The sequence below is a fragment of the Methylotenera sp. genome, from assembly GCF_029946165.1.
In the GTDB taxonomy this organism is placed as follows: Bacteria; Pseudomonadota; Gammaproteobacteria; order Burkholderiales; family Methylophilaceae; genus Methylotenera.
The window spans coordinates 57672-115342 of record NZ_JAQSDZ010000022.1 but is presented as its reverse complement, the minus strand read 5'-3'; the positions used below and the strand labels follow the sequence as shown (position 1 = coordinate 115342).

General features: G+C 43.5%; 51 protein-coding genes, 2 tRNA genes and 1 pseudogene (2 of these 54 cut by a window edge). 39 read left to right on the top strand and 15 right to left on the bottom strand.

The window, feature by feature from the left end; genetic code table 11:
* The 9 genes from PSV17_RS11825 to PSV17_RS11785 all read left to right on the top strand — a co-directional run.
* On the top strand, positions 1–81 hold the 3' portion of the coding sequence (locus PSV17_RS11825; protein ID WP_300482858.1) for an ABC transporter permease. 885 nt of this gene lie to the left of the window's left edge; 81 of the gene's 966 nt are visible here — the last part of the coding sequence; its start codon lies beyond the left edge, outside the window; the stop codon is at positions 79–81.
* Between the two features lie 8 nt (positions 82–89).
* Complete coding sequence (locus tag PSV17_RS11820) at positions 90–1010, top strand: ABC transporter ATP-binding protein (protein ID WP_300482857.1); 921 nt, start codon at positions 90–92, stop codon at positions 1008–1010.
* Positions 1010–1780, top strand: a complete 771-nt coding sequence (locus PSV17_RS11815; protein WP_300482856.1) for a creatininase family protein — start codon at positions 1010–1012, stop codon at positions 1778–1780. Before PSV17_RS11820 ends, PSV17_RS11815 begins: the two co-directional genes overlap by 1 nt.
* Positions 1781–1796: 16 nt before the next feature.
* Positions 1797–3158 (top strand): type III glutamate--ammonia ligase, encoded by a 1362-nt coding sequence (glnT, locus tag PSV17_RS11810; RefSeq protein WP_300482855.1) that lies wholly within the window; start codon positions 1797–1799, stop codon positions 3156–3158.
* Positions 3159–3200: 42 nt separating this feature from the next.
* Positions 3201–3929 carry an urea amidolyase associated protein UAAP1 gene (locus PSV17_RS11805; RefSeq protein WP_300482853.1) on the top strand — a complete coding sequence of 243 codons (729 nt, stop codon included), beginning with the start codon at positions 3201–3203 and terminating at the stop codon, positions 3927–3929.
* A gap of 9 nt (positions 3930–3938) precedes the next feature.
* Positions 3939–4586: an urea amidolyase associated protein UAAP2 gene (locus tag PSV17_RS11800; protein ID WP_300482852.1), complete on the top strand. Its 648-nt coding sequence runs from the start codon at positions 3939–3941 to the stop codon at positions 4584–4586.
* A gap of 81 nt (positions 4587–4667) precedes the next feature.
* Positions 4668–8282 carry an urea carboxylase gene (uca, locus tag PSV17_RS11795; RefSeq protein ID WP_300482851.1) on the top strand — a complete coding sequence of 1205 codons (3615 nt, stop codon included), beginning with the start codon at positions 4668–4670 and terminating at the stop codon, positions 8280–8282.
* Positions 8283–8288: 6 nt separating this feature from the next.
* Positions 8289–9662: an allophanate hydrolase gene (atzF, locus tag PSV17_RS11790; protein WP_300482849.1), complete on the top strand. Its 1374-nt coding sequence runs from the start codon at positions 8289–8291 to the stop codon at positions 9660–9662.
* A gap of 39 nt (positions 9663–9701) precedes the next feature.
* Positions 9702–10106, top strand: a complete 405-nt coding sequence (locus PSV17_RS11785; RefSeq protein ID WP_300482848.1) for an amidase — start codon at positions 9702–9704, stop codon at positions 10104–10106.
* 42 nt (positions 10107–10148) lie between these two features.
* On the opposite strand, the gene PSV17_RS11780 is transcribed toward PSV17_RS11785, so the two are convergent.
* The 3 genes from PSV17_RS11780 to PSV17_RS11770 all read right to left on the bottom strand — a co-directional run bounded on the left by PSV17_RS11780 (position 10149) and on the right by PSV17_RS11770 (position 12409).
* A complete protein-coding gene (locus PSV17_RS11780; protein WP_300482847.1) occupies positions 10149–10922 on the bottom strand; it encodes an MBL fold metallo-hydrolase in 774 nt (257 codons plus the stop codon).
* A 223-nt stretch (positions 10923–11145) separates the two neighbouring features.
* A complete protein-coding gene (locus PSV17_RS11775) occupies positions 11146–11784 on the bottom strand; it encodes a MarC family protein (protein ID WP_300482845.1) in 639 nt (212 codons plus the stop codon).
* A gap of 226 nt (positions 11785–12010) precedes the next feature.
* Positions 12011–12409, bottom strand: a complete 399-nt coding sequence (locus PSV17_RS11770; protein WP_300482843.1) for a BLUF domain-containing protein — start codon at positions 12407–12409, stop codon at positions 12011–12013.
* 102 nt (positions 12410–12511) lie between these two features.
* On the opposite strand from PSV17_RS11770, the gene PSV17_RS11765 reads away from it, so the two are divergent.
* The 13 genes from PSV17_RS11765 to PSV17_RS11705 all read left to right on the top strand — a co-directional run bounded on the left by PSV17_RS11765 (position 12512) and on the right by PSV17_RS11705 (position 28556).
* Entirely contained in the window at positions 12512–13243 is a 732-nt protein-coding gene (locus tag PSV17_RS11765; protein ID WP_300482842.1) for a Crp/Fnr family transcriptional regulator, read from the top strand.
* Positions 13244–13379: 136 nt separating this feature from the next.
* The gene (locus PSV17_RS11760) at positions 13380–15164 is read left to right on the top strand and encodes a monovalent cation:proton antiporter-2 (CPA2) family protein (protein WP_300482841.1); all 1785 of its coding nucleotides are present in this window, start codon (positions 13380–13382) and stop codon (positions 15162–15164) included.
* A gap of 170 nt (positions 15165–15334) precedes the next feature.
* Positions 15335–16519 carry an AI-2E family transporter gene (locus PSV17_RS11755; protein ID WP_300482839.1) on the top strand — a complete coding sequence of 395 codons (1185 nt, stop codon included), beginning with the start codon at positions 15335–15337 and terminating at the stop codon, positions 16517–16519.
* A gap of 67 nt (positions 16520–16586) precedes the next feature.
* A complete protein-coding gene (locus PSV17_RS11750; RefSeq protein ID WP_300482838.1) occupies positions 16587–17702 on the top strand; it encodes an acyltransferase in 1116 nt (371 codons plus the stop codon).
* Positions 17703–18052: 350 nt separating this feature from the next.
* A complete protein-coding gene (locus PSV17_RS11745; protein WP_366910636.1) occupies positions 18053–18613 on the top strand; it encodes a cytochrome b in 561 nt (186 codons plus the stop codon).
* Between the two features lie 15 nt (positions 18614–18628).
* Positions 18629–19222, top strand: a complete 594-nt coding sequence (locus tag PSV17_RS11740; RefSeq protein ID WP_300482836.1) for a YceI family protein — start codon at positions 18629–18631, stop codon at positions 19220–19222.
* Between the two features lie 134 nt (positions 19223–19356).
* Positions 19357–20073, top strand: a complete 717-nt coding sequence (locus PSV17_RS11735) for a methyl-accepting chemotaxis protein (protein WP_300482834.1) — start codon at positions 19357–19359, stop codon at positions 20071–20073.
* Between the two features lie 357 nt (positions 20074–20430).
* Positions 20431–21048 (top strand): cation diffusion facilitator family transporter, encoded by a 618-nt coding sequence (locus tag PSV17_RS11730; protein WP_300482832.1) that lies wholly within the window; start codon positions 20431–20433, stop codon positions 21046–21048.
* A gap of 337 nt (positions 21049–21385) precedes the next feature.
* The gene (locus PSV17_RS11725) at positions 21386–23059 is read left to right on the top strand and encodes an ATP-binding cassette domain-containing protein (RefSeq protein WP_300482829.1); all 1674 of its coding nucleotides are present in this window, start codon (positions 21386–21388) and stop codon (positions 23057–23059) included.
* Positions 23043–24359 carry an HlyD family efflux transporter periplasmic adaptor subunit gene (locus tag PSV17_RS11720; protein ID WP_300482827.1) on the top strand — a complete coding sequence of 439 codons (1317 nt, stop codon included), beginning with the start codon at positions 23043–23045 and terminating at the stop codon, positions 24357–24359. Before PSV17_RS11725 ends, PSV17_RS11720 begins: the two co-directional genes overlap by 17 nt.
* On the top strand, positions 24356–26152 hold the full coding sequence (locus PSV17_RS11715; protein ID WP_300482825.1) for a TolC family protein: 1797 nt from the start codon (positions 24356–24358) through the stop codon (positions 26150–26152). The genes PSV17_RS11720 and PSV17_RS11715 overlap by 4 nt, the downstream gene beginning before the upstream one ends.
* Positions 26153–27069: 917 nt before the next feature.
* Positions 27070–27810: a PEP-CTERM sorting domain-containing protein gene (locus PSV17_RS11710; RefSeq protein WP_300482823.1), complete on the top strand. Its 741-nt coding sequence runs from the start codon at positions 27070–27072 to the stop codon at positions 27808–27810.
* Between the two features lie 239 nt (positions 27811–28049).
* Positions 28050–28556 carry a type I restriction enzyme endonuclease domain-containing protein gene (locus tag PSV17_RS11705; protein ID WP_300482821.1) on the top strand — a complete coding sequence of 169 codons (507 nt, stop codon included), beginning with the start codon at positions 28050–28052 and terminating at the stop codon, positions 28554–28556.
* 25 nt (positions 28557–28581) lie between these two features.
* Here the strand turns inward: PSV17_RS11705 and PSV17_RS11700 are convergent, their stop codons facing one another.
* Positions 28582–29361 carry an ankyrin repeat domain-containing protein gene (locus PSV17_RS11700; protein WP_300482818.1) on the bottom strand — a complete coding sequence of 260 codons (780 nt, stop codon included), beginning with the start codon at positions 29359–29361 and terminating at the stop codon, positions 28582–28584.
* Positions 29362–29828: 467 nt separating this feature from the next.
* Here PSV17_RS11700 and PSV17_RS11695 point away from each other — a divergent pair, with 467 nt between their 5' ends.
* From PSV17_RS11695 to PSV17_RS11650, 10 genes are all read left to right on the top strand, one after another.
* On the top strand, positions 29829–31244 hold the full coding sequence (locus tag PSV17_RS11695) for a site-specific integrase (protein WP_300482815.1): 1416 nt from the start codon (positions 29829–29831) through the stop codon (positions 31242–31244).
* 111 nt (positions 31245–31355) lie between these two features.
* Positions 31356–31721: a type II toxin-antitoxin system RelE/ParE family toxin gene (locus PSV17_RS11690; RefSeq protein WP_300482812.1), complete on the top strand. Its 366-nt coding sequence runs from the start codon at positions 31356–31358 to the stop codon at positions 31719–31721.
* Positions 31722–31726: 5 nt separating this feature from the next.
* Positions 31727–32056 (top strand): transcriptional regulator, encoded by a 330-nt coding sequence (locus PSV17_RS11685; protein ID WP_300482810.1) that lies wholly within the window; start codon positions 31727–31729, stop codon positions 32054–32056.
* Between the two features lie 332 nt (positions 32057–32388).
* Positions 32389–32856, top strand: a complete 468-nt coding sequence (locus tag PSV17_RS11680; protein ID WP_300482807.1) for a hypothetical protein — start codon at positions 32389–32391, stop codon at positions 32854–32856.
* A 98-nt stretch (positions 32857–32954) separates the two neighbouring features.
* Positions 32955–33197, top strand: a complete 243-nt coding sequence (locus PSV17_RS11675; RefSeq protein ID WP_300482804.1) for an AlpA family phage regulatory protein — start codon at positions 32955–32957, stop codon at positions 33195–33197.
* A gap of 10 nt (positions 33198–33207) precedes the next feature.
* Positions 33208–35784, top strand: coding sequence for a DNA-primase RepB domain-containing protein (locus PSV17_RS11670; RefSeq protein ID WP_300482801.1), 2577 nt, complete (start codon positions 33208–33210; stop codon positions 35782–35784).
* Positions 35781–35909, top strand: a complete 129-nt coding sequence (locus PSV17_RS11665) for a hypothetical protein (protein ID WP_300482798.1) — start codon at positions 35781–35783, stop codon at positions 35907–35909. Before PSV17_RS11670 ends, PSV17_RS11665 begins: the two co-directional genes overlap by 4 nt.
* Entirely contained in the window at positions 35884–36150 is a 267-nt protein-coding gene (locus PSV17_RS11660; RefSeq protein WP_300482796.1) for a hypothetical protein, read from the top strand. The genes PSV17_RS11665 and PSV17_RS11660 overlap by 26 nt, the downstream gene beginning before the upstream one ends.
* On the top strand, positions 36137–36946 hold the full coding sequence (locus PSV17_RS11655) for a hypothetical protein (RefSeq protein ID WP_300482793.1): 810 nt from the start codon (positions 36137–36139) through the stop codon (positions 36944–36946). Before PSV17_RS11660 ends, PSV17_RS11655 begins: the two co-directional genes overlap by 14 nt.
* 155 nt (positions 36947–37101) lie before the next feature.
* Positions 37102–37761, top strand: coding sequence for a hypothetical protein (locus PSV17_RS11650; protein WP_300482791.1), 660 nt, complete (start codon positions 37102–37104; stop codon positions 37759–37761).
* Between the two features lie 281 nt (positions 37762–38042).
* On the opposite strand, the gene PSV17_RS11645 is transcribed toward PSV17_RS11650, so the two are convergent.
* The 7 genes from PSV17_RS11645 to recA all read right to left on the bottom strand — a co-directional run bounded on the left by PSV17_RS11645 (position 38043) and on the right by recA (position 48467).
* Positions 38043–41822, bottom strand: coding sequence for an EAL domain-containing protein (locus PSV17_RS11645; RefSeq protein WP_300482788.1), 3780 nt, complete (start codon positions 41820–41822; stop codon positions 38043–38045).
* Positions 41823–42613: 791 nt separating this feature from the next.
* A tRNA-Arg gene (locus PSV17_RS11640) sits at positions 42614–42690 on the bottom strand.
* Between the two features lie 71 nt (positions 42691–42761).
* Positions 42762–42855: transfer RNA gene (locus tag PSV17_RS11635), tRNA-Ser, on the bottom strand.
* 101 nt (positions 42856–42956) lie between these two features.
* Positions 42957–44183 (bottom strand): aspartate kinase, encoded by a 1227-nt coding sequence (locus PSV17_RS11630; protein ID WP_300482786.1) that lies wholly within the window; start codon positions 44181–44183, stop codon positions 42957–42959.
* Positions 44184–44222: 39 nt separating this feature from the next.
* Positions 44223–46868: an alanine--tRNA ligase gene (gene alaS / locus PSV17_RS11625; protein ID WP_300482784.1), complete on the bottom strand. Its 2646-nt coding sequence runs from the start codon at positions 46866–46868 to the stop codon at positions 44223–44225.
* A gap of 48 nt (positions 46869–46916) precedes the next feature.
* Positions 46917–47393, bottom strand: a complete 477-nt coding sequence (gene recX / locus PSV17_RS11620; RefSeq protein ID WP_300482907.1) for a recombination regulator RecX — start codon at positions 47391–47393, stop codon at positions 46917–46919.
* Between the two features lie 45 nt (positions 47394–47438).
* A complete protein-coding gene (recA, locus tag PSV17_RS11615) occupies positions 47439–48467 on the bottom strand; it encodes a recombinase RecA (protein WP_300482781.1) in 1029 nt (342 codons plus the stop codon).
* Between the two features lie 288 nt (positions 48468–48755).
* Between recA and PSV17_RS11610 the strand changes: the two genes are divergently transcribed.
* From PSV17_RS11610 to PSV17_RS11580, 7 genes and pseudogenes are all read left to right on the top strand, one after another.
* Positions 48756–49361 (top strand): CDP-alcohol phosphatidyltransferase family protein, encoded by a 606-nt coding sequence (locus PSV17_RS11610; RefSeq protein ID WP_300482778.1) that lies wholly within the window; start codon positions 48756–48758, stop codon positions 49359–49361.
* 7 nt (positions 49362–49368) lie between these two features.
* Positions 49369–50295 (top strand): annotated as a pseudogene (locus PSV17_RS11605) (phosphatidate cytidylyltransferase).
* 59 nt (positions 50296–50354) lie between these two features.
* Positions 50355–50960: a DUF4440 domain-containing protein gene (locus PSV17_RS11600; protein ID WP_300482776.1), complete on the top strand. Its 606-nt coding sequence runs from the start codon at positions 50355–50357 to the stop codon at positions 50958–50960.
* A 259-nt stretch (positions 50961–51219) separates the two neighbouring features.
* Positions 51220–52995: a bifunctional alpha/beta hydrolase/class I SAM-dependent methyltransferase gene (locus tag PSV17_RS11595; RefSeq protein ID WP_300482773.1), complete on the top strand. Its 1776-nt coding sequence runs from the start codon at positions 51220–51222 to the stop codon at positions 52993–52995.
* 5 nt (positions 52996–53000) lie between these two features.
* Positions 53001–54368, top strand: a complete 1368-nt coding sequence (locus tag PSV17_RS11590; protein ID WP_300482772.1) for a phosphatase PAP2/dual specificity phosphatase family protein — start codon at positions 53001–53003, stop codon at positions 54366–54368.
* Positions 54328–54792 (top strand): hypothetical protein, encoded by a 465-nt coding sequence (locus PSV17_RS11585; RefSeq protein WP_300482771.1) that lies wholly within the window; start codon positions 54328–54330, stop codon positions 54790–54792. Before PSV17_RS11590 ends, PSV17_RS11585 begins: the two co-directional genes overlap by 41 nt.
* Positions 54793–55206: 414 nt before the next feature.
* Positions 55207–55557, top strand: coding sequence for a hypothetical protein (locus tag PSV17_RS11580; RefSeq protein ID WP_300482770.1), 351 nt, complete (start codon positions 55207–55209; stop codon positions 55555–55557).
* Between the two features lie 11 nt (positions 55558–55568).
* On the opposite strand, the gene PSV17_RS11575 is transcribed toward PSV17_RS11580, so the two are convergent.
* The 4 genes in view from PSV17_RS11575 to PSV17_RS11560 are tightly spaced (at most 21 nt apart) and all read right to left on the bottom strand, a layout consistent with a single transcriptional unit that may run on beyond the window.
* The gene (locus PSV17_RS11575; RefSeq protein ID WP_300482769.1) at positions 55569–56063 is read right to left on the bottom strand and encodes a nicotinamide-nucleotide amidohydrolase family protein; all 495 of its coding nucleotides are present in this window, start codon (positions 56061–56063) and stop codon (positions 55569–55571) included.
* Positions 56056–56526: a phosphatidylglycerophosphatase A gene (locus PSV17_RS11570; RefSeq protein WP_300482905.1), complete on the bottom strand. Its 471-nt coding sequence runs from the start codon at positions 56524–56526 to the stop codon at positions 56056–56058. Before PSV17_RS11570 ends, PSV17_RS11575 begins: the two co-directional genes overlap by 8 nt.
* A 10-nt stretch (positions 56527–56536) precedes the next feature.
* Entirely contained in the window at positions 56537–57499 is a 963-nt protein-coding gene (gene thiL, locus PSV17_RS11565) for a thiamine-phosphate kinase (protein WP_300482768.1), read from the bottom strand.
* Between the two features lie 21 nt (positions 57500–57520).
* Positions 57521–57671: the end of a prohibitin family protein gene (locus tag PSV17_RS11560; RefSeq protein ID WP_300482767.1), read on the bottom strand. Its footprint extends 749 nt past the window's final position; only the last 151 of its 900 coding nucleotides appear in the window; its start codon lies beyond the right edge, outside the window — the gene reads right to left on this strand; the stop codon is at positions 57521–57523.

The window sequence follows — 57671 nt, the reverse complement described above, 5'->3', positions numbered from 1 at the left end:
ATTGGCTTAGGCGGTGATTTGATTTTAGCTTGGCTAGGTAAGCGCTTGTTCCCTTGGGACAGGTCTGCGAATAAAGAGTAAGGGTGCATATGGAAAACAATACAATTCTTCCGAGTTACTTAGAGCAATCCGAAGCTGTTAAAAGTCGCTTTGATAAATTCAAAAAACGCGAAGTTATTTTAGAGGTGAAGCAGTTAGGTAAAGTTTACAAAACTGCCAAAGGTGAGGTTACCGCTTTAAGTAACATTAACTTCAAAACGCATAGGCGTGAATTTGTTTGTGTGATTGGGCCATCTGGCTGTGGTAAATCGACGTTAATTCGTATCTTAGCGGGCTTGGAATCACATTCTTCTGGCGATGTTTTACTCGATGGAAAACCTGTCACTGGCCCGGGGCGTGACCGCGGAATGGTATTCCAAGGCTACACTTTATTTCCGTGGCTAAGTGTTAAGAAAAATGTCATGTTCGGTTTAGAAATGAACAATGCCAGTCGTGATGAAGCCGCAAAAGAAGCTGATATGTGGTTGGAGTTGGTTGGCCTAGAGAAGTTTGCAAATGCTTATCCACATGAGCTTTCTGGTGGTATGAAACAGCGAGTCGCTATTGCCCGTGCGCTAGTGAATCAACCACGTATTTTATTAATGGATGAGCCTTTTGGCGCATTAGATGCGCAATCTCGCGCCAAGATGCAAACACATTTGCTTGAAATTTGGCGCAATGTCGATGTGACGATTTTGTTTATTACACACGATTTAGATGAGGCTATTTTTCTGGCAGACCGAATTCTGGTACTAAAAGCCCACCCAGGCGAAGTGCAAGAGTTAATTGAAGTGCCAGTGCCACGCCCACGTAGCGTTAGAGATTTTACTAGCCCGGAGTTCTTAGCTACCAAGGCGCGGTTGGAGTCGCTTATCCACCCACCTAAAACAGCCGCGGAGAAGGATGCTGAAGATGAAGCCATTACCCAGCGCATGATTCGCTTTGTGAATGTTGCGGATAATGTGGAGTGATGGATAACATGTTTTGGTCTGAACTCACATGGGCAGAGTTGCCTGAAAAAATTGAAGCCGCTAACCAATCCGCTATTTTACCAATTGGCGCCACAGAGCAACATGGGCCGCACATGGGCTGTGGCATGGACTATGTGCTTGCAGACATTTTATGCAGCGCTGTATCAAAATTAACCCATGTGCCAATGTTGCCCACCATGCCTTATGGCTGCTCGATAGGGCATAGTCAGCGCTGGCCTGGTACTTTGGCGATTCAACCGATTACCTTAATTAACCTGATAAAAGATTTAGGGGATTGGGCTTATCACAGCGGAATTCGTCGCTTATTTATTGTGAATACGCATGTGACCAATGCCGCACCTTTGCGCTGTGCTTTGGAAATGTTACGTGCAGAACACGATGACATGATGGTGACGGTGATTAATTCTGCTCATATTAGCGAGCGAGTTAAACAGTTTCATCATGCCGATGGCGACGATTGGCACGCCAATGATGCAGAAACTTCGCTCATGCTCGCCACCGCACCGCATATGGTACGCATCGATTTATTAAGTAATGCAGATGACCCCGACCGTACAGAGGGCTTAGTTTTTTCACACCCTGTCAATCGCACCAGTACAAACGGTGTCACTGGTACCCCTAGTATTTCAACGGTAGAAAAAGGTCAGGAATGGTTTGCTTGGATGGTTGAAGATCTCAGCAAACTCATTCACCAAGGTTTAAACGAAACACCCCCTTTAGCAAATTCTTATTTTTCTAATCACAAGTAATTGAAAAGAGTTATTCATGAAATCAGCAAAAGAAGTTTCAGAAATACAGCAAAAACTGCAAGACCAAGGCGTTAAGTATTGCATAGGCGCTTATGTCGATATTTATGGTATCCCAAAAGCCAAAGTAGTACCTATCGACCATTTGCCACAAATGGCTGCTGGTTCTGAACGTTACACGGGTTATGCCTTAGATGGCTTGGGACAGGCGCCGAGTGATGATGAGCTAAATTCCGTGCCTGATTTAGACCATATTATTCAATTGCCTTGGGAACCTAAAGTTGCTTGGATGCCAGCGGATAATCATTTTCAAGGTCAGCCTTATGCCTTGAATACGCGCGTGGCGCTTAAAAATGTTTTAGCGCAGGCTGCTGAAATGGGCTTTGGCATGAATTTGGGCATTGAGTGCGAAGTTTATTTGTTAAAACAAAATGCTGACGGTAGTTTAAGCGTACCTAACCCAGACGATAAACTGGATAAAGCCTGCTATGACGTACGTGGCTTTATGGATAATTTTGCTTGGTTGGATAAAATGGCTACGGCTATTAATGGCTTGGGCTGGGATTTGTATTCTTTTGACCATGAAGACGCCAATAGCCAATTTGAATTTGATTTCAATTACAGCGACGCATTAACCACGTGCGACAGAATGATTTTCTTTAGATATATGGCGAAACACTACGCTAAAGAAGATGGCTTAGTCGCCACCATGATGCCAAAACCATTTGCGGATAAAACGGGTACAGGCGCGCATTTTAATATGTCGCTTTATGATTTAGAAACTGGCAAAAATTTGTTTGCTTGTGATCCAAAAGATGATCCACGTGGGCTTGGTTTAACTACGCTTGGTTATCAGTTTATCGCGGGCATCTTAAAACATGGCCCAGCTTTGTGTGCTGCATTTGCACCAACAGTGAATAGTTATAAGCGCTTGGTTCGACGTGGCGCTATGAGTTATTTCAGCTGGGCACCCGTGTTTAATTCCTACGGCTCAAATAATCGTACCAACTCTGTGCGTGTGCCAATGGGCGGCGGGCGTTGTGAGTCACGCAACGCCGATGGCGCGGTAAATCCATACCTTGCTGCCACATTAGCTTTAGCCGCGGGTTTGGAAGGTATTCGAGAAGGCTTAGATCCGGGTAAGCCAAACGAAGACAATTTGTATGATATGAATGAAGAGCAACGCCAAGCGCGTGGAATTGGATTTTTGCCGCAAACACTCATCGAAGCGGTTTCTGCATTTGCAGCCGACTCATTGGTGGAAAAAACATTAGGTAAAGAGCTGCGTGATGAATTTATAAAATACAAAACGGAAGAATGGGAAACCTACCATTTAACGGTCAGCCAATGGGAAATCGATCGCTACAGTTACATGTTCTAGGCAGTGATATTCGCTAATTGTAAATACTATTAAGTTGAAAAAATGAGCACATTTAATCCAAATGAAATATTGTGGGAAGAAACCGTACCAGGTGGAAATCACTGGTCTGGTTTAATGCGTAGAGGGTCTGCACTGCGCTTTACCGATTTGCAAGGTGGCGCGAATGTATCGTTGCTGCTTTATAACTTCGAAGAAAAGCTAGAGCGCTACAACATGCCTGATAGCTTAAAAGCCCAGCACACGGCTTTTCTAACAACAGGCAATGTCTGTTATTCCGACATGGGGCGCGTGATGTGCTCATTTATTCGCGACACTGTTGGCTGGCACGACACCATGTGCGGCATCTCAGATGCCAAACTTATCGAACAAAAGTATGGTGTAGCCAATTATCAAACGCATCGTAACGACATGTACCGCAGTGCAAAAGATGGCTTATTAATCGAGCTTGCCAAGCATGGTTTAGGTCAGCGTGATTTGGTCGCTAACATGAATTTATTTAGCAAAGTGAGTGCAAACGATACGGGCGGTTTGGTTTTTAACGCAGACAATAGCCAAGCGGGCGATGTGGTGGATTTGCGCTTTGATATGAACGTATTGGTCGTGTTATCCACCGCGCCACATCCGCTAGATACCGCCGCCATTTACAAACCATCAGATGTTTTACTGACCTCTTGGCATGCAGGCCATGCGCCTGAAAATGATATCTGCCGCAACGCCTGTGAGCAAAATCAGCGTGGATTTATTAACACTGAACGCTTTTACGCTAATTAGGACTTAGATATGTTAACTGAAAGCCAATTTGTAGTTTCGGATGCTGTTGTTAATGAAACCTGCCTTGCAGGTGACCCATGGACTGGCATCGTTAAAAAAGGTCAAACCTTCCGCATTCTGGATTTAGATGGTAACCAAGCGGTTGATACGCTGTTTTACAACGCAAATGATGCGACGGAGCGCTACAGCGCAGTTGATACGATTCAACGCCAAGGGCAGATTTATCTGACCACAGGCTCGGTGCTGTACTCTAGTGAAGGCAATCCTATGCTCACGATTACGGCTGATACCTGCGGTCGCCACGACACCATAGGCGGCGCTTGTTCGGCTGAAAGCAATACCACGCGTTATGCGTTATCTAAACGCCCCATGCATAGTTGCCGCGATAGTTTTATGCATGCCATTACACATTCAGCTTGTGTGATTGAGCGCAATATTACTAAGCGCGACATTACTGCAAACATCAACTTTTTTATGAATGTCCCTGTGACCTCAGATGGCGGCTTAAGCTTTGCGGATGGTATTTCGGCACCCGGTAAATACGTTGAGATGCGTGCAGAGATGGATGTGCTGGTGCTCATCTCAAATTGCCCGCAACTTAACAACCCTTGTAACGCCTACAACCCAACGCCTATTCAATTGTTGGTTTGGAATTAACCCAATAAAGCAACCGTGTCTGGACGACCTGATACGGATTGAAAAAAGCGAGACGGCTCGCAACGCAGTGAGAAAAACAATATGTTTAAAAAAGTCCTAATAGCAAACCGTGGCGAAATCGCCTGTCGCGTGATTCGCACACTTAAGAAAATGGGCATTCAATCTGTTGCAGTGTATTCGCAGCCAGATTCTGGCGCTCGCCATGTGTTAGATGCTGATGAAGCCGTTTGCATAGGCGCTGCTCCTGCGGCACAAAGCTATTTAAATGCCGATAAAATTCTGCAAGTGGCTATAGAAACTGGCGCAGAGGCGATTCATCCTGGTTATGGCTTTCTATCAGAAAATGCAGATTTTGCCCAAAAGTGTGAAGCAAAAGGCATCGCCTTCATCGGCCCAACGCCTCAGCAAATGCGCGACTTTGGCTTAAAACATACGGCACGTGAGTTAGCAGAAAAAAATGGTGTACCTTTGTTGCCCGGCACAGGTTTACTGGCCGATATAGACGAGGCCTACATTAAAGCTGAAAGCATTGGTTACCCCGTGATGCTAAAAAGTACAGCTGGTGGCGGTGGCATTGGTATGCAGTTAATTTGGTCTAAAGACGAATTGCATGCCGCTTTTGAGTCTGTTCAACGACTATCTCGTGCTAACTTTAAAGAAACTGGTATTTATTTAGAAAAGTATGTGCAAGCCGCACGCCATATTGAGGTGCAAATTTTTGGCAATGGTCTTGGTAAAGTCATTGCCTTGGGTGAGCGCGATTGCTCTGTGCAGCGTCGCAATCAAAAAGTGATTGAAGAAACCCCAGCGCCGAATATTTCCGAAGCGGTTAGAAAATCATTATCAGATACGGCAGTTAAGCTGGGCAGGGCGTTAAATTATCGTTCAGCAGGTACGGTTGAGTTTGTTTACGATAACGATTCAGGTCAATTTTACTTTTTAGAAGTGAACACGCGCTTGCAAGTAGAGCATGGCGTAACGGAATTGGTGACAGGTGTAGATTTAGTGGAGTGGATGATACGTATCGCCGCGAGTGAAACTAATGCGCTGGATGCTTATTCACACAATCCCTCAGGACATGCCATTCAAGTCCGCTTGTATGCGGAAGACCCAAATAAAAACTTTCAGCCTTCAAGTGGGGTGTTGACTGAGGTTAAGTTTTCACCCAAAGCACGTAACGACACTTGGGTAGAAACGGGTAGTGATGTTTCACCATTTTACGACCCACTCATTGCCAAAGTATTAGTGCATGCGCCAGACCGCGATAACGCAGTAGCAAAAATGCGCAACGCATTAGATGAAACGGCTTTACATGGTATCGAAACCAATTTGGAGTATCTGCGCCAAGTATTGATGGATAGCGTATTCCCCGCGGGCAAACAAATCACACGCTATTTGAATAGCTTTAGCTACAAACCACACACCATCGACGTGCAAGATGGTGGTGTGATGACGACTATTCAAGATTATCCAGGCCGCACTGGTTATTGGGCAGTTGGTGTGCCGCCTTCAGGGCCTATGGATCATTTAGCCTTTAGGTTGGCAAATAAGTTGGTAAGTAATGCGGAAGGCGTTGCAGCATTAGAAGTGACTTTAATCGGCCCAAAACTTAAATTTAATACCGATGCGGTGATTGCGATTACAGGTGCGCCGATTGAGGCGACATTAGATGGTGAAGCTATTTTAATGTGGCAATCGCATCACATTAAAGCAGGCAGTGTTTTAAAGTTAGGCAAAGTGATTGATGCAGGCTGTCGTACTTATTTGGCTGTGCAAGGTGGCTTTGATGTGCCTAACTATTTAGGCCGTAAATCAACTTTCACATTAGGTCAATTTGGTGGGCATGGTGGCAGAACTTTACGCGTTGGCGATGTTTTACATATTCTACCGCTAGTAACTACTTACATTCCCCAAGTTTTACCGCAAACCCTGCAGCCGAAATACAGTAAGTATTGGGAAATCGGCGTGTTGTATGGCCCACATGGTGCGCCAGACTTCTTTACCGACGATGACATCACAATGTTCTTCTCTACCGATTGGGAAGTGCATTACAACTCCAATACCACTGGCATTCGCTTGATTGGCCCTAAGCCAACATGGGCACGTAAAGATGGTGGCGAAGCGGGTTTGCATCCGTCTAATATCCACGACAATGCTTATGCCATTGGCGCAGTAGATTTTACTGGCGATATGCCCGTGATTTTAGGGCCAGACGGCCCAAGCTTGGGAGGCTTTGTGTGCCCTGCAACCATCATTCAGGCTGAGCTATGGAAAATGGGGCAGCTCAAAGCGAGCGATAAAGTGCGCTTTATAAGAGTGACTCAAGAAGATGCTGCGAGCTATGAGATAGCTCAAAACCGCTCAATAGAGAGTCTGATTGGCGAGCCAGCAGCATTAGCGGTTAATACAAGCATTTCACACAGCCCAATTCTGGCTGAAACTGCCGAAACGGCAGATCAAATTAAAGTCGTTTACCGACAATCTGGTGACAAATATTTGTTGATTGAGTATGGTGAGTTGGTACTGGATTTGAATTTAAGGTTCCGTGTGCATGCGCTCATGCAATGGCTAGAACAACAAGCCATCAAAGGCATTATCGACCTCACGCCGGGTATTCGTTCACTACAAGTGCATTTTGAAAGCTTGGTGCTCCCTGTCAAACAACTGATTCAAATTCTGCAAACAGGCGAATCTGAACTACCCAGTATCGATGAGATGGAAGTACCTACGCGCATCGTACATCTGCCACTTTCTTGGGATGATGTTGCTACCCAGCTAGCCATTGAAAAGTATATGCAGTCTGTGCGTAAAGACGCGCCTTGGTGCGAAATGGTCGATGGACATGCGAGTAATATTGAGTTTATTCGCCGCATTAATGGCTTAGATTCTATTCAACAAGTGAAAGATATTGTCTTTAATGCGAGCTACTTAACGCTCGGTTTAGGTGATGTTTACTTAGGTGCGCCTGTAGCAACGCCAGTGGATCCGCGTCACCGTTTGGTGACGACTAAATACAACCCAGCACGAACTTGGACGCCTGAAAATGCAGTGGGTATTGGTGGTGCTTATATGTGCGTGTATGGCATGGAGGGCCCTGGTGGCTATCAGTTTGTGGGTCGTACGATACAAATGTGGAACAGATGGAACCAGACTAAAGACTTTGTAGATGGTAAACCTTGGTTATTGCGCTTCTTCGATCAAATTCGCTTTTATCCAGTAGCAGCCGATGAGCTTTTACAAATGCGCGAGGATTTTTTGCATGGAAAATTCAAACTCAAGATTGAAGAACAAACTTTCCGACTAAAAGATTACAAGCAGTTTTTAAACGATGAAGCGGCCACCATTAACGCCTTTAAAACCAAACAGCAAAATTCTTTTGATGCAGAACGTGAACGTTGGATTGCGAGTGGACAAGCCAATTACAGCAATGAAGCAGAGTCTACAAGTGCCATTGATGCATTGGAAATCCCAGCAGGTAGCCGTGCAATAGCCTCACATGTTGCAGGTAACTTATGGCAAGTTAAATTGAAAGAAGGAGACTTCGTGCAAGAGGGCGATGAAGTAGCGATTGTAGAATCTATGAAAATGGAAATCGCTGTCACCGCAACGGTTGCAGGCAAGGTGACTAAAATTTTATGCAGTGAAGGTATGTCTGTGTCTGCAGGTCAAAACTTAATTGTGATTGAAGAGGAATAGAAAAATATGAACTTACAAATCTCACATTTACGAAACCTGTACCTTTCTGGTGCGCTGAAACCAACTGATTTAGTGAAGGAACTGGATGCAGAAATTGGTAGTGAAGACAGTCGTCATATTTGGATTAGGCGTTTAACGCTTGAAGAGATGCAGGCTTTTGCTAAAAACCTAGAAGGAAAAAACATTGCAGAGTTACCTTTGTACGGCATACCGTTTGCCATTAAAGATAATATCGATTTAGCAGTCATACCCACCACTGCCGCTTGTCCAGAATATGCTTATACGCCTACCAAAAGTGCTACTGTCGTTCAAAAGTTGATTGATGCAGGTGCAATTCCTGTAGGCAAGACCAATTTAGACCAGTTTGCCACTGGCTTAGTCGGCACACGCTCACCATACGGAGCCTGCCAAAATAGCTTTAACTCTGAATATATTTCTGGTGGCTCAAGCGCAGGTTCAGCCGTTTCTGTGGCATTGGGGTTGGCAAGCTTTAGCTTGGGGACGGATACCGCAGGTTCTGGCCGAGTGCCAGCAGCGTTTAATAATTTGGTTGGACATAAACCAACGTGCGGCTTGTTGAGCACCAGCGGTGTCGTACCTGCCTGTCGGACACTTGATTGCGTTTCAATCTTCGCGCTCACTGCTGATGATGTGGCCAAAGTGCTTGAAAGCGCTCAAGGGTTTGATGAAGAAGATGCTTACTCACGAAAAGCGATTATTAGACTTAACGCGTTGTCAGGCAAGCCATTTTCATTTGGTGTGCCAAAGCCAGAACAACTGGCTTTCTTTAACAACACCGAAACCCCCGAACTTTTTAAGCAAGCGATTAAACAGTTAGAAGCCTTGGGCGGTAAATCTGTAGAGATTGATTTTGAGCCATTTTTAGAAACAGCGCGTTTGCTTTATGAAGGCCCATGGGTGGCAGAGCGATATGCCGCGATTCGTGATTTTTTTGAAACTAAACCTGAAGCGATTTTTCCCGTGACTAAACAAATCATAGGCGGTGCCACTAAGTTTAGTGCGGCAGATACTTATGTGTCGCAGTACAAACTGAAAGCGCTGCAACGTAAAGCCGAAGCCGTTTGGCAGACCATTGATTTATTGGTGACGCCAACTGCGGGCACCATATATACCATTGATGAAGTGAACGCTGAGCCAGTAAAATGTAATTCTAATTTAGGTTACTACACCAACTTTATGAACCTATTAGATTTGTCCGCAACCGCCGTGCCAACGGGGTTTCAACAAGATGGCTTGCCTTTTGGCGTCACCATTTCTGCGCCTGCATTTAAAGATATGTCTCTACTCACTTTAGCCGCCAAAATGCAAAAGATGTCTGCAAAAACATTAGGTGCAATGGGCTTGCCGTTCATTAAGTAAACTAAATTAAATTAATATCTAGAATAGAAACGAACCAATATGACCAGTAATCAAAAATTTATCCAAGTAGCTGTCTGCGGCGCACACATGACAGGCTTGCCATTAAATACGCAACTCACCAGTTTAGGCGGCACTTTTATTGAGGAAACCACCACCGCGCCAGAGTATAAGTTATATAAACTAAACGGCTTCACACCCGTGCGTCCAGGTTTGCTGCGCGTTGTGAGCGGCGGTGCGGCAATCACGCTAGAAGTATGGCAACTGCCAATTGAAAATTACGGCACATTTGTATCAGGCGTACCTGCGCCATTAGGTTTTGGCACGCTGACACTTGCGGATGGTCGCGCTGTAAATGGCTTTTTATGTGAGCATTACGCCACACTTAACTCGACGGATATTTCCGATTTAAGTGGATGGCGCAATTTCCTTAAAACGTCAGATTAAACCTTCTGATTTACGGCACCCTTAATTATTGAAACCCTTGATTCATGGCACCCTGTAATTATCTTGCGTCATTAAATCGATCCCACATTCAAGCTTTTCAACCCAATCGATAAACTGATTAACCATGGGCTTGCCGACAAAGGCGCGCCCATGTTGCGGGACGATAGATTCAATTTCAAGCTCGCGCACCATGTTTGCCCAAAAGCGACAGGCGCGGTTTGATGTCATATAACGGCGGTGAAATGGCAGCATGGTTGGCAGATGCGCATTAAAATCTGTCACAGGCTCAGCCGCTAAATCGTGATGCACTAATGATGCGCCCAAGTCGCCTGAAAACAATATTTTGCTGGTCACATCATAAAACTGAAAATTACCTTCAGAGTGTAAAAAATGAGCTGGAATCGCTTTAATCGTAGCGTTGCCCAGTTTAATGTCCATGCCTTTGTCTGGAATGCCGATAATGCGATTTTCAGTATTTCCCACGCTACAAAAGTGCGGTAAAAAACGCTCCCAAATGGCGGGTGCAAGCACTTTACACTCTGTACCGACTAACCATTTGTTAATTGACGCAACGATATCTGGATCCTGATGCGAAGCTAAAATATAGTTCAACTTACGAAAATGAAAATATTTCCCCATGCCCATCATTAAGGCGTTATAAGTCATATTGCCACCTGGGTCTATCAGCGCGCCATGGCCGTCACTTACTATCAGAAATTGATTTGATTGAACCGCATCTTGAGAAGCGTCAGAGTCGGATAAATCGCTGAATTTTATGCAGATGTGTTTGCCATTATTAAAAAGTTCGTTAGCCATGTTACTTTAATTGTCCTTCAATCCAAGAGTATCTAGTGTCATTGCGCGTGACTGTTAAAACAGGCGCCAAGTTTTGGTGATACAGCCTTGTAAGTCAAGCGGATAGGGCTTTAATTGAAGGGTGTTTGAGCTAAATCAATTAGGGGCTATTTGTTGAGTAAAAGCTATCAAGCGTTAAGCAATGTTTAATTTACTAAGACGCTGTTAAATTAATTGTATTTCCCTAGTGCATGTTACCTAGCGCAGGAAAAAGCCCTGTGAGGCCGTGAGCGATAAATTCAACTGCCATTGCAGCAAGAATCAACCCCATTAATCGCGTCACAATATTAATGCCTATTGTGCCTAATTTATCCGCAATATAACTAGAAAGCTGCAAAGTTAGCCAAATAAGAATAACAACTACAAATATTGGAATCACTAACGAGAGGTGTCCAAAAAAGGTTTTACTTTGTTGTGATGCAATAATCATACTGCCTATAGCGCCAGGTCCCGCGAGCAAAGGAATACTCAGTGGCACAATAGCAATCACATCGCGCTCTTCCAGTGTTTTAGCCTCTTCAGGAGTTTGCTTAGAGTGACTTTGTTTGGCATGCAGCATATTGATTGCAATTAATAGTATTAAGATCCCTCCACCCACTTGGAACGATGGAATCGTGATACTAAAAAACGCAAGAATCCCATCGCCAAATAAGGCAGAAGTTAGTAGCACCAGAAACACTGTAATAGCAACAACATTTGCTGTTCTTAACTTGTCTTTCCTATTCCATCCGTCTGTGGCGCTGATAAATATTGGCACACTTCCAATGGGGTTCACAATTGCAAACAGTGCTATTCCAATCTTAAATAGATAAGCCCAATCCATTATTTTAGCCTCTCAAAAACATTCACAAATACGATGATTAAGCCAAATGGCTGAATGAGTTCTGCGATATATCCCATAGATATACATTATTCGTTGATAACGGCTAAATCATACTCGATATTATGATTAACTAATCCAGTCTTTAGCGATAGTTTTAAGTACAGCATAGGCAAGCTTAAGTGCAGACTCTCTTGGGATTTGATTAGGAAACTAATCACAATCTAGATTAAGGTTCTAGATCTAATTTAATTGCATGTTTAGGCAATTCTACAAATAAGTTTTTAGATTTTAAATTGAGTATTATTTCCATAAATTCACCATCGTCATCATAAGAATAACCTACGGACCAAGTAGGAAATAATCTCTTGTTACTTAACTCACCTTCAATACGGATTTCTAAATCTAATTGTTTTAGATCATTTTTCATCAAATTCAACAGTTCAAATATTTTATTTTTTTCCCCTTCCAAAAAATGTATAAAATTACAGCCATCAAACACCATTAATCCAGTAATATTGTTTTTATTGTTGTGAGCCCTTAGTTCTTTAATAGTGTTTAATATTGAGTTAATTTCGAAATCAGGATTTATTTTGCTTGTAAATAATAAGCTATAAAGATTAGTCATTAGACATTCTTAGTTGAGATAAATATTCATACTAAGTTATTAAACCTATGGTCTTTATGTCAAAAGACGTAGATTTTGAAAATTAATTTTTTGGAATTCCCCATGCGTATTACCCCATGTTCAGAGTGCTCTCTTAGAAAATTGGAATGTTTTTCTAAGGCGACTTCTGATGAAATTTCATTTATACAGTCTTACAAAAAAACCGAAATTAAACTAAGTGCGGGCAAAACCTTGGTTCATCAAGGTAGCAGAAATGTTGAACTATATACCCTGAAATCAGGATGGGCATTTAGATATAGCTTGCTGGAAAACGGAAAGAGGCAAATATTAAATTTTATATTGCCAGGTGACTTTATCGGTTTACAAGCTGAGTTAGATAAAGAATTAAATTATGGAATCGAATCTCTAACAGAGTGCGTCTTTTGTGTATTTCCACAAGATAGGATAATGGATGTTTACTCTCAATATCCAACTTTAGGTTACGATCTAACTTGGCTCGCAGCTCACGGCGAGTTAATTGTGGATGAAAATTTAATTTCTGTTGGGGGTCGTAACGCATTACAACGAATAGCGATGCTTTTAGTTAGCTTATATAAAAGGGCAAGTTCGATTGGCGAAGTTGTAGATGAAAGTTTTAATTTTCCAATAACTCAGCAACATATTGCAGATTCAATGGGTTTGTCATTGGTTCATACTAATAAAACAATGGCAAAGCTTAAGCTATATGGCGTTCAAGAAATTACAAATAATAGGATTAAAATCAGAAGTTTAGATAAAATAGCGCGATTAGCGGAATATTATTCTTTGCCGTTACGGAATCGACCGTTGTTGTAAATTTAATGTCTTAATATAATTTATTTTTGCCGTTGTAAGGAATCGAAAGTTACTTTAGATTGAATGTTTTTAGAGATTGCAATCTGCAAAAAAATATATAGAAAATTTTTTCACGCATTAAAGATTAAAGGCATTAATGAATTCACCTGAATTTCTTGTTCAAGCTACGATATATCTTGCTTCCGCCATTATTCTGGTGCCTTTGTTTAAACGGCTAGGCTTAGGCTCTGTACTTGGTTACTTACTTGCTGGCATATTAATTGGGCCTTATGCATTAAAGCTGATTCCAGACCCTGAACAAGTGCTTCACTTTTCCGAGTTTGGCGTGGTGTTAATGCTTTTTCTGGTGGGCTTGGAACTTGAGTCTCAAAAAGTTTGGGAATTACGTAAAACGTTGTTTGGCTTAGGCGGTTTGCAAGTGCTTAGCACGGCTGCGCTAGTCACATTCGCTACACATATGATGGGTTTTACATGGCCAACTGCCATTGTAATTGGCATGGGGGTTGCGATGTCCTCCACGGCTATTGGGTTGACCTCGTTAGCCGAGAAAAAACAACTAAGCACGCCTGGCGGCCAAGCTTCATTTGCAACACTGCTTTTTCAGGATTTATCAGTCATTCCAATATTTATGCTACTGGCATTGATTGCACCTAACAATGCAGAATCTGGCTTTAATATATGGGCGGTGGCTAAAGCGATTGCCGTCATTTTGGCGATTATCATAGCTAGCCGCACCTTATTACGCCCCATTATGCGCATTGTTGCAAAAACGGGCATTCGTGAAATTTTCGTGGCGTTTTCATTACTTTTGGTCATTGGCGTTTCGCTGGCAATGCAGTCTGTTGGCTTATCTATGGCGCTAGGTACATTTCTCGCAGGGGTTTTGTTAGCAGACTCAGAATATAGATACGAGCTTAGGCTAGACATTGAGCCAGTTAAAGGCTTGCTCTTAGGCTTATTCTTTATTGCCGTGGGAATGTCAGTTGATTTATCGCTATTAGCTAATTCACCACTGCTGATTTTTGGCCTAGCCTTGTTAGTAGTAGCCACTAAAATGTCCATTTTAATTGGTCTGGCACGCTCGTTTAAATACACAATGCGTGATGCCTTATTATTTGGTGTAACCATTTCTCAAATAGGCGAGTTTGCCTTTGTTATATTTGGCGCGGCTTTCACGCAACAAACTATTCCGCGTGAAACCTACAATATTCTCAACGCAGTAGTCGCTGTATCAATGCTTATTACGCCAATTTTATTATTAATTTACGACCGATTTTTAGCCTTAGATTGTGGCGTGCGCCCCAAAGATACTATCGAAGAAAATAACGGCGTCATCATTGCTGGCTTTGGTCGATTTGGGCAAATTGTTGGTAGAGTGTTGCTCGCAAAAGGCATTACCCCCACATTGATTGATAACGACCCAAACCAAGTTGATTTAATGCGTGAGTTTGGTTGGCGCTGTTATTATGGCGATGCTTCAAGATTAGATTTATTAGAAGAAGCCGGCATAGCTAAAGCAAAACTATTCATTATTTCAGTTAATGACCCAGAAGCCACGCTGAACATGGCTAAACTGGTAAAAGAGCGCTGGCCAAACGTGGCAATTGTTGTGAGAGTAAGAAGCCGAACAGAAGCATTTGACATCCGTGATTTAGAATTGCACCCAATACGTGAGACTTTTTACTCATCACTTGAAGCCGCAAGACAGGCGTTAATAGCAATTGGCGAGTCAGCCACTTCCGCCGCTAACATCATTAAACATTTTGAAGTTCACGACTTAGAGCAACTTGAAGCGACCAGAAGCATTAGGCATGATAGAAGTGCAATTTACAACTTAACTGAAAAAGGTCGTCAAGATATCAAAACGCTTTTCGAATTAGAGCAAGTTGAAAGTAAGGTTAAGAGTGCGGACAAAGCTTAGCCTCAGCCAGATTTGAAAGTTAAAGTGCTTAAAGCCCTATAATAAACACCATAGTAACGCGGCATTGCACCTATTCTTAGTTGAGATAAGATGCGTGTCTAGTCTTAATGAAATTCATCAAATAAGGAATATCAGTGACAGGAATGACTTAATCACTGGTAATTGTAACCATGACAGATAGTAAAAATTTAGGTACAGAAAACGCTATGCTTCCAGAAAGCTTACAAGAGCAGCCCTCAGATTTTGTATTGCCGTCTCTGGCAGACCCCATAAAAGTTAACAGTGTGGCAATGATCATCATAGCCACACTAAGCATTATCTGGTTCTTAGATTGGGCGCAAAGCTTCCTCATCACCTTAATGCTGGGGATATTATTTGCTTATACTTTGAATCCGCTGGTCGTCTTAATGGAAAAAATTAGAATTCCACGATTGGTTGGTTCAACTATTGTCATCCTCATGGTAATTGCATCTATCATTTTTGCAGGCTATACGCTAAACGGGCAAATACAATCCATCATTGCTAAGCTCCCCGAAGCTGCCAGCAAGTTGAGTGCTGAGTTTATGCATAAAAAAGGCGATCCCCTAACCAGTATTCAACAAGTGCAGATGGTTGCTAATGAGATGGAAAAAGCCACCAATAATGTCAACGGTGCTTCAGTGACTCATAAAAAATCCACGTTGCATGTAGTTGTGGATGAACCTAAATTTAAGATTAACGATTATCTATGGCGTGGCTCACTCGGGATTTTTGGTTTTGTTGGGCAAACCATCATGATGGTTTTTCTTGCTTACTTTTTATTGCTTTCGGGCAACACCTTTAAACGTAAATTAGTTAAGCTAGCTGGGCCTACGCTTACACGTAAAAAAATCACCGTGCATATACTAGATGACATTAACAACTCCATTCAGCGCTATATGTTTATGCTGCTAGTTACTAATTTAATGGTTGGTATTTTAAGCTTGGCGGTATTTCGCTTAATGGGCTTGGATAATTCAGGAGCATGGGCCGCCGCCGCAGGGTTCCTACACATCATTCCCTACTTCGGCCCCGTGGCAACGGCTGCCGCGACAAGTATGGCAGCCTATATGCAGTTCGGCACGTTATACCCCGCATTATTGGTTGCTGGCGCCTCTATGGTAATTTCTGCAATTATCGGCATATTCGTCACCACATGGATGACAGGGCGCATCGCAAAAATGAACTCAGCAGCAGTATTTATCTCCTTGCTTTTCTGGGCATGGCTGTGGGGCGTAGGAGGTATGCTACTAGGCGTACCTATTATTGTGATTATTAAAGTGGTATCTGAGCGAATTGAACATTTACAATCAATTGCGGAGTTGCTGGGAGAGTAGCGGCTGCGTTTGTATTATGTTCTTTTTTTTATGATTAAATGTAAATGTTTATTAAGACCTGAGGTAAATGATGAAGCATTATCCGCAATTCGCTGTGCTTAGAGGTTTTGCATCAGTTTGGGTTTATATTGGCCATGCAATAATGATATGTGGCATAAGTTCCCGGTTTGTTCCATCTGGTGAGTTAGCAGTAGAGCTTTTCATGATTCTAAGTGGCTTCGTTATTACCCTACTTAGAATAAGCAAAGAAGAATCTTACGATGCTTACCTATTCAGAAGATTCATGCGCCTTTACCCACTATTTTTAGTAGCGCTATTAATGGGGTTAGCCACTATGCATCTTTATCTACCAGTATTGGGTCAAACTCCTCTTTTCACTGGGAATGCAGAAAAATTTATTGCCCGCGATTTAAGCGTAGAAAATTATTTCTGGCAACATATTGCTGCTCATTTAACAATGCTTCATGGCGCAATACCTGATAAGTATCTTCCTCAATCATCATTGGCATTTTCTGGGCCTCTCTGGTCAATTTCACTTGAATGGCAATTCTATTTGTTTGCCCCTTTAATAATTTGGGGATTGGATTGGCGTAAACAGAATCCTTATATTGTAACTTCAATGGTAGTCCTGCTCTTAAGCTCAGCAATTATTAGCGCTCGCTTTTGGACTCCAGGCATTGTTCCAGCTTTCCTGGGGCAACGCATCGACCTTTTTGTATTGGGTGTTCTTTGTGGAATATCTTGGAATACCGCTTTGAGGTCGCACATTCTTAAAACCGCAGTATTTTCTTTTGTCGCGATATTAGTATATCGGTATGGATTTCATCACAACAAGCTTCCATTATTAATGTGGTTTGCTGTTTATTTAACTGCATGTGCTGGCACAACTTATAAGTTAACGGGCTTGTTAAATGAAATTTTGAGCTCAAGATTGGCCGTTTGGATTGGAGATAGGTCTTATGGTTTATATGTCCTGCATATGCCTATCATGTTAGCTGTGGCTTATTACATTGCATTGCCCACATTCAGCAACAGCCGCAGCTTAGTATTTATTTCAATTCTTGTCATAAGTACGCCGCTAGTATTAGTTTTCACTGCACTTTGTTACACCTATATTGAAAAGCCGACGATTGCTTGGGCCAGAAATTATGGGAGAATATTAGATAAAAGTAACAAGGCTTAATGGTTCTAATAGCATTAACTTTAGGATCATTTTCTGCTCATTTAATTCCTAATTTTAATTATGAACGCTACGATATAAATAATCGTTTCAACCCTGATGCTAGAAGAAAGTCTAGTTAAGTTCTCTTTTACACATGCTTCATCGAACTTTAAAGCAATATTCCTTTTATTAAATTAACGCTTTTAATAAATATCCATTTGAGCTCAAGCTAAAAAAATTCATCTTAATTCACATTACCCTTCGCGTCATAACTATCTAAAAACTAGATTAATTAGCGCTAATATTTATACTTTTACATCCAATTTTATAGTGGTTTAATACTAATTATCCTAATCTATAGAAATAAAATCATGAAGCATTCACAACAATTGAACTTCAATAACCGTTATACATTAATAGCGATAGGCTTACATTGGCTGATGGCATTGCTCATTATTTCGTTATTTGCAGTCGGTCTTTATATGCATGATTTGCCTTTATCGCCTTGGAAGCTGAAAATCTTTTCTTGGCATAAATGGGCGGGGGTGACGGCATTTTTACTCGTGATGATAAGGCTGGGGTGGAGGTTTACGCATCGCCCACCTCCACTGCCAATTAGCATGTCTAAATCCGTTAAATTAGCGGCGCATATTGGGCATGGCTTACTTTATTTGTTGATGATTGCGATTCCGCTCACTGGTTGGTTGATGAGTTCGGCAAAAGGTTTTCAAACGGTTTATTTTGGCCTTATTCCTATCCCTGACCTGCTGGCTAAAAATAAGGAGCTTGGCAGTTTGTTAAGAGATGTGCATGAAACGTTGAATTTTGTGCTGATTGCAATTGTAATTGGGCACGCTGGCGCAGCATTTAAGCATCATTTTATTGATAAAGACGACGTACTGACGCGTATTTTGCCCAAACGTAAACATTAATTGACGAAAGAAAATATGATAAAAAAACTAATTACAAAACTAACTATGACACAAATTCTGGCTATCTTAATCGGCAGTTTGGTAATATCGTCCTTGGCTCAAGCCGTTGAATATACCAGCATTCAACAAGACAAAAGTAGCCTTGGTTTTGTCTATAAACAAATGGGTGTGCCAATCGACGGTAGCTTTAAGAAATTTACTACACAACTTAGTTTTGATCCAGCCAAGCTTGCCGCAGCAAAAGCCACTTTAGATATAGACCTTGCAAGTATTGATGCAGGCTCAGATGAAGCGAATGATGAGGTTGCTGGCAAGGAGTGGTTTAATGCTAAAGCCTTTCCACATGCAAAATTTGAATCTTCAAGCTTTAAATCATTAGGTGCAAATCGATATGAAGTGACGGGTAAGATGACCATTAAAGGACGTAGCCAGACGGTGAGTGCGCCTTTTACATTTAATCCTCAAGCATCGGGAACCCAAAGCTTAGTCGATGGTGCATTTGTGCTAAAACGCGCTGATTTTGCGATTGGTGAAGGGTCTTGGGCAGACTTTGGTACGGTAGCCAATGAAATTCAAATCAAGTTTCACTTTTTAGCTAAAGCCAAATAGTTTAAAAGGTTAACTTAAGCCGCTATTGCGCATTTCTCGTTTCGAATTTACTTTTAATACTCATTAAGAAGTATAAGTTTTGTAAGCATTTTGTAGGACAATCTCTTTTATACTTTAAAGATTGTGAGCATTAAATGTTACAAAAAGAGATGAATGGCAGTGACGCAAAACAAGACAAACTATCTGCTGAATTAACTGCTATTAAGAAAAATCTTGAGGATTTAGAGCTTGCAGGTCAGGCAATTACTGAAGGCATTTGGGTTTTGCATATGGTGAATGGTGATCCTGACCATAAAGACAGCAAAATTGAATGGTCTAAGCAGTTTAGAACGTTATTAGGGCATGAGCGAGTAGATGATTTTCCTAATGGTTGGGAAAGTTGGCTGAATGCTATTCATAATGAAGATAAGCAACAAGCATTGGATGCTTTTAGTGCGCATTTGAACGATGCTGGTGGAAATACTCCTTACAATGTTGAGTACCGATTAAAGACTGCAAATCGTGGCTATGTGTGGTTTCGTGAACGTGCTGTCACCGCTCGTAGTCCATCTGGTATAGCGCTTCGTTCCGCAGGTGCAATTCGGGATATTAGTGATGAGAGAAACGCCAAAGAGCTTCATCAATTGAATGTTGTTCGCAATGAAGAGAACATGCGAAAAATATTAAGTGTGGCGGATACGATTAATCAAATCGCCATGCAAATTAATATTCTGGCAATTAATGCCGCGATTGAAGCCGCTCGCGCAGGGGAAGCTGGCAGAGGTTTTGCAGTGGTAGCCACTGAAGTGCGCAAACTATCAGAGCGGACCACGCAAGCCATGAACGAAATACGCTCTATGGCAAATAAATAGTTTGGCGATAAATTTTCTTATGCTAATTGGTCTGCTTCTTTGCATGGTTGCTTTGGGCGATATTCAAGTTCAGATAGCGTTTGGATTTATGCAATAACACATCGCAACTCCCAGCCTCTGCGATTGAAACGCAGCCGCTTAATTGCTGATGACAAATGATTCATCTAGTGGCGATAGCCAGTCACGGCACAGTAAGGTTTACTGATTAAGTTAACTTTCTCGTAATATCGAATTGTTTCAAAATTACCGCATATCTTATGGCTTTAAGCGCTAATCGTATATTTATCTAACTTGGCTTGCCCCTATATTCAATACAGGCATTATGATAATGACTCTCTACTTAAGGAAGGATATTTGATGAGCGCAAATTGTTGTTCACCTACTGAGCCTAAACAAGGCAATGGTCACGACGGACGTTATCGTAAAATATTGTGGATTGCTTTAATAGTCAATTTCAGCATGTTTGTGGTTGAAATTGTGTCAGGGGTGAAAGCTAACTCAGTATCTTTGTTAGCTGACTCTTTAGACTTTCTAGGTGATGCCGCTAATTACGGTATAAGCCTTTGGGTTTTAGGCATGGCGATTACAATACGAGCCAAGGCATCATTAATCAAAGCCATATCGATGGCGGCTTTTGGGGTTTGGGTGCTGGTTAGTGCAGTATGGCATTTTATTAATGGCGTTGTTCCAAGCGCAGAAACCATGGGGATCATTGGTGTGGTGGCATTAATCGCCAATCTAGCCGTAGCCGCATTGCTTTATGCCTATAGAGAAGGCGACAGCAATATGCGTGGTGTTTGGCTTTGCACCCGCAATGATGCTATTGGTAATGTAGCCGTAATTCTTGCTGCAATAGGTGTTTTTGGCACAGGCGCTGCTTGGCCAGATTTGTTAGTAGCTATTATCATGGCAAGCCTAGCATTGCAATCAGCAGGGAGTGTGATTATGCATGCACGGACTGAGCTCTCAGGGTAATTTAAGCTTTAATTGGCAAATTAGTAATACGTATTTACTATATAAATATTGACACAGTATTGCCTGCAAAAATTTAGCTGATTTAGATAAATTACCGATTTTAATTGCATGCCCAGAAGAGTTAAATATTGATAGTTTAGGCAGGACTTAGTTCTATAAATTTGAATGATTAAATACTATTTAAATATTTACATTATTAAGCCTTTACATGAGAATGACGTAACCTCTGCAGTACTTTAAAAGTGCTCTTCAAATTTCTTTCAGATAATAGATACATTTACTTACCCATGACATTAAACATTTATCTTCTTTTGAAATATACACATAAAATAAAATAATGGGAAAAATAAACAAGGGTAAAACCCCCATTAATAGATTATCTGAACTTATCGATCTCGAGAAAAAAGATATTCACTTATTGATTGCTTTAACTTTTGGTTATGGGCTTCTTGGCATTGCTACCCCTATCGCCGTTCAAGCGCTGGTGAATATTGTGGCGATGGGAGGCGTATTTCAACCTCTTTTCACAGTGACATTTATTCTATTTGTCTTGCTGGTTTTAGCAGGAGTTCTTTATGTATTTGAGATATACATCGTAGAGTTAATACAGAGGAGGTTATTTGTTAGAACTTCACTTAACGTAGCGAAGAATGCACAAGGCATCGATCCCTCTGTCTATGATCATAGCAACCCAGTGGAGCTCATGAATCGATTTTTCGATATCAGTACCCTACAAAAAGCAATGGCAACGTTACTTACGAGTGGTTTAGTAGCTTTGTTACAAGGGGTAATTGGCAGTGTGATTTTGATTTTTTATAGTTTATATTTTGCCATTATTATAGTGGTACTGTTAGCTATGTTGGCATTCATCATCTTTGTTTTGGGCAAGAAAGGGGTTGATACAGCTATTGATGAATCAAAATCGAAATACGCTACAGCAGAATGGCTCGAGACTATTGCTAGAAATTTGTATGTATTCAAATTTTTTAATGGTCAAGAGCGTGAAAGAGCGATTAGTAATCAGCTTGCTAGCAACTATCTAAAATTTAGACAAATTCATTTCAGTACCTTACTTTTCCAAAACATTGGTGCAGTGTCTCTTTATGCAATTGTGGGAACATTAATGCTTGCCCAGGGCGGGTGGTTAGTAATTAAAGGTCAGATTAATTTAGGCCAGTTTGTTGCAGCTGAGTTGATCATTTTTGGCGTTTTAGCTGCGTTCGTTCGTTTTATTAATAAGCTCGAAGATTTTTACGACATGTTGGCAGCTCTCGACAAACTTGGTTTTATTGACGACTTGCCACAAGAGCCCCTAGGATCATTTAAAGTTTCAAATGATAACCTGAGCTTCATTGAGGCGTGCAATCTTTCGTTTACTTTTTCTGACGGGGCCGACTTAATTAAAGACGTAAAATTTCTTCTTTCCAAGGGCGATAACTTAGCGATTTTCGGCGCATCTGGCGTTGGTAAAACAACTTTGATTGATTTAATAACGGGTCTCAGAAAGCCATCTTTTGGACATGTCGAATTTGATGGAAACGACTTAAGGCAACTTAATAAAAATATTCTGCGAAACTCTATAGGTATAGCTGGCAGGGTTGAGGTGATTGAAGGGTCGATTTTAGAGAACATCGTTCTTCAACGTGCAAATATAAATTTAAGTGACGTTAATTTAGTCTTGAGAGAGTTAGGCTTACATACATATTTTACGAGTTTAGAAAAAGGCCTAGATACACAATTAACTGCCTTTGGTGCCCCTTTATCCACTGCTCAATTACAACGCTTAATGTTGGCTAGAGCGATTGTTGGTAAACCTAAGCTGTTGATAATAGATGGTCTTTTAGACAACTTAACAAATACCGAACTCAGGTCAGTGCTAAATCTTCTTGAATTGCATAAATCAGAGTGGATGCTTCTGGTGACGACTCGTTTTGAAGATATTGCCAATCAATTCAATCGTACAATTGCACTTACTCTGCAGAATGGGGACGCGAGTGAATTGGGAAAATAACAAGCAAATCGATGCGTTGGTGTCTTCCGAAACCCCAAGATATGTTGTACGTTGCGTAAAAATTTTGGGATTAGTCTTCTTTGTACTGCCTTTAATGGCCTTGTTTCTGCCTTGGCAACAAAATGTCACTGCCAGTGGGAAAGTAACAGCATTTTCTCCCTCTGAAAGGGTACAAACTATAGATGCTCCTTTGAATGGTGTGATCAGCAAATGGCACGTGCAGGAGGGTAGCAATGTTAAAGAGGGAGATGTTTTAGTTGAAATCAGTGATATTGATCCTAGGTTCAAAGATAGATTAGAAAGTCAAAAAAGCAATCTTGAAACCAAGCTAATGGCAAAACAAGATGAGTTAAAGTCTTATCAAGTTCAGCAACTTAATTTTATTTCATCGCGTGATGCAAAAATATCCGCTGCACGATTCAAGCTAGATGTCGCTCAACAGAAAATAATCTCAGCGACTGAAGCAATTAGCTCAGCCAAAGCAACTGCAGACGCTGCCGAGTTTCAAAATAATCGTATGCAACGTTTATTTGCGGAAGGATTAGTATCCCAGCGGGATCTTGAAATCTCTCAACGAGATTTGATTATTGCAAATAGGAACTTCACAAGTGCACAAGCACAACAAAACTCTGCTAAAGCAGAGGCAAATTCCGCACAAGCCGAAATTCAGCAAATAGGCGCTGATACTCAAGCATCAATTGATTCTAGCGCTGCTGTAATTAATAAGATAAAGGGAGAGCTGGCGGATAGTCAGAACGGCCTCACTGCTTCTGAAATTAATTTATCTCGGCAAAATATGCAAAAGATAATTGCGCCGCGCGCTGGCACCATATTCAGGTTGCCAGTTAACTCGCAATCCCAAATGATTTCTCAAGGAGAACCATTACTGGTCATTTTACCTGACACCAAGGAAAGAGCTATCGAGCTTTGGGTAAATGGTCGTGACGCATCCCTCATTACTAAAGACAGCATGGTCAGAGTTGAATTTGAGGGCTGGCCTGCAATTCAGGTGCCTGGTTGGGCTAAGGTGGGAATAGGCACCTTTGTTGGAAAAGTATCGTTTATCGATCCTACTGATAACGGGAAGGGGAGTTTTCGTGTCATGGTGATTCCTCATAGTGATTATCCGAGTTGGCCTTCGGAAAGATTTATACGGCAGGGCGTTAGCGCTAAAGGCTGGATTTTATTGGAAAATGTAACGATTGGTTATGAGATATGGCGCCAGCTCAATGGTTTCCCTCCTCGCATTCCTGAGCTGCAATCCTATCTTAATGAAGAAATCTCAAGCAAAACCAAATGAGTTTGCATCCTAAAAGGCTTAATCAAAAGAAGGTAACAGGGATTCTTGTTTCGTTTCTTTTTTTTAATTTATTCACACTGTCTGAGTTGCTTTATGCAGAGGAGAATGCCAAGGTAATTGTAAATCAAGCAGAGCAACGACTAGGAGCAGAGGAGAGTCTCTCTTTAGACTTATACACACTTAAGCCACCTAAGACTCTTAAAGATGCCGTTGACGATTACAATTCAGACCGAAACAAGAAAGAAACGAAACCATTAAAAATTGATATCCAAAAGGCACTGGAAGCTTTTGATGAGTCTGATCCATCAAACAGACTAAGACAAAACTCCGATAACCAATCTTCAAACCAAATAAGTATTGCAGATGCTCGGATAAGAGCGTTAAAAAATAACTTATTAATCAAAGTAATTCGTATTGATCCACTCATAGCCGCAGCGGATGTCCGTGAGGAGCAAGCTAAATTCGACAACATATTGTTTGCCTACGCTAAATATGCCCAATTAGACGCACCTAAAGCTTCAAGCGATAAAGTGAAATTTACATCTGACAATCCTTCGCTTAATGACCAAGAAGTTAAACTTAGCAATTTGGAAAAAGATGTAAACACATTTCAGCTCGAAGCAGGCATCAAAGTCCCTTTGCGCTCTGGTGGCTTTGTTACATTGAGTTCTCCGCTAGAGAACAAAGTGAGTAATGGAAAGTTTAAAAGTGATGAATACCGCAGTGCTCTCCGCTTTTCAATTAGTCAGCCCTTGCTCAGAAACGCTGGTTTAGGTGTAAACGAGGCTAGTATTCGCGTTGCAGAGTTCTCACAACAGGCTGTAGAGCTTAAAACCCGGTTGCAGTCCATACGCATTATTGCGACTGTTGATAAAGCCTATTGGGCTTTGTATGAAGCCTGGGGGCAGTTGGATGTGAGGCGTCAGCAGTTTGAATATGCTAACCAAAACTTAGCCATGGTTAAACATCGTGTCCAAGAAGGGATAAGTCCCAGGGTTGAAATCAACCGCGCTGAAATTGGTGTTGCTGACCGAATGGATAGCCTAATCGTGGCAGAAACTAATCTTAAATTAGCGGAGCGCCAAATACGGTTTTATATGAACGATATAGACACGAATTACATGGCTGACCCTCTCATTCCAAATACCTCACCTAACCTTGTCAAATATGAATTTAATCGAAGTAAATTACTTAACGACGCACTTTCTGGGCGAGTGGAACTTTTAGAACAAGAGCTTAAAATCGCTGCCGATCTTACTAAAATTGATTATCTTGAAAATCAAACCTTGCCGATTTTCACCATTGATTATCAATATGGCGCATTATCCAATACTAATAATAGCTTTGGTAATAGTTACCGAAACGTGTTGGATGGGCAATTTAAAGATTGGTCTGTAGGGCTAAAATTTGAAATGCCATTGACCAACGAAGCCAGTAAAGCTAGGCTTGAGAGTTCTATACAACAGCGCAATCAAAAACTTGCTACTAAAACACTGCAAGTATTGACAGTAAAAAAAGAAATTTATGATGCACTTGATTATGTTGACCAAAACTGGCAACGGATAATTGCAGCAAGGCAACAAGTACTGATTGCTGGCTTAAACTATGAAGCTGAACTTAAACAGTTTAATGAAGGGCTGCGCACGATGACAGAGGTGCTAGAAACGCTCACTCGTTTGGGAGAAGCCCAAATTAAGGAAGTTCACGCGATTGGAGAATATCAAATTTCATTAGTTGATACAGCATATGCAACTGGTACATTGCTTGGTTATAGCAAGTTAGATTTTAACTAGGAGCTCCTACTCTCAGCCGTGCTTGTCAACCTCTTCATAGCTAAAGCTTAGTGAAAAAGTTTTCATTCCAATATCTGCCCAATATCTGATCTATACTTAAAAGATATAGTGGTTCACATCCAACCAGTCACTCGCTGTAGAAGCGTATTTCTAATATGAATAAGGCAAACCTACTTTTTAGCTTGGATCTGGCCTCAATTAATGGTAAATCTGGATGGACTGTTTCACTACCTCTTTTCTCTACCAAATCCCTAGGTTTATTGAGTAGAAAGTCGTTCTTTCACCAAGATCAAGCAAAAGCAAGAAAAGCAATTGCGTTTCCGTTGAGTGTAATGCTGTGAATGTCATTCGTGAACAGATCGGCAAGCATCCAACGCATGTGTTTAGTTATCACGGTAATTCGATTATCCAAGTGAATACTAAAACATTGGCGTGCTGCACTACTGAAAGACGGTATAACGAGCTTCGCTTGCATAGTTAACGATATATATGTGCATGCTGGAACATAGTTGCATGTATTACAATAGCTATGCGGTTGGTAATGTGTAGAAAATGTGAGTTGGTATCAATAATATAAATCCACCTCGGGCCAAAGCTGCTATCTATATAATTTCCTCAGGCGACCTCTTAAAGTAGAGCTCGAGAAGTAGTCAATATACTTAATTTCCACTCTCTATCTACGTGATCCATGCAGATTTTGCATAAAAATAAGGGTTGAATGACCTAGTAATATCTAAGAATTAGCTCGGTTATATTTTTATGAAAAATATGATGGAGGCTTTATCGGCGTCATAAAGATTAGTCTATACGGACTATTTTTACTTTTAAAATAAGCTGCTAACCTATCAGTAAGAGGTATAGGGTAAGTGTAATTACTTTCAACTTTTCTAAATGCTTGATTTAAAAAGGAACTCCCTATGAGATCATTTAAAAGTAGCCTGTACTTTCTATGGATGATAGCATTTTCGTCACCAGCATTGGCGGCTTCTGCCTCTGCCTATATGGATAGTTTTAGTTTGGAAGTATCGGGGGGCAGTATTACACAGCGCGACAACTCTTTCGCGAGCACGAATGTTTCTGTCATCGGAAATACACAACAAAACTATTCTTATACGCCCAATGCGGATTTCTCTTTTGTATCGTCAACGTCACTTGCCAATGTCACAGATAACGCAAATGCAGCACTGTCTTTCGGACCTAATAACCAGAACTCTTACATGTCGGCAGATGTGGTTGGGCAGGATCAGCACTTTACTTTCGCGCAGTCGACATTATTTTATACTTATAACTATCAAGCCAATACGATCGTAACTATTTCCGCTGATGCGTTCATAGACTTTCAACCCGATCCTGAAAGTAAACATCTTGCTACTAGTGCTGCTTCGTTAGGTCTTAGAGATGTGATTAACCCTAATGACTATTCTTTCAGCAGCTTATTAATTGAGCAAGATACTACTCTGCCTTATAACAGTTTCGAAAGATTAACAGCCACGTTTCTGGCGCCGATAGATACCATATTGTTTATTAGCTACGGTGTAACAGCCCGCATTAATGATGCGCCTATCACAACACCTGTACCCGAACCTGAAACCTACGCCATGATGCTGATAGGCTTGACGTTGATTGGTTTTTTCACCACACGCCGTCAGTCAAGTTAGGTCTATAGATCAAGAAAACTGCAGTCATGAAGAGTCTGCCGATAGAGGTTGCGTTTGATATTCAGGTGCCTATTGAATTTAGATGAGGCGCGGTTAGCAGACTTTAAATTATTTGGTGCCCAGATTCATCACTTTGATATTTAAATAAAAAAAGCTGAAACCTTGATGGTCAGCATTTTTATTTAATGGTGCGCCCGAGATGATGAACCTGGGCACTGGTCAATAAAAGTCAGGCTTATTTGAATGTAGTTCAGGGCCGCAGCCTCATGGAAATGCTACAAAACTCCATTAAGCGTTATCAAAACAAAATTATCACTGCCGCCGAGTTAATGGATGAACTGATTAACGTCAGTAAAGAAATCGTATATGGTGATAGTGAAGCTGAACGCTTAAAACTTAGCCCATTAGAGTTTGCCTTCTATACTGCCGTTGCGAATAACGACAGTGCCAAGGAGCTGATGCAACAAGATAAGTTGCGTGAATTGGCTGTCGTGTTATTACAACGAGTTCGGGAAAATGCATCCATTGACTGGACAATTAAAGAGAATGTCAAAGCAAAACTCAAGGTAATCGTCAGGCGAACACTAAGACAGTTTGGCTACCCACCTGATATGGAGTTACTGGCAACTGAAACAGTACTAAAGCAAGCCGAATTGATTGCGTCAGAATTAGCTCAGAATTCAGCAACCTGGTCTAGTACAGCTTATCGATTTCTCAAATTGTTACAAATATGTCATACGACTTAATTTAGAGACATTAAAAAACAAAAGGTTAATTTATCGCCCCTTTCGCTTTTAGTAGCTCTCCGATGTGAGTGTTACCTGAGCTCTCAGCTAAGGCTAATGCAGACTTTCTATCCTTACCACGAGCAAAGATGTCTGCGCCTCGCTCAATTAACAATTCAGCCACCTCAGCAGTGCCTCCAGACAGCGATAACAATAAAGGAGTAGAGCCCTTGCTATCCCGATCGTTAACATAAGCTCCTTTCTGAATCAGCATTTCTGCGATATTTTTATAACCAGGCAACTGCTTACTACAAACTAACAAAAGCGGTGTCACTCCCATTTTGTCATGGGCGTTTACATCTGCACCTTTACTAATTAGGATGCTAGCGATCACTGTGTAGCCTCTTTTTAATGCCATTAGCAAAATTGGTGTGCCATCATGATCTGAAATGTGAATATTGAAATTACTTCTTACGAAGAGATCGACAACGGCTCGATTATCATCATGGATTGCTTGCAAGAATTGTTCATTACTTCGCTCAATCCCCAATAGACGTAATTCATTGATAGCGGAATCAATCCTTTCCGCCTCACGTATGTAGTGTGACTGACGTACTTGCCTGAGTCTAAGAATATCATCCATTACATCTTTCGGAAATCCTTGACGTCCACCACGAGAATCGATGATAAGTCCGCTGAAATAGTCGTGGATATCTGGCGTATGCCACAATTGCTCAATCTTAATCAAAATGCGATCAAAATGTTTTTCAAGAGCATACGGATAATTTTCACCGAGATATTCAAAGAAAGGATGTTTTACTGACATATTGTATATGTATGGACTACATTATTAAGATGATAATGTCACAGTATATGAGATTATCATAGTGAAAACATTGAACAGAAAATACAACTTAATCATCTAACATTCTGAATGTGTTAAGTAAATAATAAGAATTCTAGCAAATTTAAGGTATAGCCATGAGTTTACCAAAGGCGCTACGAAAAGACAAAAGGCTTGCAGTCGTTAAACTGTAAGCCTTTGTTTTTATGGTGCGCCCGAAGAGATTCGAACTCCTTACCCCTTGGTTCGTAGCAAGTTAAATTATAATTTCCCATAAAATACAAATAGACACTATTGGATGCTATAGTACATAAAATCCCTTTATATTCATATTGTTAATTGTGTTAAATGAATGTATAGTTCGTCCTATGCGGTGTATTAAGCTCCTATAAAAGCTGACCACCGGTTTACCCCTCGGTTTACCCCCGTAAACGCAAAAGGAGAATGTGATGACTAGGTATCCAAAAAGTGGAAAAGGGAAAAAGTGGACGATTAAGGAGTTGGATGCAATCGGCGCAGACTGGAAAGGTGATACGTTAAATGATGGAGACGGCCTATCCGGAGATGTCCGTCTTGCTGGGAAAGTATCAATCCATTTTCGTTATGCATTCAAATGGCAAGGCAAGTTGGCATGGCATTATTGCGGAGCTTATCCAACCACTGACATGGTCACCATACGCGATGCGCGCGACAAAGCGCGTGATTTAATCAAGGCAGGCATTGACCCACGCGCCAACAAGGTCGCGGTCAAAATCGGGGCTCAGGCCGCTATCGTGGAGGTCATTCGTGCTGACGAGCAAAAGCGCACCGAAGCGCTCACCTTCAATGATCTTTACGCGGTATGGATTAAAGATGGCGTAAACCGCAGTGACGGCAATAAATATCTTATGCAGTCACTTGGCAAGCACGCCATTCCTGCATTGGGTAATATCGAATTGCGCCATTTAACCGAGAATCACTTGCGGGATGTTTATCGGGCGATCATCGCCGCTGGTAAGACGCCGACGGCAGTGGAACTATCGAAGGACATCGGACAGATGTTGCGCTGGGCGGAAAAGCGCAAACCTTGGCGCGCCTTGCTGATCGACGGCAATCCCGCAGAGTTGGTGGACATCAAGCAACTTGTACCTAATGACTATACCAAAGAACGCAAGCGGCAATTGAGCCTTGAAGAAATCGTCAAACTGAAGATGGTATTCGATGAAATGGCGAAGTGCTATGCTGACGCCTCTCAGAAGTATGGTACTGAGCGTCCTCTAAAAAAAGAAGCGCAAATTGCTTTATGGTTATGTTTAGGGACCATTTGCCGCATTGGTGAATTGTTGATGACAGAATGGAAGCATGTCAACTTAGAACAGAGAACATGGTTTATACCTGCGGCTAACACCAAAGGTGAACGCGGTCAGAAACGTGACCAGCTTGTTTACTTATCGGACTTCACGCTCAATCAATTCAAACAACTGCACGCCCTCACTGGCGACGGTGACTGGGCATTTCCTGCACGCTACAAAGAAGGACATATCTGCGAAAAAACGGTCAGCAAACAGGTGGGTGATAGGCAAGTGAAATTCAAGCAACGTAGCCGAAAACTCCAATGCCGGGTTGAAAATAACAGCCTCGTCACCGGCGATGTAGAATGGACGCCGCACGACTTGCGCAGAACGGGCGCAACGCTCATGCAGAAATTAAAAGTTAGCCGCGAAGTGGTCAACCTCTGCCAGAACCATGTAATTGGCAGCAAGGTTGACCGGGTGTACTTGCTCGACGACTACGCAGATGAAAAGCGTGAAGCATGGATTACGTTGGGCAATCGTATTGAAGCTATTTTAGGCGCAAATAATGTTGTGCAGATTAAAGCAGCTTAAGTAGAAAATGAACTAGCGACAATTTCTTATAGTTACATTAATGATAAGGTTGGCGTTTGCTTGAGTGTGCTATATTATAATTTGAATATAAGTAACATATAGGTTACCATTATGGTATTGAAAATTAAAGTTGAAGAATATCTAGGCTATGATGGTACTAGCCCTTACCAATCATGGTTTGATAGCCTTGATGCTCAAGCCGCTGCTAAAGTGGTTACGGCAAAGCTGCGAATGGAACTTGGTAATACCTCAAGCGTAAAATGGTTTGATAGCATTGGTGAGTACGTTATTAATTGGGGGCCTGGATACCGTATATACCTTGCTAAGGATGGTGAAACGCTCATTATTCTATTCGGTGGCGGCACTAAGCGTGGCCAGCAGAAAGATATTGACCGTGCGAAAGAACTGCATGCCGAGTACAAGCTCAGAAAAAAAGAACATTCTGCTAATAAAACAGCAAACAAACGTAAGAGGTAATCAATATGACACTAACCCGTGACTTCAAAAAAACCATGGTAGAGCGCGTTGAGCGTGACCCTGATTTTGCTAAAGCATTGCTTGATGAAGCTGCTACGTTATTTTTAAGTGGCGAGTCTGAAACAGCGCGACTTATTCTTCGTGAGCTTGTGAATACTACTATTGGCTTTGAGCAATTGGCAGTTGTGACTGATAAGCCAAGTAAAAGCTTGCACCGCATGTTATCGCCTAAGGGCAATCCTAGTATGGATAACCTTGCTGCTATTTTTGGGGCGGTGCGTACGCGCTTGAATGTGGGTCTGGAAGCACATACTGTTGAGCTGGCTTATTCGTAAAAACTATAAGGATAATGGATGCAGAATCCATGCGCGCAGTGGCAGTTTCTGATGTTGATGTAGATAAAGACGGCGAAGGCGGTAAAGGCGGTATTTTTGGATATGGCACATACCTGGCCACTTACGGTTGACCGAGTGTACTTGCTCGACTGCGGGGGTGTTTTTATTGATTTCTGTGAGAACTGTATCGATAGATGTCCCACTGAGTGCTTAATTCTGCTTAGTTTTTTAATTTACTGTAAACCAATACAATCCAAATGAATTGATTTAACCTTACCCGAGGAGTAAATACATGGCACAGCACTGTGAGCATCACACTAGGAGAGTAACATATGGCGATATTTTCATCGGATCATGCAATCTGGAAATTCGCCTATGCTGGGGATGAGCTTGATGATTGGCTTCCTTTTGCAGAAGACCTCGTAAATAGCTGGGCGAATCAAAGCAGCGATGAGATCAAATTCCAGTCAACATTCGAAATCATCCTCGCGTCATACTTGCTCATGGACGACTTGTTGCCGCAGGCAGCAAAAAAAGCGTTCGCAAAAATCACCCTTGATGTCATATCCGAAGCAGCGGAAAAAAAGGTCACATTGAATAGTATGTCTTTGCATGCTCCTCCTCCGGGGCGAAAGCAAGACAAAATATCTTATTTTATAAGAATGAGAGAAGTTATAAATCTCATTAAGGAGGGGTATAAGAATCAGGCTGCTTATGAGTTAGTGGCAACGAAACACCATAAGTCGCCAGACACGATTCGACGCGATTACGAGCGCAATATCAAACACCGACAGAAATGAGAAAACGGGGAAATAGATAAATGATTTCCCCGGTGACGTAGCCTTAGCAATCCGTAAAAATTGGCGTCATGTTCAACAACACCCAAAGGGGTACAAACATGACATATACCATCCAAAGGCTTCCAATCGTTTTACGGGAGAGAGGAAGATCACGTAGCGCCCATTATCTAGATATTCAACAAGGTCTTTTCACAACGCCTGTGCAAATTGGACTACGCGCCGTGGGTTGGCCAGCCAATGAAGTGGACACGCTTAATGCTGCGCGCATTGCTGGCAAAACAGAAGAAGAAATTCGCGCGATAGTTGTCAAGCTGGAAGCTGCTCGCAAAGCAGCGGTTTGATGGAGCTGTCATGACTATTATTGATCTGACAGTTTTCGCAACCGAGCCCGTAGAAGCAGGCAAAGGCGGTGAAGGCGGTGTTTTTGAGGTAAGCAATGCCGATTTTGTAGCGGCGGTGTTTCAGTCTATGCCTGAGGGCGCATTTGTTGCGGTGTGCTCCAAGGCGGGTGATCCTACCGCGGGCGGATGGATGGCAAGTCGTGTTGAAGCTGCCATAGAAAATCTCTCATCAAAACATAACAACTTCGTCGGATGTTCAAGTTTTTATCCCGCTGAGGATGGCTCATTCAAGGCGCGCAAGGCACAATTTGCCGCTTGCCATTTTTTGATGCTCGATGATCTGGGTACCAAGGTTCCGCTGGAGCGACTGGCTGGTTTTGAATTATCCTGGCTGATCGAGACTAGCCCAGGTAATCATCAAGGCGGGATCATGCTTGCTGCCCCGATTACCGCCGGTGACGCTGCTGTACGTTTGCTTACCGCTATTATTGATGCAGGTCTTTGTGATGCCGGTGCTACAGGGCCATTAAGTCGCTGGGCGCGTCTTCCCGTAGCTATCAATGGTAAGCCAAAATACATTGACGATGCCGGTGTGCCGTTTCGCTGCCGACTGGTCGAATGGCGGCCTGAGAAGCGTTACACGCCGCAAGAGATTGTAGATGGTCTGCAGTTAGAATTGGCACCGGCTGGGCGACCGAAGAAAGAAGCCAAACTCGCTGGGGATAGTTCGCACAGTTTGGGCAATGAAGCGGACGATGTGTTGACACCCAAGGCGGCGGAAAACCCGGTGGTGAGTGCGCTCAAGGCACGCGGGCTTTACAAAACGCCGCTGGGTTCTGGTCGACATGATGTTACTTGTCCATGGGTGCAAGAACATACCGATGGACTGGATGCGGGCGCTGCCTACTTTGAGCCGGACGAGTTGTATCCCTTGGGTGGTTTTTGTTGCCAACATTCGCACCGCGAGAAATTTCACATTAGACAATTGTTAGAATTTCTGGGTGTGCGTAATGCCGAGGCTCGGCACAAGCCGGTAATTCGAGTAATTGCCGGTGACTTGCATCGCGTGGTGGATGCGGCGGAAAAAGAGTTGGCGAATCGCGGCAGGCACTATCAATCAGGTGGTTTGATTGTGTCGGTTTCGACTGATCCGACTTCGGGCGACCCTTCGATTGTGCCGACCAGTGCGCCCGCGCTGACGCGGGAGTTGTCGGTTGCTGCATCCTGGGAGAAATATGACGGCCGTGCGGAGGATTGGGTGCGCTGTGATCCGCCTACGCGGCATGCTGCGATTCTTTACGATGCACAAAATTTTCGCCATTTGCCTCCGTTGGCAGGTGTGGTGCGGCAGCCGTACTTCCGTGAATCTGATGGCGAGCTGATTACGCAAGCTGGATATGATAAAACCTCCCAACGTTTTGGGGTGTTTGACCCGCGTCAATTCGTAACTCCTGATCCGACACTTGAAGCGGCACAAGCGGCTCTGGCCCTATTGGAAGAGTTGCTCACCGAGTTTCACTTCGTTGCTGCCACCGATAAGGCGGCTGCATTGTCGGCTATCTTTACCGCGGTCGTGAGACCGTCTCTCGATTATGCACCTGCCTTTCACTGTAAAGCACCCGTGTTTGGTAGTGGAAAAACCTATCTGTGCGAACTGATTGGTGCATTCGCTGGCCCTGGCGGCAATGCCAAAGTCAGTTATCCCACCAGCTCTGAAGAGGCAACCAAAGTTATTCTATCGTTGTTGCTAACCAGCCCAGCAGTCATTGAGTTTGACGATATGGATACGGACTGGATACCACACGGAACAATCAAGCGCATGCTGACTGCCGACAAGATTACGGATCGTATTCTGGGTGTGAGTAAAACGGCGACGGTGAGCACACGGACTTTGTTTCTTGGCTCTGGTAATAACGTTGGGCCGGTGCGCGATTTACTGCGGCGGGTACTGACCATCCATATTGATCCACGTTGCGCTACACCAGCCACCATGACTTACAAAAACTTTCCTGTCGATAAGGTGCGTAAGAATCGCGGGCGTTATGTAGCTGCGGTACTGACCATCATCCTGGCATGGCGCAAAGCTGGTTCGCCGCGTGCTTCCGTGGAAAACATTGTTACCTTCGGCGGTGCATGGTCGGATTATTGCCGGTATCCATTGATGTGGCTTCGACATCCTGACCCGGCAACGGCACTGTTAGAACAGGTTAAGCATGATCCTGACGGCGATTCACTCGCTGGGTTAATGACTGAGTGGCGTGCTGTATTTGGCACTATGCCAACAACAGTACGCAAGGCGGTGGAGCGGGCTGAGGGATCGCAATCAGACTTGCTCGAGGCGATGCGTGAATTTCCTGTAGAAGAAAAAGGATCAATCAACCGCTCGAAGCTAGGGTGGTTGTTGAAAAAGAATGCGAACCGGATCGTTGCAGGCATGGAATTTCAACAGTCAACAGCAGATGGGCGCGTTGCTTGGCGTGTAGTTGTGGTCAATCCACCGCCTTTGCCGCCTTTACCCTCTTTTAGTCCGCCAGTTGATAAAACTGTCACCCATATTGCTAGTGAAGTGATTGAGGTGGAAATATGACACCCGCTGAAATCATTGAATTTGTAGCAGAGGAAGGTGTGGTGCTTGCGATTTCAACTACAGGACATATTAAAGCCACAGGTGATCAATCGGTAATAGATGAATGGCTACCGACAATGCAATAACAAGACCGACATTCTGTGTGAATTACAGCGTAAGCACAGGCGTGCAAAGGTGCTGGCGTTGCTGGAAGGAAAACGTTTCGCCCTGTTTGTGGATGATGACAAGACCGATCCCGTGATCGCGGTGGTCGGCATTCAAGACCTGGCTACTTTCGAGCTGGCAATACCACTACATTCCTACAATGGCATGGTGTTGCTGGAACTCATTGAAAAACATTATGGAGAAAAATATGCAAACACTTGAAAACGGTTCTACCGAAATTTCTTTACCGGTAACCAATACCGAAGATGCACCGCAGAGCAGCTATGATCTGGTGCGCTTCAATGCCATGCAGCACGGCATCCTGAGCCGCTACACCGTGCTTTCCCATGAGAATGCTGGCGAGTATCAGGTGCTGCTGTCGGCGCTGCTGGAAGAGCATCAACCGGCGGGTATGACCGAGGTGCATCTGGTCGAAGAATTGGCGGGCATCATCTGGCGCAAGCGGCGGGTTTTGCAGGCCGAGGGGGCGAATATCAATCAGGGCTTGAAGGGCGCTGCGAAGAACGCAGAGAGTGTGGTTCCATCGGCGGCACCGTTTGAGACTGGCCTGACCGGCAAGAACACCGACTTGCGCGATCTGGTGGGCATGACGCCGGAGGAAATAACCGAGAGCCAGCGGGATACGCGACACGATTTGGATGCGACACAGAAAGCGGCGGCAATCCTGCGGCGTGGCGGTGCGAACGCTTATGACAAAGCTTTGCGGGCGCTGCTGCCCGATTCACGCGAATGGTGGCAGGACTATGTTGATGAAGAGGAATACACGGCGACCGCCGAAGGGCTGGCCGATTTTATCCGCGAGCATATTGAACCAATCTGTATAGGCATGGAAAAAGAGGCTAGGCACCATGAGGCAATCAAGGCGCAGACTCTGGGCGAAGGGCTGCAAGTGCATCGTCTGGAAAAACTGACACGCTATGAAACGCACCTTGATCGCAAGTTTGAACGGACACTTGCCATGATTTTGAAGCTAAAAGAGCTTCGCAGCAGAGGGTAAGGCGTGGAATAGGCCATGAATGTGCATGAAAATATCACCCCATGGAAACAGGCTGAAAACCATACGGGGTGCGGCTATTGGCTAAAAATACTCATTCATGAGTAAGTAGATTATGTAAGTTAGCTTAATGATTTCGGCAAAATCTGGGAGAAAAAATGGGTGGCATAAATAGCGGTCGGCGGGATCAAGGCGGCAAGAGCACGACGGAAGATTGTCGTGCGCTGGATGTACGGCACTTGCAGCGAGACGGTTTGCTGTCAGCAGGGCGCTCGTTCAGTGTGGATTGGACTCGCAACGGCAATAAGGTAGCGTCCATTCAAGTTCGGGCGGAAGCGGATCGGGTGATTCTCGACTACCGGCATCAGCGCAACGGTGGCGAATGGAAGCCTGTGAAATATCCTGTTCGGATTGAGTGGACACCCTGCAACTACGGCGGATCGCGGGCGTGGTTTCGCTGCCCAGCGGATGGCTGCACTCGCCGTGTAGCTAAGCTTTTCCTTGGCAGTTCCGGCATTTTTGCGTGCAGGCACTGCTATCAGCTTGCCTATGCCAGTCAGCGTGAGAACGTGGATGATCGTGCAACGCGGCAAGCAAATAAAATCCGTGATCGACTCAAATGGGAGCCTGGAATTTTAAACGGGCATGGCGAAAAACCAAAGGGGATGCGCTGGAAAACCTATTGGCGATTAGCCGTTGAGCATGATGCGTTGGTCAATATTTCTTTACGCTGGATGCAGCAGAGAATGAAAAAGCTGGAGGATAAGTTAGGTGGCTTTGGTGATGATTTGAATCTGTTTCGTAAAATCGAGGTGTAGATAATTGGCTATTTGCAATCTGATATTGGATTCGAATGATGCCCGTCTATCAGCAAGTACTCTGTTTCGTGCAATATCTGGTTGAAAAGATAGGGCTGCTACGCCGGCTAGACAATTCAGTTTCGATGACTGCAATACTGTTGGCAATGGCCAATCCAGAAGGGAACGGCTACATTCGTGGTCTGCACAGAGTCGTCCTTAACTACCATTGATTAGGCTGCCCAATAGCGGACAGTTGCGAATGCACACTAAGTCCCCTCAGCCGCCTGTCATGGAGTCTGTCAAATATTCCAAGACTCATCAGGCTTCCAACCACCCACCCAAGCAGGAATATCTTTAGCAGGCATCGGTCGTGCTACACCATAACCCTGCGCTAAGTCACACCCCAGTTGCAATAGGGCTACACCATGTTCAATGGTTTCTACGCCCTCAGCAATGACTTCACGCTGGAAGGCTTTAGCTAAACCCACAACCCCTTCAATAATAGCTAAATCTTCAGGGTCAATCAGCATGTCACGCACAAAGCTTTGGTCGATTTTAATCAAGTGCGCTGGCAAGCGTCTGAGATAGGTGAGTGATGAGTAACCGGTACCAAAGTCATCCAAGGCAAAGCGAACGTCTAGGTCGATGCAAGCATTCATGGTGGCGGAAACTTGGCTCATATCACTGATGGCACTGGTTTCTAACACTTCTAATTCTAAATGATGGGGTGCCACTTCAGGATGGGCTGCCAGTAGATCTGATAGTCTAGTAACAAAGTTATCTTGTTGTAATTGATAGGCGGCGATGTTGACACTAATAGGGAGATGTATCCCCATGCTTTGCCATTGGCTGATTTGTATCAGGGCGGTATCGATGACCCATTCACCAATGTCCAGACTAATGGCATGATTCTCTATGACAGGTAAGAACAATAAAGGCGGCACTAAGCCGCGTACTGGATGTTGCCAACGGATTAAGGCTTCGACACCAATCACTTCGCCTGTGTGCATATTCACCTTGGGTTGGTAGTACAGCACAAACTCACGTCTATCTAAAGCTGAACGAATATCAACTAATTTTTCTCGCTGAATCTTGACCGCGTCATCTTGTGCGGTATCAAATAAGTGATAGCGGTTTTTACCAGCTTGTTTAGCCACATACATGGCTTGGTCAGCATGACGTAGGAGGTGGTCTGCATCCACATGGTCTTGTGGGTAAATGGCGACGCCGATACTGGCAGTGACCTTCAGCTCAATTTCTCCCACAGTCACGGGATCTGCTGCTACCTGTAATAGCCGATCCAATACAGGCTGACAATCTTCAACTTTAGCTAAATCTGGCAATACTGCAACAAATTCATCACCACCAATACGGGCTAAGGTATCGTCTTCCCGTAGAGCTTCTTTCATGCGTTGTGACAAGGTAATCAGTAACTCATCGCCTACATTATGGCCATGGGCATCATTCACTTCTTTAAAGCCATCTAAGTCCAGGAACGCGACCGCTAATGACTGTTGGTGACGTTGGCACTGCACCATAGCTTGACTGAGGCGGTCTGCCAGCAATACGCGATTGGGTAGATTGGTGAGTGCATCGTAATGGGCGATGTGTTCTAGCTGACTTTGATGTTCTTTCATCGCTGTAATATCAGTAAACAAGGCAACGTAGTTTTGTACTTGGCCAGCAGTATTCTGCACAGCACTGATGGTGAGCAATTCAGCGTAAACTTTACCATTTTTGCGGCGATTCCAGACTTCGCCATACCAGTGGCCTTTTTCTAGTAGGGATTTCCACATCTCGGCATAAAACTCTGGGGATTGGCGTCCTGACTGGAGCATGCGTGGATTCTGGCCAATGGCTTCTTCACGGCTGTAACCAGTAACGAGGCTAAAGGTATCGTTGACTTCGATAATGCTGCCAAAGGCATCGGTAATCAGAATGCATTCACGGGCATTGGTGAAGACGCTGGCGGCTAGGGAGAGTTTTTCTTCGGCTTGTTTGCTTGCGGTGATGTCCATCATGACGCCGCGCAACCACCGAGGTGACCCATCTTCAACAACCACTTTGACCATGTCATGCAACCAAACCGTTCGTCCGTCCTTGGCGATGAAACGGTATTCAAAGTTGTGAGCCTCCGCGCGACCAGTGCATGAGGCGCAATACTCTGGTGCCCAAGAGCGATCATCGGGGTGCAAGTGCTCTACCCAAAAGCCGGGTCGACTCCAGTCGGCTACCGCAAACCCCAGCAGGCGCTCGGCTTCCTGACTGATGAATGTGAAGGAAAACGTTTTGGCATCGGCTTCCCAGACAATCCCGGAGGTCGAATCAACGAGGTCGCGAAACTGTTGCTGACTGGCCTGTAGAGTCTCCTCGGCCTGTTTACGCTCTGTGATGTCATGGCCAATACCCAGCACTCCAATAATGCTCCCATCAGCATCTAACACTGGGGTCTTGGTTGTTTCTAGAAACTCAGTGTGACCATCATCGGCAAAAGTCACTTGTTCTTCATTAATGCATGCAGCACCCGTCTGCACGGCTATCTGGTCATGGGCTCTAAAAAAGTCTGCCAATTCCTTATCGACAAAATCGTAGTCTGTTTTGCCGACGATGTCCTTCTCTTTTGCCCCGAAGAACTTTTCAAAACGTCGATTGCAGGTTAAGTACACACCATTAATATCTTTGAGCCAGACCAGGTCTGGTATGGCTTTAATCAGCGCTTGCAACTGCTGATGCATAAAATTGAGTTGGGTCTTGCTTTCAAGCAGTGTCTGCTCGGTTAGTTTAAACAAAGTAATATCTACATTGGAGCCAAGCATACGCACTGGCATTCCACTGTCATCACGGAATACCTTAGCCACCGCCTTGATGAAGTGAGTTTCACCATTATGCCAAATCACTCGGAACACCGTATCGAAAGGTTTTTCACCTGAGAGCGCAGCCTGTATCTCTCGGTTAGCTTGCTCATGGTCATCGGGATGTAAGGATTTCTCCCAAGCATCCAGTGCCCCAGAGAAGTCTTCGCGGCGTATATGGTAGAGTGCGAACATGGAATCGTCCCATGTCATCTCCTGCGTTTGCAAGTTCCAGTCCCAAATGCCAACGCCGTTACTGATGGTGGCTAATACTAGGCGTTCTTCGCTAGATTTTAGCGTCAATTCAGATTGCTTGTTTTCAGTAGTCATTATTGCCAATAGCATGCCACCTACCGCAATCAACATGCTGAACATCCAGAAATTGACCAGTCCGCTTTCCTGCATATCATTGGCGTAGTGGCCTACACCATGACTCGCACCCCAAAGGGCTTGTAAAAAAATGATGAGGATGAGAAGAGAGGTATAACGTAGTCCAGCGCGTAACCCTGACCAAATAATAAAGGGGATGAGCCATGCGATATCGGGGTCTATTCGAGATGGCGTAACAACCCCATGAAGCAGAACTATTTGCCCCATGAGAATCGTAAGCAAAAATAGTGCTATCAATTCCAATGAGATTTTATTTTCAGGCTGTTGATGAGATTGATGCCAGATTAAAATGAGGGGAGTCACCAAAGCAATGCCAACAGCATCCCCCATCCACCACCGTAGGGCAATGTTGTGCAATAGACTAGGCTCAATAAGCTGTAACACAACCAGTGATAAGGGGCCGATGGCAGCACTAATCAGCGTACTGATCGCTGCACCATAGAACAGGATGCTGAGGTAATCTTGAGGCCTATCTAGCGATCGGTTAATCGGTCTAACATACGTTAATAACCAGTAAGCGCAAACGGTTTCGAGCGTGTTACCTAATGCACTCAACACAGAAAATGTCGGTGTGGCACCTATCATCAAGCCGGCAGCTAATGCACCGCCAAAAACACCTGGGATATATTTTGGGCCAGCTAGTAGCAGTATGGCCAAAGCGAAGCCGCCTGCAGGCCAAAAAATGGTGGCACCAGATTCCATCAAGGAAAATGCTAGGCCTAGCTTTGCTATGACCAGATAAACAAGCAGAACGGTAAGATTCAGCGGTACATCAACCCTGCGGTAGTTTTTAAGGATTGATGCTGTGATGTTGGTTAACTTGGCTGACTTATTCATTACAATCAGTCCTAACTTCTGCTGGATATTCATGTTATCAGTAGGACCTTAAGCATTGTGTCGAGTTTATGACGTGCAAGTTGACTTCTCGCTCACAAACAGCAAGGGTTTTAAAATGATGTATATTAAATAAAGCTGGCATAATTAATCCGCAGGTACTCCAAAGTGCTAATCAGTCATTCAGACCTTAACGGATTTTGCTACATTTTTAATTATTTTGTGCTTGAGAAAAGAAGTATAAAAGTCTTTTAAATTGCAAATCTACGCCTAGGTCAGACAACAGCATTATGCTACGTTTACTTATTTTATATCCGGCTGGTTTGGGCCCCGACTTGCCGGTGATTACCCTAAATGCGCTTCCGGTTAGCTGCCGTTGCCGAGCACATTGCGGCCATCAGACCGCCGTAGAAGTACTACCGTCTTGCCTCACTTCCAACCAAGGCGATGTTTAATTGTTTCCATGGTAAGCGCCGCCCAGCACCCTCTAGATAAAACTCTTAAATCTCGTAAGATTAGGTGTCCACACCTTCAACTGAGTTTTTTGTGAGTTTGAGGCCATTCTTGAAGCAAGAGGAGGCCTATGGCCTCATTTTACCTTTTTGCTTTACTTCAAGCGGTGTGTTGGGCGGTAAGAAGTGTGGTGTAGGTAAACTATTAGGAATGACGACTGCTTAAGTTACTAAAGCCAATTTAAGCGTCTAGCAATTTTACAGTTTACCCCTGAGTTTACCCCTGAACTTATAAAAACAAAAAAGACCTACAGCGATTAAACTGTAAGCCTTTGATTTGATTGGTGCGCCCGAAGAGATTCGAACTCCTGACCCCTTGGTTCGTAGCCAAGTACTCTATCCAGCTGAGCTACGGGCGCATGCGCGGCATTATACTTGATGCCGCTGGTTTCTAAAAGAACTATATGATAATTTTAATAGAATTATTACTTGGCGGAGAGCTAGGGATTCGAACCCTAGATACAGGGTTAAGCCCGTATGCTTCCTTAGCAGGGAAGTGCCTTCGACCACTCGGCCAGCTCTCCGTTTTCTTACGCTTTTCAATTAAATTTTCTTAATTGAGGCGCGATAATACTTGATTCACGCCTAAAAATCAATGATAAATAGGTGACTAGATTACTATTTTTTATGCCGCGTCTAATTCAAAAGCTTTATGTAATACGCGTACGGCTAGCTCAAGGTATTTTTCATCCACTACAACTGCAATTTTAATTTCTGAAGTCGAAATCATTCTTATGTTGATGCCTTCTTCTGCTAATGTACGGAACATTTGGCTAGCGATGCCTACATGTGAACGCATGCCAACACCGACTACTGAAACTTTGGCGATTTTGTCATCGCCGCTGATTTCGCGTGCGCCTATGTGGCTTTGCGCTTTATCACGCAAGATATTCAGTGCTTTGTTCATTTCATTTTTATGCACGGTGAATGTGAAGTCAGTAGTGCCGTCCGCGCCAGTATTCTGAATAATCATATCGACATCAATATTCGCATCAGCGATTGGGCCTAAGATTTGGTAAGCAATGCCAGGTTTATCTGGTACGCCTAGCACGGTGATTTTGGCTTCGTCACGATTGAACGCAATGCCTGAAATGATGGGTTGTTCCATGTTTTCTTCTTCCTCAAATGTAATCAGTGTGCCGTCGCCTTCCTCTTCAAAACTGGAGAGCACACGTAGCTTAACTTTGTATTTACCTGCGAACTCAACTGAGCGAATTTGCAGCACTTTTGAACCTTGGCTTGCTAATTCAAGCATTTCTTCAAAAGTGATTGATTTTAAACGCCGCGCTTCAGGCACTACGCGTGGGTCAGTTGTATAAACGCCATCAACATCGGTGTAGATTTGGCACTCATCTGCGCCCAAGGCCGCTGCTAGCGCCACGCCAGTAGTGTCAGAGCCGCCACGACCTAGTGTCGTGATGTTGCCATTAGCATCTTCGCCTTGAAAACCCGCAACAACGCATACATAACCAGCATCTAAATCAGCTTTTAGCTTATGTTTATCAATATTGAGGATGCGAGCTTTGGTATATGCATCATCCGTTAGAATTTTAACTTGTGCGCCTGTGTAGCTTTTCGCCTTAATACCTAATTCTATTAGCGCCAACGCCGTTAAGCCAATGGTCACTTGTTCGCCAGTGGATATAATCATATCCAATTCGCGCGGATCAGGCTCAGCCATAAGTTCTTTTGCTAAACTAATAAGTTTGTTAGTTTCACCAGACATGGCTGAAACCACCACTACAACTTGATGCCCCATTGCTTTATAACGCGCTACGCGTCGGGCAACATTGCGTATCCTCTCAGGATTCGCTACAGAAGTGCCACCATATTTTTGTACAATCAATGCCATTTTTAGCTCTTAAATTTACTTGATTAAAGTTGAGTTGAATTATAGTTTACTGCTTACCCAGTCGTTTACGCTTGCGAGTGCTTTTGGTAATTGGCTCGCATCAGTGCCGCCCGCCATTGCCATATCAGGCTTGCCGCCGCCTTTTCCGCCTACTTGTTGTGCTACAAAGTTGACGAGTTCGCCCGCTTTGATTTTAGTAGTTAAGTCAGGCGTAACACCTGCGGCCAAACTTACTTTGCCATCGTTAACACTGGCTAAAACTATGGTTGCAGATTTTAGTTTATCTTTTAGTTTATCCATCGTCTCGCGCAAGGTATTTGCATCGGCGCCTTCAAGCGTCACAGCCAATACTTTTACCCCTGAAATTTCAGTGGCTTGCGTGGCTAAATCATCGCCTTGAGATGAAGCTAATTTAGATTTAAAACGCGCTAATTCTTTTTCCAGTGATTTCGCATGGTCAGTTAATTGCGCAACTTTGTTAGCCAATTCGGTAGTGGGTGCTTTTAGGTCGGCTGAAAGTTGAGAAATTAGTGCTTGTTGAGCGTTAATCAATTTTAGCGCGCCATGACCAGTTGTCGCTTCTAAGCGACGAACGCCAGCGGCTACGCCACTTTCGGCATAAATTTTGAATAGGCCGATATCACCCGTGCGGCTCACATGGGTACCGCCACATAACTCAGCGGTGCTACCAATATTTAATACGCGCACAATATCGCCGTATTTTTCGCCAAACAGCATCATTGCACCTGTTTTTTGCGCGGATTCAATATCCATTTCACGTGCTTGAGTTGCTGCATTAGCTAGAATTTCAGCATTTACAATTGCCTCAACTTCGGCAATTTCTTTATCTGTCATTGGTGCATTATGCAAAAAGTCAAAACGGGTTTTATCCGCATCTACTAATGAACCTTTTTGTTGCACATGTATGCCCAATACTTCACGAAGTGCTTTGTGCATTAAATGGGTCGCTGAGTGATTGCGCATAATATCAGCTCGAGCTGTTAAATCCACGCTCGCCTTTAGGCTTTCACCCACGCTAATTTTGCCAGTTTTTAAAATGCCATGATGACCAAAAACAGCGGCTTGGATTTTTTGCGTATCCTCTACAGCAAAAATACCATTCTCTGCTTTAAGTACGCCGTTATCACCTACTTGACCACCAGACTCAGCATAGAACGGTGTGTTATCTAACACCACTACGCCTTGCTCGCCTTCTGATAATTGATTCACAGCTACGTCATCTTTGTATAGCGCTAAAATCATAGCGCTAGCTTCTAATGATTGATAACCTTTAAAGTCGGTATTCGCACCACTGTATTCAAGATTAGTTGCCATTTTGAACTTACCAGCGGCACGCGCTTGTTCTTTTTGGCGTGTCATTGCAGCGTCGAAAGCGGCGCTATCTACATTGACCTCACGCTCACGACAAATGTCTGCTGTTAGATCAAGTGGGAAACCGAAAGTGTCATGCAGTTTAAACGCTAGGTCACCATTGAAAAGGCGATTGTTCGCTTTAGACATGGTTGCCAGCTCAGTTTCTAAAATCTCCATCCCATTTTCAATGGTTTCAAAGAAACGGTCTTCTTCCAACTTCAACATATCCATAATGCGCGTTTGATTCGCGACCAGTTCAGGATACGCTTCACCCATTTGTTTAACCAAATCAGGCACAAGTTTGTAGAAGAATGCTGCGCGAGCACCTAATTTATAACCGTGACGAATGGCACGGCGAATAATGCGCCGTAGCACATAACCACGGCCTTCATTGCCAGGAATCACGCCGTCTGCGATTAAGAAACTACAAGCGCGGATGTGGTCGGCGAGAACTTTAAGTGACGGGATACTTAAGTCTGTTGTATTGGTTTCACGCGCTGCGGCGCCGATTAAGCCTTGGAAAATATCGATTTCGTAGTTAGCATGTACATGCTGCAATACAGCAGAGATGCGCTCCAAACCCATGCCTGTATCTACAGATGGTTTTGGTAGCGGATGCATTACACCCGCCTCATCGCGATTGAACTGCATGAATACATTGTTCCAGATTTCGATGAAACGGTCGCCGTTTTCATCTGGGCTGCCTGGAGGGCCGCCAAAATGGTGGTCGCCGTGGTCGTAGAAAATTTCGGTACATGGGCCGCAGGGGCCAGTGTCGCCCATCATCCAGAAGTTGTCTGATGCGTAACGTGCGCCTTTGTTGTCGCCAATGCGAATAATCCGCTCGGCTGGCACACCAATTTTGTCATGCCAAATGTTGTAGGCTTCATCATCGTCTGCATAGACGGTAACGGTGAGTTTGTCTTTTGGTAGTTTAAATACCTCTGTTAACAACTCCCAAGCGTAGGCAATCGCGTCATCTTTAAAGTAATCACCAAAGCTAAAATTGCCTAACATTTCAAAAAATGTATGGTGGCGCGCGGTGTAGCCTACGTTTTCAAGGTCATTATGTTTGCCGCCAGCACGTACGCATTTTTGGCTACTGGTTGCGCGAGTGTATGGCCGTTTGTCAAAACCCAAAAATACATCTTTAAATTGGTTCATCCCAGCGTTGGTGAATAGCAGGGTAGGGTCGCCGTGTGGAACTAGCGAGCTTGAAGCAACGATTTGATGGCCTTTAGAGGCGAAAAAATCGAGGAACGCTTTGCGGATTTCGTTACTGCTTGGATTGTTACTTAGTTTAATTGTCATATTTTCAATAATTATGTTTTTTTTGTAAGAGCTTGATAAATGATGCTTTTACAGATTGTCTTCGTTACTTTTAGTATTCAAAACTTTTTTAATCACATCAAAGCTAAAGCCACGGCTTTGTAAAAATCTAGCTTGTTTTGCCCAATCTTCGCGGCTGCTTGGTGTGGCCTTAAACTTTTTTCGACAAATTTCGCGCGCAAAATCTAACTCATTTATCTTTACTTCTTCAACCGCGTTAGCGATTAAATCATCGGCTACGCCTTTTTCTCGCAACTCATTGGCTACGCGTGCGCTACCAAATTTACTTTGTCTTGCATGCACTAACTGCTCTGTAAACCGAGCGTCTGAAAGCCAACCACGCTTTTTAAAGTCATCCAGAATTGCCGCAATCTGCTCAGAGGCTGGGCTTTCATCAGACTCTTCAGCAAAGGGCTTTAATTTCTGAGTGAGCTCAAAGTATGAATACTCGCGCTTCCCCAGATAATCAAGCGCCCGTTGCCGTAAGCTTTTTGGTTTGAATTCGATTGCGCGCCTCGCTACAGATTCAGTCGTTACAAATTCAACGAATGATTAATCTTCTTCAGAGCGTACTGCAGGCATCGCTTCGCTTAATGATTTCATATTGGCGCGAATTTTTGCATCAATTTCATTGGCGATATCAGGGTGTGATCTTAAGTATTCGCGCGCATTGTCTTTACCTTGGCCGATTTTTTCACCGTTATAGCTATACCAAGAACCTGCTTTTTCAACCATTTTCAAGTTTGCGCCAAGCTCAATAATTTCACCTTCACGTGAGATGCCTTCGCCATACAAAATGTCAAACTCAGCTTGTTTGAACGGTGGCGCGACCTTGTTTTTAATCACTTTTACACGTGTTTCAGAACCAATGACTTCATCACCTTTTTTAATCGCACCCGTACGACGAATATCTAAACGCACAGACGCGTAGAATTTAAGCGCATTACCGCCAGTAGTGGTTTCTGGGTTACCAAACATCACACCGATTTTCATACGGATTTGGTTAATGAAAATCACCATGGTGTTAGTACGTTTGATATTACCCGTTAGTTTACGTAAGGCTTGACTCATTAAACGGGCTTGTAAACCCATGTGTGAATCACCCATTTCGCCTTCAATTTCGGCGCGTGGCGTTAAAGCTGCAACAGAGTCGACCACCACAATATCTACTGAGCCTGAACGCACCAACATATCTACAATTTCAAGTGCTTGCTCGCCAGTGTCTGGTTGAGAAATTAACAAATCAGGCACGTTAACGCCCAATTTCGCAGCATATTGTGGGTCAAGCGCATGTTCTGCATCAATAAACGCTGCTACGCCACCAGTTTTTTGCATTTGTGCAATCACTGAAAGCGTTAATGTAGTTTTACCTGATGATTCTGGACCGTAAATTTCAATCACACGTCCGCGCGGTAAACCACCGATGCCTAGTGCAATATCAAGGCCTAATGAACCCGTTGAAACTGCTTGAATGTCATCACCAATGTCGCTATCGCCCATGCGCATAATGGAGCCTTTACCAAATTGTTTTTCAATTTGTGCGAGTGCCGCGCTCAGTGCTTTGCTTTTATTATCGTCCATGTGTCGCCTTTGAATTTTGTTACTAAGTTAATCGCATGATTATTCCATAAATCTGCAACTAAAGTAAGGCTCTAGTGGCTTTAGATTGTTATTAAATATGTATTAAGTATTTGTAAATTATTGTTTTACTGATCAATGTACATGTATTAATTTTTGCAAATACATGAAACGCGTTACCACAGCCAATTGTGCTTTGTGCGCTATGCAATGGCATAATGCTGCCTAGAGTGATCAACTAGAATCATCAAACTGAATAATTAAACTCAAAAAATAAATAAGGAAATTATTTTGCCTTCAATCTACGATTTAAAGCCGCGATTCCAAGCTTTATTAAGGCCTATCGTCAATGCCCTTGCTGGTGCAGGCATCACTGCGAATCAAGTGACTATTGCAGCCGTGATTTTATCTTTTATTGGCGGGGCTTTAATTGCATGGCAGCCTCATGCTACTTGGCCTTTGCTGGTTTTGCCTTTGATATTGTTTTTGCGCATGGGTTTAAATGCGATAGATGGCATGTTGGCGCGTGAGCATGCGCAACAATCGAAATTAGGCGCAATATTGAATGAGTTGGGCGATGTGATTGCTGATGCTGCGCTTTATCTGCCTTTAGCTTTGCTCCCGCACATCTGCGCAAGCCTGGTAGTGTTGCTAGTATTACTGGCGACTATTAGCGAAATGATGGGGGTGGTTGCTGTGCAGATAGGCGCTACACGTCAGTATCAAGGGCCTATGGGTAAAAGTGACCGTGCGTTTTGGTTGGGCGCAATCGCTCTTGTACTGGGTGTTGGTTTCCCACTGGGTGCCTGGGTAAATTGGCTATTGATTGTGATGCTGTTGTTGTTAATTGTCACGATTATGAATCGCGCTAAAGGCGCATTGAAAGAAACGGCCTAGGCGTAACATGCCGATTAATCTGCAGATTGCCTTGTGGGGAATAGCCGTTATCCTTATCACAGGCACGCTGATTATTTGGCTTAAACGCATTTTTCGCCCAAGTGTAGCCGACCATGAACTTGGCTTACGCATGCGTTCTTGGTGGGTGATGGCAGGGCTGTTTATTTTAGCGATTGCCGTAAACCACACACTTGGTGTCTTGTTTTTCGGGCTGGTGAGCTTTCTAGCACTCAAAGAGTATTTCAGTATCATTCCTAGCAGAAGCGCCGATAAACGTACATTGCTATGGGCGTATCTCGCTATTCCGCTTTAGTATTTGTGGGTTTGGCTGGGTTGGTATGGCATGTTTATCATCTTTATTCCCGTCTATATGTTCTTACTATTGCCGCTCCGCATGCTGATAGAAGGCGAAACACAAGACTTTCTAAGAGCGTCGAGTACGCTTCATTGGGGCTTGATGACAACCGTGTTTTCACTTTCGCATGCGGCGTATTTACTTGCATTGCCTGATCAAGTGAATCCCGCTGCAAATAGCGCTGGCATACTCTTATTTTTGGTGTTTCTCACGCAATTCAACGACATCATGCAGTATGTATGGGGGAAATTGCTGGGTGGCATCAAAGTGATTCCCAAAGTTAGCCCGAATAAAACCTTAGGTGGTTTACTAGGTGGAATCGCAACAACGACCATGTTGTCATGGCTGTTAGCACCCTACTTAACGCCACTTGTTGGTTGGGAGCCGCTTGCCGCAGGCCTGTTGATTGGATTAACTGGTTTTGTGGGCGATGTGAGTATTTCTGCGGTTAAACGCGATTTAGGCATCAAAGATACAGGCCGTCTGATTCCAGGGCATGGTGGTATTCTAGACCGTGTTGATAGCCTGACTTATACCGCGCCATTGTTTTTCCATTTTGTGTATTATCTGCACTACTGAAAACTGCTTGAATCTGCAAATTGCAATATTTGCATCATAATAAAAAGGAGATTAATCGTATGTTAAAGAATTTATTAGTCATTGCTTGCTTGTTAATGAGTAGCACGAGCCTTGCTGCCACTGAAGAGCCTAACCATGCGATACATGAAGAGTTGCGCGGCTTGCTGCAAGGCATAGAAACGGCGATTAACACCGAGAAGTATGAGGATTTAAAGCAGTATTTTGATGAAAAGTTAACAATAACCACCATCAACCAAAACGTGATTTCTACGCCAGAGGGCATAGATGCTTACTTTAAAGACTGGTTTGGCAAAGGTGGCTATTTGAAGAAATTAGACATTAAGTTAATGCCAGATGCTTTGACGAAATTGTATGGTGATGCAGCGAACCCAAGCTGGGGCTTGGTTTATGGCAGAGGCACAGAAAACTACCAATTAGTGGATGGCCGAAATTTAGCCATGAAAACGCGCTGGACTGCCACGGTTGTAAAAGAGGCGGATGGCAAATGGCGTATTTTAGCTTTGCATATAGGTACAAACTTTTACGATAATCCGATTTTTGCAGCAGTGAAAGATTCAACTAAATATTATGCGGCAGGCGGCTTAGTGCTTGGTTTGCTGTTGGGCGTGCTAGGTATGGTGTTTTTACGTCGTAAAAAATCTTAATTACGGTCATTCCCGTGTAGAAGGGAGTCCAGCCAAGCATCAACGTAAGTCGCTGTTACTAAAAACCTACGCGAGAATGACGGATTTTTGATGTTTTTACTCAAACAACTTGTCAAATCGATTTGTGTAACTTTCTAATTTTTAACTCAGGTTTATAAAGTGCTTGACACATAAAACTAAATAACTAATTATATAGTTATGTTGTGAGGTATTTTTAGTTACCCCTCCCTAAATTAAATCCTAATAAACGGAATTCCTTATGATTAGAGTAGCAGAAGAGCATACTTTTACCGCGGTAGATGGTGCAGAGATTTTTTATCGCCATTGGGCGAGCCAGCAGCGGGGCGCTAATAAACGTGCAATCATTTTATTCCATCGAGGGCATGAGCATTCTGGTCGTCAGCAAGATGTGGTGGATGGCTTAAATATGCCTGACTATGACTGTTTTGCTTGGGATGCGCGTGGACTAGGAAAGTCGCCTGGGGTGCGTGGTTATGCCGATAACTTTGGCGTATTAGTGAAAGATGCCGATGTTTTTGCGCGACATATTTGCAGCACCTATGGCTTTAAAATAGAAGAAATTTCTGTGATTGCCCAAAGCGTGGGAGGGGTGATTGCTGCCGCGTGGGTACATGATTACGCGCCAAATATCCGTAGTTTGGTATTGGCTTCACCAGCACTTAAGGTCAAGTTATACGTGCCATTTGCGCGAGCCTCTCTAGCGTTAATCCAAGCTTTAGGGCTTACAAAACTAGTGCCTGCACTCGCTTTTGTGAATTCTTATGTAAAAGCAAAGTGGTTAACGCACGATGAAAAGCGCATTGAATCTTATGATAATGACCCGCTAATCACTCGCCCGATTGCCGTGAATATATTGCTGGAGCTTTACAGTACTGCTGAGCGTTTGGTCAAAGACGCTGCAGCCATTACCACGCCAACGCAGTTTTTAGTGTCGGGTACTGATTGGGTGGTGCATCAACAGCCAGTAAAAGATTTATATGAAAAACTAGGTGCTAGCACTAAGGAGTATCACGAATTTGAAGGCTTCTTTCACGATACATTAGGTGAAAAAGATCGCCATTTGCCATTAACAAAGGCGCGTGAATTTATAGAGAAGCAATATTTAACGCCAGTGGTGCAGCCAGATTTAATTAAAGCAGATATTGCAGGTTACACGTTTGATGAAGCAGAGCAACTTAAAAAACCTTTAACCACTTTCAGTCTAAAGAATCTGTATTTTGCTGCGACCAGAGCGAATATTCGATTTGGCAGCAATATGTCTCATGGTCTAAAACTAGGGGTGGATACGGGTTTTGATTCAGGTAGTACGCTGGATTATGTTTACGAAAATAAAGCCCGAAGCAGAACCTTTGTTGGTGGTGCCTTGGGTGAAATTATTGACAGAACTTATCTCAATGCCATTGGCTGGCGCGGTATTCGTGTGCGCAAAGTACATAACGAAGCCATGTTGGCTAAGGCCGCAGCGCTATTGCGAGCAGCACAGAAGCCAGTGCGCATGATGGATGTTGCCGCAGGACATGGGCGTTATGTATTAGATGCAGCGCTTGCCATAAAAGCCGACCATGTATTAATGCGCGATTATAGCGAGCTGAATGTGACCGCTGGACGTGCAATGATTAAGCAACATGGTTTAGAAAATATTGCTCAATTTGAATTGGCTGATGCGTTTGATGCGGCTTCTATCGCCGCAGTAACCCCTAAGCCAACATTGGCGATTGTGTCTGGCTTATATGAGCTATTCCCTGAAAACTCTTTAATACAAACCTCACTAAAAGGGGTTCACGCAGCTTTAGAGGCGGATGGATACTTGGTGTATACCAATCAGCCATGGCATCCACAGTTGGAGCTAATAGCGCGGACATTAACTAGCCACCGCCAAAATAAAGCATGGGTGATGCGTAGACGCACGCAACGTGAAATGGATCAATTGGTCGCGGCTGCAGGGTTTGAGAAGATTGACCAATGGTCAGACACTTGGGGAATATTTAGTGTATCTCTAGCAAAACGTCGCTAAAGTATATGCAAGTTAGTAAGCCATATATCTTAAAACCCGCTATCTTAAAACCGCCTATCTTATGGAAGCGCGGCGCCATTTGGCTCGCGCTTCTCGGGCCATTTTTCTTTTTAAGTTATGGCTGGCTGAATTACTACACAAGTGGTCGCACAGATGTTGGCATCATGGTCGAGGTATGGGAGCATCTACTGCCCTTTGTGCCTTGGTTGATGTTGCCGTATATGTCGATTGATGCGTTTTATGCAGGCTCGCTGTTTTTGTTTCGTAAACGCAGTGCGCTAGATAGGCATGCACTTAGGCTTTTGCTTGCTACGGTCATTTCATTGATTGGCTTTTTACTGTATCCGCTGCAATTCTCTTTTGATGTGCCGAAAGCAGATGATTTTAATGGTGTATTGCAGGCGATTTTGCTCGGATTCGATAAGCCATATAACCAAGCGCCATCCCTACATATTAGCTTGTTGATAGTATTGTGGGAGTTGTACGCTAAGCGCCTGCAAGGCTACACGCGTATCGCTTTGCACCTTTGGTTCATTGCCATCGCCGCTTCAGTGTTGTTGGTTTATCAGCATCATTTTATTGATGTTTGGACGGGTGCTTTAGTGGGCGTGGCTTGTTTATATTTGATTCCAGATCAACCATTTTCATGGCGCTGGCAACAGCCAACTGCACGAATGAAGCAGTTAGCACTGCGTTATGGTTTATTAGCGGTAACTATGACAGCCGCAGCAATACTTGTTTGTAAGCACTCCGTTTTACTTGCGGCCATTTTCATTTGGACAAGCATCGCATTATTACTCGTCAGTTTTGCGTATTGGGGATTCGAGCAACAGATATTTCAACGAGATAGTTTGTCCGTAAGGCGTGGCAATATGCGCTGGCCAGCCAAGTTTTTGTTGGCGCCTTATTTATTGTTAAGTTGGTGTAGTTATCGCATGTATACCAAACGTCGATATTTACCCAATAAAATTCATGGCAATGTCTGGCTTGGCGCCTTTCCCCGAGCTGCTGTGGCTAAGCTAGGCGTTAGTTGGCATGGTGTGCTGGATTTAACCAATGAGTTTCCAGCTAGCCTGCTTAAAGCACCCATTCAAAAACATTTGCCTGTTTTAGATTTAACGCCGCCTAAGCCTAAAACCTTGGTTCGTGCAGTGCGTTGGTTAGAACGTACACAACAGCAAGGTGATATTTTGGTGCATTGTGCATTGGGGTTGTCGCGCAGTAGCAGTGTCGTGGCTTGCTGGCTGGTATGGCGAGGTCATGCCGCAAATGTTCAACATGCCATAGCTATGATAGATGCAACGAGAGCCGGCATTGTTTTAAGCAAAGAGTATGAGGCTAATATACAACAAGCGCTTAAAGAATTGGGTTGAGATGACAGAGTTAGAGTTAAATAATAAACCTAAAGTACACGCAAAATTAAGCGTGATGCTGGCGCTGCTCAAAGCGTTTAAATTAGTCGAACTGTTAACTTTGACTAACTGTTTGCTCGCTATCGTTGCCATCGTATATTCACTCATGTTGCCAGTAAAAGCATTGGCATTACTAATGTTAGTCGTGAGTTTAGGGATTTTTTACGTGGCACTGCGTATTCGCATTGATATTACTTTGTTTGAGCGTTGGGATAGCTTTGAGATGGACGCCTTAGATGATGCTCTAAGAAAAATTAACTCAAAACATCACACAGGCAGAACGCTAGAAGCGCGATTACAAGGTAGTTATAGCTTGTTTAAACTGGGATTGTTATCCATCTTAGTGCAGTTTTGTTTGCTGATGATTTTAGTTTGGTTGGCTTAAATTGGGTAATAGTCGTTAGTCATTTAATTATATGAGACCTTTGCATGAGTGCATTTTAATCATAATAGCTGAACCAACTCGTCATTCCGTCGGAGGACGGAATCCAGTAAGGTTTCAATATAAGTGATTGTAAGTTAGTGCTTAAATGTTTAATTTTAGCTTGATTCCGTCCTTTCACACTTTACTTACCACTTTAGTGGTGTAGTAAATTGGGGAAGACCTTTACGGTCTCGACGGAATGACGGACTTTTGTAGATTTTGCAGAAAGTACAACTATATTTCGGTTCGTGCAAAAATCCCTAGTCATTTAATTATGGGTTGTTTTAACCCTCACTCATTTTGTCATCAGGTCAACCATATGTGACTTAATACGTTTTTTATTCCACAAACTCTATTTTGTGATTGGAGAAGAAAATGAAATTATTACGTTCGACTGTCATTGCTTTAGCCATTGTTGCGGCTTCTATATCCACTGCATCTGCGCGAGATTCTTTTAGTTTAGGCGTTAACATTGGCGGTTTTGGGTACGCGCCTCCCGTTGCTTATTATCCTGCGCCGCCTGTGGTGTATTACAGTCAGCCTGCTTATTACCGCGCTGCACCACCTGTGTATTATCAACCTGCAGTTTCATACCAATACCGCAATTATGATAGAGGCTGGCGTCATGAAGGCCGTGAGCATCATGGTTGGGGTCGTGGCAGTGGTGATCGAGGTGGTTGGAACCACGGCGGTCACGGTGGAGGGCGTCACGGCGGTCGCCACTAAATTTTAAGGTATTAATCGTTACCGTTTAATCTGTCCACAAGTCTTGCCATCAACTCGATGGAGGCTTGTTGACGGATTTCTTGACGGCTGCCTTTAAAATATTTGGTAGTCGTGGAGCTGGGTTTGTTTAATTCAGTCCACGCAAAGCAAACTGTACCAACTGGTTTTTCAGGCGTACCGCCATCGGGACCAGCAATTCCAGAAATGCTACCCGTCACTTGTGCATGGCTGTTCTTTAACGCACCGACAGCCATCTCGATAGCAGTTTGCTCGCTTACTGCACCATATTTTTCTAACGTTTGACTAGATACGTCCAACATCTCAATTTTTGCTTGGTTACTGTAAGTCACAAAACCACGGTCAAACCAAGCTGAACTACCTGCGATGCTGGTAATCGCTTGTGCCACCATCCCTCCTGTGCAAGATTCAGCTAAAGCCAGCGTATAGTCTCGCGCTTTAAGTGCTGCACCAAGTTCGGCGGCTAAATTTGATAAAGCATCATCCATGCGAAATTGCCCATAGTAAACCTTGTAAACTAATAATGGCGTAGACTGCAGCGAGTAAATCATCAAACATCACACCAAACCCATTTTTGAGTTTGGCATCAAATTGCCTGATTGGAAATGGCTTCCAAATATCAAATAATCTAAACAGTAAAAAAGCCACAAGCCACCACTGCCATTGGTTGGGCGTGAAAGCAAGTACTAACATCATCGCAACAATTTCATCCCAAACAATACCACCGTGGTCTGATACACCGAGCGCTTTGCCAGTAACATCGCAGAAGTAAATGCCGATTAAAAACAAGACAGAAATGATGCTTAATTGCAGTACCAAGCTAAACGGCGCGATTATAAAATATAAAGGCAAGCCGACAATTGTGCCTAACGTACCTGGCGCTTTAGGCACTAAACCACTGCCAAAGCCTAGCCCAAAGAAATGAGCAGGGTGCTGCAATAAAAATTGCATATTTGGCGATTTAACTAAAGTGGTCAAAGCCAGTTTCCTTAATGTTTAAAATTTCGTTTTCTAAGCCATGCAATATTAAGCCAGTATTGCTTGTAATGTGACCGATGCAACTTAACTGGAGTTTAATCTTTTCGCATATTTTTACGATTTCCGCATGCATTTGTACTGGAGCCGTAAAGCATAATTCATAGTCATCGCCGCCTGCTAACACCAATTTTCTCAAACTCTCATCATGCAGATCTATCGGATAATCTACAAATGTAGAGTGCGGAATGTTAGACAGCTCAACTATTGCGCCAACATTGGATTGTTCCAGGATATGACCTAAATCTGCCAGTAGGCCGTCTGAAATATCAATCGCGCTATTGGCAATATCTCTCAGCGCTAGACCTAGAGCTAGTCGAGGTTGAGGCGCATGAAGTGCTTTGGCACAGATCAGTGACGCGGCTTCTGGTAAAGCAAGTTTGCTTTGAATATGCGCTAAGGCCAAGGCTGCATCGCCTAGCTTACCAGATACCCAAATCTCATCGCCTACTTTAGCACCACTGCGTTTAATGGCTTTGCCAATAGGCACTTCACCCATGATTTGCACGCTAATGGTGAGTGGCCCACGCGTGGTGTCACCGCCGATTAAGTCAACGTTAAAACTATCGGCGCAGGCAAAAAAGCCGCGTGAGAATTCGGCTAGCCATGACGCATTAATATCAGGCAGCGCAATCGCCAGCGTCGCCCATTTAGCATTAGCTCCCATGGCCGCCATATCTGAAATATTCACTGCGAGTGATTTCCAGCCTAACTTATAGGCATCACAATCTGCAAAAAAGTGAGTACCTGCTACTAGCATGTCTGCTGAAATAGCAAACTCCATGCCAGTTGATAGGCTAATCAAAGCGGCATCGTCACCCACTCCTAGTTTGGTATGGCGCGTTGGTCGGGTAAAGTATTGTTTGATTAAGTTAAATTCAGGTGTCATTAAATTTAAATTCTAATGTGACTACTTTGAGCTGCTTGAAGGCACATTGAAGAAAGGAATTGGCGCACTGGCATACACTGCAGAAGGTAATTGTCCATCCCATTTTGCAGCTTTGGTTTGCTCAACTTCAATACGACGTAGTTCCAGCACATCTTTATTTTGGGCTAAAGCG

What these genes read in the sequence shown, in the direction of transcription:
- glnT (WP_300482855.1), top strand. Translation starts at nt 1,797, where the DNA reads ATGAAATCAGCAAAAGAAGTTTCAGAAATACAGCAAAAACTGCAAGAC.
- PSV17_RS11645 (WP_300482788.1), bottom strand. Translation starts at nt 41,822, where the DNA reads ATGAATAAGTCAGCCAAGTTAACCAACATCACAGCATCAATCCTTAAA.
- PSV17_RS11630 (WP_300482786.1), bottom strand. Translation starts at nt 44,183, where the DNA reads ATGGCATTGATTGTACAAAAATATGGTGGCACTTCTGTAGCGAATCCT.
- PSV17_RS11585 (WP_300482771.1), top strand. Translation starts at nt 54,328, where the DNA reads ATGAGGCTAATATACAACAAGCGCTTAAAGAATTGGGTTGAGATGACA.
- PSV17_RS11675 (WP_300482804.1), top strand. Translation starts at nt 32,955, where the DNA reads ATGACATATACCATCCAAAGGCTTCCAATCGTTTTACGGGAGAGAGGA.
- thiL (WP_300482768.1), bottom strand. Translation starts at nt 57,499, where the DNA reads ATGACACCTGAATTTAACTTAATCAAACAATACTTTACCCGACCAACG.
- PSV17_RS11760 (WP_300482841.1), top strand. Translation starts at nt 13,380, where the DNA reads ATGAATTCACCTGAATTTCTTGTTCAAGCTACGATATATCTTGCTTCC.
- PSV17_RS11670 (WP_300482801.1), top strand. Translation starts at nt 33,208, where the DNA reads ATGACTATTATTGATCTGACAGTTTTCGCAACCGAGCCCGTAGAAGCA.
- PSV17_RS11695 (WP_300482815.1), top strand. Translation starts at nt 29,829, where the DNA reads ATGACTAGGTATCCAAAAAGTGGAAAAGGGAAAAAGTGGACGATTAAG.
- PSV17_RS11780 (WP_300482847.1), bottom strand. Translation starts at nt 10,922, where the DNA reads ATGGCTAACGAACTTTTTAATAATGGCAAACACATCTGCATAAAATTC.
- PSV17_RS11725 (WP_300482829.1), top strand. Translation starts at nt 21,386, where the DNA reads ATGGGAAAAATAAACAAGGGTAAAACCCCCATTAATAGATTATCTGAA.
- PSV17_RS11570 (WP_300482905.1), bottom strand. Translation starts at nt 56,526, where the DNA reads ATGCAATTTTTATTGCAGCACCCTGCTCATTTCTTTGGGCTAGGCTTT.
- uca (WP_300482851.1), top strand. Translation starts at nt 4,668, where the DNA reads ATGTTTAAAAAAGTCCTAATAGCAAACCGTGGCGAAATCGCCTGTCGC.
- PSV17_RS11745 (WP_366910636.1), top strand. Translation starts at nt 18,053, where the DNA reads ATGAAGCATTCACAACAATTGAACTTCAATAACCGTTATACATTAATA.
- atzF (WP_300482849.1), top strand. Translation starts at nt 8,289, where the DNA reads ATGAACTTACAAATCTCACATTTACGAAACCTGTACCTTTCTGGTGCG.
- PSV17_RS11655 (WP_300482793.1), top strand. Translation starts at nt 36,137, where the DNA reads ATGCAAACACTTGAAAACGGTTCTACCGAAATTTCTTTACCGGTAACC.
- PSV17_RS11650 (WP_300482791.1), top strand. Translation starts at nt 37,102, where the DNA reads ATGGGTGGCATAAATAGCGGTCGGCGGGATCAAGGCGGCAAGAGCACG.
- PSV17_RS11730 (WP_300482832.1), top strand. Translation starts at nt 20,431, where the DNA reads ATGAGCGCAAATTGTTGTTCACCTACTGAGCCTAAACAAGGCAATGGT.
- recA (WP_300482781.1), bottom strand. Translation starts at nt 48,467, where the DNA reads ATGGACGATAATAAAAGCAAAGCACTGAGCGCGGCACTCGCACAAATT.
- PSV17_RS11710 (WP_300482823.1), top strand. Translation starts at nt 27,070, where the DNA reads ATGAGATCATTTAAAAGTAGCCTGTACTTTCTATGGATGATAGCATTT.
- PSV17_RS11715 (WP_300482825.1), top strand. Translation starts at nt 24,356, where the DNA reads ATGAGTTTGCATCCTAAAAGGCTTAATCAAAAGAAGGTAACAGGGATT.
- PSV17_RS11800 (WP_300482852.1), top strand. Translation starts at nt 3,939, where the DNA reads ATGTTAACTGAAAGCCAATTTGTAGTTTCGGATGCTGTTGTTAATGAA.
- PSV17_RS11600 (WP_300482776.1), top strand. Translation starts at nt 50,355, where the DNA reads ATGTTAAAGAATTTATTAGTCATTGCTTGCTTGTTAATGAGTAGCACG.
- PSV17_RS11775 (WP_300482845.1), bottom strand. Translation starts at nt 11,784, where the DNA reads ATGGATTGGGCTTATCTATTTAAGATTGGAATAGCACTGTTTGCAATT.
- PSV17_RS11740 (WP_300482836.1), top strand. Translation starts at nt 18,629, where the DNA reads ATGATAAAAAAACTAATTACAAAACTAACTATGACACAAATTCTGGCT.
- PSV17_RS11580 (WP_300482770.1), top strand. Translation starts at nt 55,207, where the DNA reads ATGAAATTATTACGTTCGACTGTCATTGCTTTAGCCATTGTTGCGGCT.
- PSV17_RS11700 (WP_300482818.1), bottom strand. Translation starts at nt 29,361, where the DNA reads ATGTCAGTAAAACATCCTTTCTTTGAATATCTCGGTGAAAATTATCCG.
- PSV17_RS11820 (WP_300482857.1), top strand. Translation starts at nt 90, where the DNA reads ATGGAAAACAATACAATTCTTCCGAGTTACTTAGAGCAATCCGAAGCT.
- PSV17_RS11680 (WP_300482807.1), top strand. Translation starts at nt 32,389, where the DNA reads ATGGCGATATTTTCATCGGATCATGCAATCTGGAAATTCGCCTATGCT.
- PSV17_RS11595 (WP_300482773.1), top strand. Translation starts at nt 51,220, where the DNA reads ATGATTAGAGTAGCAGAAGAGCATACTTTTACCGCGGTAGATGGTGCA.
- PSV17_RS11815 (WP_300482856.1), top strand. Translation starts at nt 1,010, where the DNA reads ATGGATAACATGTTTTGGTCTGAACTCACATGGGCAGAGTTGCCTGAA.
- PSV17_RS11750 (WP_300482838.1), top strand. Translation starts at nt 16,587, where the DNA reads ATGATGAAGCATTATCCGCAATTCGCTGTGCTTAGAGGTTTTGCATCA.
- PSV17_RS11690 (WP_300482812.1), top strand. Translation starts at nt 31,356, where the DNA reads ATGGTATTGAAAATTAAAGTTGAAGAATATCTAGGCTATGATGGTACT.
- PSV17_RS11590 (WP_300482772.1), top strand. Translation starts at nt 53,001, where the DNA reads ATGCAAGTTAGTAAGCCATATATCTTAAAACCCGCTATCTTAAAACCG.
- PSV17_RS11755 (WP_300482839.1), top strand. Translation starts at nt 15,335, where the DNA reads ATGACAGATAGTAAAAATTTAGGTACAGAAAACGCTATGCTTCCAGAA.
- PSV17_RS11805 (WP_300482853.1), top strand. Translation starts at nt 3,201, where the DNA reads ATGAGCACATTTAATCCAAATGAAATATTGTGGGAAGAAACCGTACCA.
- PSV17_RS11765 (WP_300482842.1), top strand. Translation starts at nt 12,512, where the DNA reads ATGCGTATTACCCCATGTTCAGAGTGCTCTCTTAGAAAATTGGAATGT.
- PSV17_RS11735 (WP_300482834.1), top strand. Translation starts at nt 19,357, where the DNA reads ATGTTACAAAAAGAGATGAATGGCAGTGACGCAAAACAAGACAAACTA.
- PSV17_RS11660 (WP_300482796.1), top strand. Translation starts at nt 35,884, where the DNA reads ATGAATGGCTACCGACAATGCAATAACAAGACCGACATTCTGTGTGAA.
- PSV17_RS11785 (WP_300482848.1), top strand. Translation starts at nt 9,702, where the DNA reads ATGACCAGTAATCAAAAATTTATCCAAGTAGCTGTCTGCGGCGCACAC.
- PSV17_RS11665 (WP_300482798.1), top strand. Translation starts at nt 35,781, where the DNA reads ATGACACCCGCTGAAATCATTGAATTTGTAGCAGAGGAAGGTGTGGTG.
- alaS (WP_300482784.1), bottom strand. Translation starts at nt 46,868, where the DNA reads ATGACAATTAAACTAAGTAACAATCCAAGCAGTAACGAAATCCGCAAA.
- PSV17_RS11685 (WP_300482810.1), top strand. Translation starts at nt 31,727, where the DNA reads ATGACACTAACCCGTGACTTCAAAAAAACCATGGTAGAGCGCGTTGAG.
- PSV17_RS11770 (WP_300482843.1), bottom strand. Translation starts at nt 12,409, where the DNA reads ATGACTAATCTTTATAGCTTATTATTTACAAGCAAAATAAATCCTGAT.
- PSV17_RS11575 (WP_300482769.1), bottom strand. Translation starts at nt 56,063, where the DNA reads ATGGATGATGCTTTATCAAATTTAGCCGCCGAACTTGGTGCAGCACTT.